Below are 55,456 nucleotides of genomic sequence, written 5' to 3' on the forward strand. Positions count from 1 at the left end.
CGTTCGGGGTCACTGCCAGGGACGGCGACGAGATCGCCTGGCACGTGGCCGAGGCGCTGGTGGTGGAGATGGGCGCGGAACCGGTGCGCATCCCGGAGGCCGCCCGCGCGCTCTACCACGCCGCGCTGGCGCACGGGGCCAACCACCTCATCACCCTGGTCGCCGAATGCGCGGACCTGTTGCGCAAGGCCGGGGTGGGCGATCCGGCCCGGTTGCTGGGGCCGCTGCTCTCGGCCGCGCTGGACAACTCGCTGCGGCTGGGCGACCGCGCCCTGACCGGTCCGGTGGCCCGGGGCGATGTCGGTACGATTCGCACGCATCTGGGCGTGCTGCGGGCGGAGTCGCCCGAATCGCTGCCCGCCTACCAGGCGCTGGCCCACCGCACCGCCGAGCGCGCGGTGGCCGCGGGCCTGCTCCGGCCTGGTCAGGCCGAGGCGGTCCACTTCGAACTCGACGAGGAGCAACCATGACCGGGCAACGGCCCTTCACGCCCGGCGAGCTGACCGTGCACCACTCGCCCGAGGAACTGGGCAAGGTCACCAGGGCGCTGCGCGCGACCGGCCGCAAGGTCAACCTGGTGCCCACCATGGGCGCGCTGCACGAGGGCCACCGGGCGCTGATCCGCCGCGCCCGCCGCATCCCCGGCACGGTCACCGCGGTGTCGATCTTCGTCAACCCGCTCCAGTTCGGCCCGGACGAGGACTTCCACCGCTACCCGCGCCCGCTGGAAGCCGATCTGGACGCCTGCCGCGAAGAAGGCGTCGACCTGGTCTTCAACCCCGCGCCGGAGGCCATGTACGGCACCGGCGCCGGCGTCACCGTGCACCCCGGCCCGCTCGGCGCGGAGCTGGAGGGCGCGATGCGGCCCGGCCACTTCGAGGGCGTGCTCACCGTGGTGGCCAAGCTGCTCAACATCGTCCGCCCCGACTACGCCTTCTTCGGCGAGAAGGACTACCAGCAGTTCGTGCTGGTCAAGCGGATGGTGGCGGATCTGAACCTGGAGAGTGCGATCGTCGGCGTGCCCATCGTGCGCGATGACGACGGACTCGCGCTCTCCTCGCGCAACGCCTACCTCAGCGAGGACGAGCGCCGGGCGGCGCTCGCGATCCCGGCGGCGTTGGCGGCGGGTGCGATGGCCGGTCCCGAAGGCCCGGCGGCGATCCTCGCCGCGGCCAGGGCGGTCGTCGAAGCCGAGTCCGGGCTGAGCCTGGACTACCTGGAGCTGCGGGCCAGGGACCTGGGCCCAGCACCGGAGAACGGCAAGGCACGGCTGCTGATCGCGGCCCGCGCCGGGCGGACCCGCCTGCTCGACAACATCCAGCTGGCGGTCGGACACGGGGTCGACGAGCACGACGACACCTACAACCCGGCCGCCGGGCTCCCAGCTCGGGAACGGTGACAGGGAGGCAGCGCCATGTTCCTGACCATGCTCAAGTCCAAGATCCACCGCGCCACGGTGACCCAGGCCGACCTGCACTACGTCGGCTCGGTGACCGTGGACGAGGACCTCATGGACGCCTCCGGCCTGCTGGCCGGCGAGCGGGTCGCCATCGTGGACGTCAGCAACGGCGCCCGGTTGGAGACCTACGTCATCCCCGGCGAGCGCGGCAGCGGCGTGCTCGGCATCAACGGGGCCGCCGCGCACCTGGTGCACCCCGGTGACCTGGTCATCCTCATCGCCTACGGGCTGATGGAGGAGGCCGAGGCCAAGTCGTACAAGCCCAAGGTCGTCTTCGTGGACGCGGAGAACCGCATCGTCGAGCTCGGCGGCGACCCCGGCCACGCGCCGGAGGGCTCGGGCCTGACCAGCGGCGCGGTCACCGCGGACACCGACGGCGCACCGCAGTCGGAAACGGTCGACGCGGCGCGCCTGGACGCGCTGCTCCAGGCCGAGAACTAGAGAGGACAACGCGGGTGCTGCTCGCCATCGACGTCGGCAACACCAACATCGTGCTCGGGCTCTACGACGGGTCAGGGGACGATGCGAAGCTGGTCAGGGACTGGCGGATGCGCACCGACGCCCGGATGACCGCCGACGAGCTGGCGCTGACCGTGCGCGGTCTGCTCGGCGAGCACGCCGGCCAGGTCACCGGGGTCTCCGCGCTGTCCACGGTGCCCTCGGTGCTGCGCGAGCTGCGGGTGATGCTGGGCCGCTACTTCGACGCGGTGCCCAAGGTCATCGTGCAGCCCGGCGTGCGCACCGGCGTCCCGCTGCTGGTGGACAACCCGAAGGAGGTGGGCTCGGACCGGGTGATCAACACCCTGGCCGCGCACCACCTCTACGACAGCGCCTGCGTGGTGGTCGACTTCGGCACCTCCACCAACATCGACGTCATCTCCGCCAAGGGCGAGTTCCTCGGCGGCGTGTTCGCCCCCGGCATCGAGATCTCGGTGGACGCGCTGGCCAGCCGCGCCGCCCAGCTGCGCAAGGTCGAGCTGGTCCGGCCGCGCTCGGTGATCGGCAAGAACACGGTGGAATGCCTCCAGTCCGGCATCCTGTACGGCTTCGCCGGGCAGGTGGACGGCCTGGTGCGGCGGATCATCGAGGAGCTGACCGCGGCCGGCGAGGAGAAGATCACCGTGATCGCCACCGGCGGGCTGGCCACGCTGGTGCTGGCGGAGTCGGCGACGATCGAGCACCACGTGCCGGATCTGACCTTGCTCGGCTTGCGGCTGGTCTACGAGCGCAACCTGCGCTGAGCACTCACTTGCGCGCCACCGCTCGCGACACCGTGGTCACCAGGGGGAAGTCGAACTCGCCGTGCGCGGTGACCGGGTTGGTCTCCAGGTAGGCGCGGACCCGGCTGAGCAGGGCTTCCTGTTCGGCCGGGGGGCGGACCAGGGTCGGGGAGTGGGTGCTGACGGTGGCGGTCAGCGAAGCCGCGGTGCGAGGCTGTTTGTGGCTGAACTCGCGCAGCTCGTGCGGCTGGAACTCCGGGTGGTCCGGGATGCCGCGGCCGGAGCGGTCGCTGTAGCGGGCGCCCTTCTCGGCCAGGTCGGCGAAGCCGCGGACCCAGTCCACCCGGTCGTCGTCGAGGTTCCACAGCGCGGCCAGCACGCCGCCGGGGGTGAGCACCCTGGCGATCTCCGGCAGGGCCAGGTCCAGGTCGAACCAGTGCAGGGCCTGGCCGACCAGGACCGCGTCCACCCGGCTGTCCGGCAGCGGGATGGCCTCGGCCGAGCCGGGCAGGGCGACCACGCCGCGCAACCGGCGGATGAGCTCCTCGCGCATGGCCGCATCCGGTTCCACCGCGATCACGTCCAGGCCGGCCCGCAGCAGCACCTCGGTCAGCTTTCCGGTGCCCGCGGCCAGGTCCAGCACCCGCAGCGGGCGGCGCCGCGCCACCGGGGCCAGCGCGAAGGTCACCGCGGCCTCCGGGTAGTCGGGGCGGTGGTCGGCGTAGCTCGCGGCCGCGGCGCCGAAGGAGCGGGCCCGGCGCGCGTGTTCGGTAGCGAGCGGATCGCTTTCGGTGAAGTCCGGCACAGCGAGAACCTATCCCGTTCGCATTACTCTCCGGGCACTCCGTAACCTGTGTTGCCGTGACAGAGCAGCCGCAGCACCAGCCCGTAACCAGCGACGACGACCTGCCGGAGCAGATGCGCGTCCGGCGCGAAAAGCGGGAGCGGCTGCTAGCCGAGGGCAAGGTGCCCTATCCGGTCGTGCTGGACCGCACCCACTCCCTCGCGCAGATCCGGGCCGCTTATCCCGATCTTGCGCCGGACACCCCCACCGGCGAAATCGTCGGTGTGACCGGCCGGGTCATGTTCCAGCGGAACACCGGGAAGTTGTGTTTCGCCACCCTGCGCGAGGGCGATGGCGTTGAGCTGCAGGCGATGCTGAGCCTGGACAAGGTGGGCGCGGAAGCGCTGGCCGCGTGGAAGTCCGACGTCGATCTCGGTGATCACGTGTTCGTGCGCGGCGAGGTGGCCACTTCGCGCCGTGGGGAACTGTCGGTCATGGTCACCGAATGGGAACTCGCGGCCAAGACGTTGCGCCCGTTGCCCGTTGCCCACAAGCAGCTCTCCGAAGAGACCAGGGTCCGGCAGCGTTATGTCGACCTGTTGCTCCGGCCGGAGGCGCGGGACGCGGTGCGTATCCGGGCCGGTGTGATGCGTTCGCTGCGCGAGTCCTTCCACCGGCGCACTTTCACCGAAGTCGAGACGCCGATGTTGCAGACGCTGCACGGCGGTGCCAGCGCGCGTCCGTTCACCACCCACTCCAATGCGTTCGACATCGACCTTTACCTGCGGATCGCGCCCGAGCTGTACCTCAAGCGGTGTGTGGTAGGCGGGATCGAGAAGGTCTTCGAGATCAACCGGAACTTCCGGAACGAAGGTTCGGACTCCTCGCACTCACCAGAGTTCGCGATGCTTGAGGCGTACGAGGCCTACGGTTCCTACGACACCATTGGCCAGCTCACCCGGGAGTTGGTGCAGGAAGCCGCGGACGCCGTTTTCGGTAGTCAGACGGTCACGCTCGCGGACGGATCGGAGTACGACCTGTCCGGCGAGTGGACCACGCTGACTATGTACGGATCACTGTCCGAAGCCCTTGGTGAGGAGATCACCCCGGCGACTCCGGTTGAGTTGTTGCGCAAGCACCTGGAATCGCGCGGAGTCGAAGTTCACCCGGCTGCCGGACACGGAAAGTTGGTCGAAGAGCTCTGGGAACACCTGGTCGGCGACCAGCTGCACGCGCCCACCTTCGTGCGTGACTTCCCGGTGGACACCTCCCCGCTGACCAGGGAACACCGCAGCCAGCCCGGGGTCGCGGAGAAGTGGGACCTCTACGTCCGCGGTTTCGAGCTGGCCACCGGATACTCCGAACTCGTCGACCCCGTTATCCAGCGGGAACGTCTGGAAGCGCAGGCCAGGCTGGGCTCCGCGGGCGACGTCGAGGCGATGCGGCTCGACGAGGACTTCCTGCGTGCGCTGGAGTACGGAATGCCGCCCAGTGGCGGTATGGGAATGGGTATTGACCGGCTCTTGATGGCGCTCACCGGCCTCGGTATCCGGGAGACGATCCTGTTCCCGCTAGTCCGGCCGGAATGACGTTCACCACTTTGAGACCCTGTGGCGAGTGTTCCTGATGCGGATTGTGCGCTAATCTCCGCGTAGTCTTCACAGACGAACTACACGCCGGGAGCCTTCGCCGGCAGCCACTGGGGTTTCAGGAAGGAACAAGCGCATGGCGGAGAGAGTCGTCCGAACCCTGGTCGACGACCTGGACGGTTCGGAAGCGGAAGAGACCGTCGAGTTCGCGGTCGACGGTGTGTCCTACGAGATCGACCTTTCCGGGGACAACGCGACGAAGCTGCGGGACGCGCTCGCGTCCTATGTCGCGAGTGCCCGCCGGACCGGCGGTCGTCGGCGCACCTCTTCGGCAGGCGGGCGTTCAGCCGGTGTCGCGGGCCGGGCGGCCGGGCGGGTCGCTTCCGCCGATCGCGAGCAGAACCAGGCGATTCGTGAGTGGGCGCGCAAGCGGGGCATGAAGGTTTCGGACCGGGGCCGCATCCCGGCGGACGTGCTCCAGCAGTTCCACCAGGAGAACTGAACCGGCCGTTAACGGTCACACTTGGATATTTCAATACAGGACGGGACCCGCCACCGGTTTGTAGCCTGCGGCGAGTCCCGTCCTGTGCTATATGGCGTGATCACTTACCGGGATCGACACCGAAAGCCTTCGCCAGGTCGTCCAGCACCACGTGCGCGCCTTGCAGGCTCACCGAGGAGATCCAGGTGGTATCCGAAACATCGTGCACCTGGCCCTTCAGCTGCGCCCACAGCGGATTGGCCTGGAACTTCTCCTTCGCCTTCACCGAGTCGCCCTTGGCATCCGGGAAGGCGGTGACGAACACCTGGTCGGCATCGGCCCGCAGGATGTTCTCCGGGCTCAGCTCGACGAAGATCTGCGCCGCGTTCGGGTCGTTCTGCTCCGCGGGCCGCCCCAGACCGGTGTCCTTGAGCACGATGCCGATGAAGCTGTTCATCGAGTAGGCCCTGGTCGGCCCGTCCACGAACCGGACCACCGAGACCGTCGGCGTCTTGCCCGCCTTGGCCCTGATCGCCGCGCCGACCTTGGCCGCCCGGTCCTCATAGGCCTTGATCTTGGTCTCGGCCAGTTGCTCCTTGCCCAGCGCCTTGCCGGCCAGCCGGATGTTGTCCTTCCAGGTCTTGCCGGTCTCCGCGCTGAACACGGTCGGCTTGCGCGCCGACAGTGCGGCGTAGAGGTTCTCGTGCCGGACCTTGGCGGAGAGGATCAGGTCTGGGTCGGCCACCAGCACCTGCTCCAGCCTGGCCTGCTCCAGCTGGCCGACCGGCTTGGCGTTCTTGGCGTACTTCTCCGCCTCGGCCGCCAGGTAGTCCGGGAACTTGTCCCCGGTGGCCGGGAACTGGGTGTAGGCGGCCAGCTGGGTCTCCAGCGCGAACACCGCGTCCACGTAGGAGCTGTCCAGCGCGGCCACCTTGGCCGGCTGCTTCTCGATGGTGGTCTTGCCCATCGCGTGCTCGATGGTGCGCGGGAACCCGGCGGCCGACCCCCCGGGGGCCGTCGAGCTGGTCTGAGGGCTGCCGCCACCGCCACAGGCGCTGACGAGCAGGGCCGTGACGGCGAGGACGGCCAGCGTTCCAGACCGTGTCCGCCCCGCTCCGCCCGCGCTAGCCGCGCCGATTCGGCCGCTGGCGGCACGGCCGGAGTGCCCGAATACGCCCGGTATGAGGACACTCCGGCCGCGCCCCCAGCGGCCGAATCGATCACGGCTCCCACGGGCGGAGCGGGGCGGACACGGCCTGGGCCTGGTCATAGCGGTCCTTCCATTCGGTTAGGCTTGCCTCAGTAGAGGATAGGAGCCGCAGCATGACCCGTGCCGCGATCGCGCCCGGGTCCGTGGTTCCGGTCCCGGTGCGCAGGCGTCGACGTGTGCTGGGCTTGGCGCTGCTCACCGTGCTGCTGGTGCTCTCGCTGGTGGCCAGTGTCGCCATCGGCGCGAAGCCGGTCCCGCTGGCCGACGTGTGGCATGCGCTGACCGCGCCGACGGGCGCCGAGAACGACCTGATCGTGAACTCGCTGCGCATCCCGCGCACCGTCCTCGGCCTGCTGGTCGGCCTGGCCCTGGGCATCGCGGGCGCGCTGCTGCAGGGCCACACCCGCAACCCGCTGGCCGATCCCGGCCTGCTCGGGGTGAACCAGGGCGCGGCGTTCGCGGTGGTGCTGGCGATCTTCACCTTCGGCCTCACCGACCTGTACAGCTTCGTCTGGTTCGCCTTCGCCGGGGCGCTGCTGGCCACCGTGGTGGTCTTCGCGATCGGCTCCGCGGGCACCAGGGGCCGGGGCGGGCCGACCCCGGTGACGCTGGCCCTCTCCGGCGCGGCGGTCTCGGCCTTCCTGTACGCGCTCAGCTCCGCGCTGATCCTGCTGGACGCGCAGAGCCTGGAGACCTTCCGGTTCTGGCGCAGCGGCTCGCTGGCCGGCCGGGACCCGGAGATCATCCTGCAGGTGCTGCCGTTCCTGCTGGCCGGACTGCTGCTCGCGCTGGTCAACGGGCCCGGCCTGAACGCGATCTCCCTCGGCGACGACGTGGCCCGCTCGCTCGGCCAGCGGATCTGGCTGACCAGGGCGGTGGGCATCGCCGCGGTGACCCTGCTGACCGGGGCCGCGGTCTCGGCCTGCGGGCCGATCGGGTTCGTCGGGCTGATCGTGCCGCACCTGGCCCGCGCCATCACCGGGCCGGACTACCGCTGGCTGCTGCCCTACGCCGGGCTGATCGGCGCGGTGCTGGTGCTGGTCTCCGACGTGCTCGGCCGGGTGCTGGCCAGGCCGGGCGAGCTCCAGGTCGGCATCATGCTGGCGCTGGTCGGCTCGCCGTTCTTCGTGGCGCTGGTGCGCCGCCGGAAGCTGGTGAGCCTGTGACCACCAAGCTCGCGCCGGTGCCCGGCCGTCCCGCACTGCGGCTGGGCGGCGGCTCCTGGACGCTGCGGCTGCGCGCCGCGGCCGTGCCCGTGCTCGGCCTGGCCGCGCTGGTGTTCGTACTGGCGCTCAACCTGACCCTCGGCGACTTCCCGATCAGCCTCGGCGAGGTCTTCGCCGCGCTCTTCGGCGGCGGCGAGGAAGCGCACCGGTTCATCCTGTTCGACCTGCGGCTGCCCAGGGCGCTGACCGGCGCGCTGGTCGGCGCCGCGCTCGGCCTGGCCGGGGCGATCACCCAGTCCATCGCGCGCAACCCGCTGGCCAGCCCGGACCTGCTTGGGGTGAGCGCGGGGGCCGGGGCGGGCGCGGTGGCCGTGGTGATGTTCGGCGGCAGCGCCGGCGGGCTCAGCGGCTACCTGTCCTCGGTCGCGCTGCCGGTGGCCGCGCTGCTCGGCGGCCTGCTCGCCGCGGTGGTGGTCTACCTGCTGGCCTGGCGGCGCGGCATCGAGGGCTTCCGGCTGGTGCTGGTCGGCATCGGCGTGCACGCGGTGCTGTCCAACGTGACCTTCTGGCTGCTCACCCTCTCCGACGTGGCCGACGCAGGCCGGGCCATGGTGTGGCTGACCGGCAGCCTCAACGCCCGCGGCTGGGACCACGTGGTGCCGGTGGCCATCGCGCTGGCGGTGCTGGTCCCGCTCACCCTCTTCGGCGCCCGCACCCTGGGCGCGCTGCAGTTCAACGACGACACCGTGCGCGCGCTCGGCGTGCGGGTCGAGCTGAGCCGCTCGCTGCTGGTGCTGGCCGCGGTCGGGCTGGCCGCGGTGGCCACCGCCTCGGCGGGCCCGGTGGAGTTCGTCGCGCTGGCCGTGCCGCAGATCGCGCTGCGCCTCTCCGGCCTGGCCCAGCCGCCGCTGCTGGCCAGCGCGGTGGTCGGGGCTGCTCTCACGGTCACCGCCGACGTGCTCGCCCGCACCGCCTTCGGCACGGTCGAACTGCCGGTCGGCATCGTCACCGCCGTCCTCGGCGCTCCGTACCTGGTGTTCCTGCTCGTCCGACGCTATCGGGAGGTACGCGGATGACCGCGCTGCCCACAGCCGCCCCAGCGACCCGCCTCGCCGCCAGCGAGCTGACCCTGGCCTACGGCGACAACGTGGTCGTCGACGGCCTGGACTTCGCCGTGCTGGACGGCACCGTGACCGCGGTGATCGGCCCCAACGGCTGCGGCAAGTCCACCCTGCTGCGCGCGCTGGGCCGGCTGATCAGCCCGCAGCGCGGCCACGTGCTGCTGGACGGCAAGCGGATCGACCAGACGCCCACCCGCGAGGTGGCCAAGGTGCTCGGCGTGCTGCCGCAGACCCCGACCGCGCCGGAGGGCCTGACCGTGGCCGACCTGGTCGCCCGCGGCCGCCACCCGCACCAGTCCTGGTACCGGCAGTGGTCCAGCGACGACGAGGGCACGGTGGCCGAGGCGCTGCGGATGACCGGCATGCTGGAGTTCGCCGAACGCACCCTGGACCAGCTCTCCGGCGGGCAGCGCCAGCGCGCCTGGATCTCCATGGCGCTGGCCCAGGGCACCGACCTGCTGCTGCTGGACGAGCCCACCACCTACCTGGACCTGGCCCACCAGGTCGACGTGCTGGACCTGGTGCACCGGCTGCACGCCGAGGCCGGCCGCACCGTGGTGATGGTGCTGCACGACCTCAACCTGGCCGCCCGCTACGCCGACCGCCTGGTCGCCATGCGGGCCGGCAAGATCGTCGCCCAGGGCCCGCCGGCCGAGGTGCTCACCGAGGACCTGCTCCGGGAGGTCTTCGAGCTGGAGGCCAAGGTGATCACGGACCCGGTCGCGGGCACCCCGCTGGTCGTGCCGGTGGGCAGCCGCCACCAGCTCTAACTGGGCCGCAGCACCGCGAGATATTCGTGGTGCTCCCGCAACAGCCCCGGACCTGCCGGTTCGTCCTCGCCGACCACGATCCCGGACAGCGCCAGGCCGGTGCCGGTGAGCAGCAGGCCCAGGTCGGCCGGGGTGTAGCAGCGCAGGGTCTGGGTGAGCTCGCGGTCCGGCTCGGCCACGTCCCACCAGGTGTCGGTCGCGGTGCAGGTGACCGGGTCGAAGCTGGTCCGCTCGCGCAGCTCGTGCCGGTAGCCGCGGGCCGGGTCCGGCAGCAGGTGCTCCTCGTCGCCGTGCCAGCCGGCCCAGACGAACGGGTTGAACACGTCCACCAGCGCCACCCCGCCCGGCCGCAGCCAGCCCGCGATCCTGGTGAGCAGCCTGCGCTGGTCGTCATCGGAGCCGACGCCGAAGCCGTTCCAGTAGCAGACCGCGTCGAACTCACCCGGCAGCTCGACCTCGAAGAAGTCGGCTTGCACGCTGCTCAGCCGCTCGTGGGTCAGCCCGGGCGCGGCGCTGACCCGGTCGCTGACCTCCACCGCGGTCACCGCGTACCCGGCCCGCGCGGTGGCCACCGCGGTCGTGCCGTAGCCCGAGCCCAGTTCCAGCACCCGGCCTGCCGCGGGGCCGTGCGCGCGCAGCAGCCGCACCCGCCGCTGGTCCCGTTCGGTGACCTGCGCGTCGGCCTCGGCCCACCACGCACCGGTCCTGGAGTAGAAGTCCCGCACCCAGTCCACCGGCGCAGTGAACCGCCTCAGGAGTCGGCGAGCACCCGCTTTTCCCGCTCGGCCGCGGACACCCTCGGGCAGGTCGCGCAGGCGGTCTGGCCGTCGAGGGCGAAGTGGAAGCAGCAGCTCTCCCGCCGCCGGGTCCACACCGTGCGGCCCTCGCCGTGCACCGGGTACAGCCGGGACGGCGAGGTGAACGGCTCGATCAGCTCGGGCAGCACCAGCGCGGCCCCGGCCACGCCTGCGCCCTCGTCGCCGAGCATCCGGCCGGTCTGCCACAGCGCGCTGTCCAGCGCGTCCGTGGCCGCGCCCCACAGCATGTGCCTGCCCAGCCGGGTGGTCGGGCCGTAGGCCGCGACGAACTCCCTGGCGTGCCCGGCGAAGCGGGCCCGCAGCACCCCGGCCAGCGCGGCCTCGTCCCGGACCACGGTCGCCTCGGGGGTGCCTGCCGCCGGGTCCTCGGGCAGGCAGACAAAACCGGCAGAAAGCAGCGCGATGCCGTCGGGGTGCGGACGATCACCCGAAAGGCGGAATGCGAGGTCGCCGGGCCGCAGCCAGGGCACCCGGCGGGCGGTGTGGAACAGGATGGCACCCAGGTAGGCGGGCACCTGGAGGTACCAGGCCAGCACGTAGCCCGCGGTGGTGCGGTCCGGAATATTTCCGTCGTAGTGTTCGTTGAGCCAAGTGGCGAGGTCTTTCCGCCACCGGTCGAACTGGGCCGGGTCGGCCAGCAGGTCGGCGCAGACCCGCCAGGAGTCATCCGGAGTCCCGAAGCGCACCGTGACGTGTCCGCGCGAGGTGTCGACACCAGCCAGCGAGGCGGCCAGTGCGCTCGGCGCCAGACGGACGGTCACCAGGATCTCCTCGATCGATGGTCAGGCTTGCCTAACCTAACCTAGGGTGATCAGGTGTTCCGCCATCGGGGTGATCCGGTCGCCAGGCGGCAGTTTGTTCGCGCTCAGCGGACACCGCCGATCCGGTGGAATTGTGTCCACCTCACACTCGTTGTGTCGGTCAGTAGCGAGAGTGTGAGGACGGAAGGAAGAAGTCGGGCCGACTAGAGTGGCCCTACGGTGCCGACCCGGGAGCGAACGCGGGGTCGAGGGCCGCCGGCGCAGCAGTCAGGGAGTGCGAATGTTCGAAAGGTTTACCGACCGCGCGAGGCGGGTGGTTGTCCTGGCCCAGGAGGAAGCCAGGATGTTGAACCACAACTACATTGGCACCGAGCACATCCTTCTGGGCTTGATCCACGAAGGTGAGGGTGTCGCCGCCAAGGCGCTGGAGTCGCTGGGCATCGCCCTTGAAGGCGTGCGCCAGCAGGTCGAAGAGATCATCGGTCAGGGCCAGCAGGCGCCGAGCGGGCACATCCCGTTCACGCCGAGGGCGAAGAAGGTTCTCGAGCTCTCCCTGCGGGAGGCGCTCCAGCTCGGCCACAACTACATCGGCACCGAGCACATCCTGCTCGGCCTGATTCGCGAGGGCGAGGGCGTGGCCGCCCAGGTCCTGGTGAAACTGGGCGCCGACCTGAACCGGGTGCGGCAGCAGGTGCTCCAGCTGCTCTCCGGCTACCAGGGCAAGGAACCCGCCGAGTCCGGCGGCCGCGGCGAGGGCACCCCGTCCTCCTCGCTGGTGCTGGACCAGTTCGGCCGCAACCTCACCTCCTCCGCCCGCGAGGGCAAGCTCGACCCGGTCATCGGGCGCGAGAAGGAGATCGAGCGGGTCATGCAGGTGCTGTCCCGCCGCACCAAGAACAACCCGGTGCTCATCGGTGAGCCCGGCGTCGGCAAGACCGCGGTCGTGGAGGGCCTTGCCCAGCGGATCGTCAAGGGCGAGGTGCCCGAGACGCTCAAGGACAAGCAGCTCTACACCCTCGACCTCGGCTCGCTGGTGGCCGGTTCCCGCTACCGCGGTGACTTCGAGGAGCGCCTGAAGAAGGTGCTCAAGGAGATCCGCACCCGCGGCGACATCATCCTGTTCATCGACGAGATCCACACCCTGGTCGGCGCTGGCGCCGCCGAGGGCGCGATCGACGCGGCCAGCATTCTGAAGCCGATGCTCGCCCGCGGTGAGCTGCAGACCATCGGCGCCACCACGCTGGACGAGTACCGCAAGCACGTTGAGAAGGACCCCGCGCTGGAGCGGCGCTTCCAGCCGATCCAGGTCGGCGAGCCCTCGCTGGAACACACCATCGAGATCCTCAAGGGTCTGCGCGACCGGTACGAGGCGCACCACCGCGTCTCCATCACCGACGGCGCGCTGGTGCAGGCGGCCACCCTGGCCGACCGCTACATCAACGACCGCTTCCTGCCGGACAAGGCGATCGACCTGATCGACGAGGCCGGCGCCCGGATGCGGATCCGCCGGATGACCGCGCCGCCGGACCTGCGCGAGTTCGACGAGAAGATCGCCGACGTGCGCCGGGACAAGGAGTCCGCGATCGACGCGCAGGACTTCGAGCGCGCGGCCAAGCTCCGGGACGCGGAGAAGCAGCTGCTGGGCCAGAAGGCCGAGCGGGAGAAGCAGTGGAAGGCCGGTGACCTCGACGTCGTCGCCGAGGTCGACGAGGAGCAGATCGCCGAGGTGCTGGCGAACTGGACCGGCATCCCCGTCTTCAAGCTCACCGAGGAGGAGACCTCGCGTCTGCTCCGCATGGAGGACGAGCTGCACAAGCGGATCATCGGCCAGTTCGAGGCGGTCAAGTCCGTCTCGCAGGCGATCCGCCGCACCCGCGCCGGTCTGAAGGACCCGAAGCGTCCGTCCGGCTCGTTCATCTTCGCCGGCCCGTCCGGTGTGGGTAAGACCGAGCTGTCCAAGGCGCTGGCCGAGTTCCTCTTCGGCGAGGACGACGCGCTCATCCAGATCGACATGGGCGAGTTCCACGACCGCTACACCGCCTCGCGGCTCTTCGGCGCGCCCCCCGGGTACGTCGGCTACGAGGAGGGCGGTCAGCTCACCGAGAAGGTGCGGCGCAAGCCGTTCTCCGTGGTGCTCTTCGACGAGATCGAGAAGGCGCACCAGGAGGTCTACAACACGCTGCTCCAGGTGCTCGAGGACGGCCGCCTGACCGATGGTCAGGGCCGCACGGTGGACTTCAAGAACACCGTGATCATCTTCACCTCGAACCTCGGCACCCAGGACATCTCCAAGGCCGTCGGCCTCGGCTTCACCGCCAACACCGGCGCCGGCTCGAACTACGACCGGATGAAGCAGAAGGTCAACGACGAGCTGAAGAAGCACTTCCGCCCCGAGTTCCTCAACCGGATCGACGACATCATCGTCTTCCACCAGCTCACCGAGGAACAGATCATCAAGATGGTCGACCTGATGATCAACCGGGTGGAGACCCAGCTCCGCAACAAGGACATGTCGCTGGAGCTCACCCCGGTGGCGAAGAAGCTGCTGGCCAAGCGCGGCTTCGACCCCGTGCTCGGCGCCCGGCCGCTGCGCCGGACGATCCAGCGCGAGATCGAGGACCAGCTGTCGGAGAAGATCCTCTTCGGCGAGATCCAGCCCGGGCAGATCATCATCTGCGATGTCGAGGGCTGGGACGGCGAGGGTCCGGACGACAAGGTGAAGTTCGTCTTCCGCGGCGAGGCCAAGCCGACCCGCGTGCCGGACGCACCGCCCGTCGACCTGGCCGGCTCGGCCGGTGACGAGCCCGAAGCGGGCACCGGCACCAACGGCTGACCAACGCACCACCCGGGAGGGGCAGGCCACTTCGGTGACCTGCCCCTTCCGCATTTCCCCGCCTCGGGCCGGATGTTCAGGCACTCTGGTGGGGTGACCCACTCGCGGATCGAGGCCGACACGACGCCACTGACGCGTCGTGGCGCGCCGCCGCGCCCGCCGGAGCCCGAGGAGCCGAAGCGGCGGCGGCCGGGCGGCAAGCTCGCCGGGGTGCTGCTGTTGCTGGTGGCCGCGCCGGTGGTGGTGCTCAGCGCGCTGCGCGGGGTGGGTTTCGACCAGCAGAAGTACGCCGCCGCGGCGATCGCGCTGACCCCGTACGCGCTGCCGGCGGCCGCGGTGCTGGCGCTGCTCGCGCTGCTGCTCAAGCGCTGGCTGCTGGCCATCGTGCTGGTGCTGTGCACCGTGCTGCTCGGCTTGATCGTGCTGCCCAGGGCGTTCGTGAAGGCCCGGCCGATCGCGGTCGGCACCCAGGTCAGGGTGCTCTCGGTGAACATGTTCTTCGGCCGGGCGGACGCCGCGACCGTGGTCAACCTGGCCAGGGGTGCCAAGGCCGACGTGCTCAACCTGCAGGAGCTGACCCCGGAGGCGGTGGCCGCGCTGGACGCGGCCGGGCTGGGCCAGGAGCTGCCATTCCGGGTGTTCGAGCCGGGCGCGGGCGCCACCGGCACCGGGATCGCCGCCCGGCACCCGCTGACCAGGATCGCGCTCGGCCGCACCCCCGCGCCCGGGGCGTACGCCCAGCCCGCCGCGCTGGTCAACCTGCCGGGCCCGCGCGGCCTGGAGATCATGGCGGTGCACCCGAGGGACCCGGTGGGCCCGAAGGGCGCCGAGTCCTGGCTGCTGGACCTGGGCACGCTGCCCGAACCCCGCACCGAAGGCCCGGCCAGGGTGCTCGCCGGTGACTTCAACGCCACCCTGGACCACTCGCCGCTGCGCCGCCTGCTCGGCCAGGGCTACCAGGACGCCGCCGACCAGGCGGGCGCCGGGCTGACCAGCACCTGGCCGGCCAGGGGCGCGTTCCCGCCGCCGGTGACCCTGGACCACGTGCTGGTGGACAAGCGCTGCCCGGTGGACCGCTTCGACGTCTTCGACGTGGCCGGCAGCGCGCACCGCTCGATCCTGGCCACCCTCACCGTGCCCAGCTCCGGCCCTTAGACCTGGTCTCAAAACTTAAGGGTGTGTCACTGCGTAACCTGCCGGTCCTGGTCGTCGATCGTGGGCAGTCGTGGCGAAGATGACGCAGCAGCGGCGGGTCGAAGACCGGCTCTGGGAGCTGATCGAACCCCTGATCCCGTCCCGACCAGCGCCGCGCGGTCCGGGTGGGCGGCCCCGGATCGATGACCGTGCCGCGTTAGAGGGGATCTTGTTCGTGCTCGACACCGGCTGCCGCCGGCGAGACCTACCCGAGCAGCTCGGATGCGGTTCCGGGCACACCGCGTGGCGGCGGTTACGTGAGCGGCAGGACGCCGGCGTGTGGGACCGGCTGCACCAGCTCGTGCTCGACGAGCTGTCCAACATCGACGAGCTCGACTGGACCAGAGGCTGCATCGACGCGGTGTCGGTGCGGTCGAAAAGGGGGGCGAGCTGACCGGCTGCAGCCCCACTGACCGGGGTAAAGCCGGCTCCAAGTACCACGTTCTGTGCGACGCGAACGGGCTACCGCTGCACATCATGTTGTCGGCGGCAAACACCCACGACAGCATGCTGTTCGAGCCACTGCTGGACACGAACCCGACCGTGCGCGGCCACCACGGCCGGGCGGGCCGGCCACGATGCCGACCGGACAAGCTGCACGCCGACAAGGGCTACGACTACCGCCGCTGCCGCCGCTACCTGACCCGCCGCGGTATCAAGGTCCGTATCGCCCGGCGCGGGATTGAGGGCAAGTCCCGCCTCGGCCAGGTCCGCTGGGTCGTCGAACGCACCATCTCCTGGCTGCTGCGGTTCAAACGCCTCGGGCTGCGCTACGACCGGACCGAACGCACTCTCGTCGGGAAGTGATCAGCCATCGGTGGGGCCGCCTCTTCAGAGGCGTTCGATGCGGTCGGCCTGCGGGCCCCGGTCGCTCTGACGCACCGCGTACCGGACCCGGTCACCCTTCTGCAGCGGCTCCGACCCCATGATCACGGACGCGTGGGCGAAGAGATCGTCGCCGCCTGCGTCCGGGGTGATGAAGCCGAAGCCGCGGTCGCCGTCGTAGCGCGCGACGACGCCCTCGCCGCCTCGTACGGGCACGTCCCGCGCCGCCGGCCCTGCGGCCGCGGCAGGTGCCGACCGCTGCGGCGCCGTCTGGGGCTCGGCGCCCCGGACCAGGTGCACGTCGCGGGCCTGCGGGCCCTTGTCTCCACTAGCCACCTCGTAGGCGACGCGGTCGCCCTCCGCGAGCCACGTCAGCCCCTCGGCCAGGGCCCGGGCGTGAACGAAGACGTCCCCGGCGCCGGAGTCGGGGTTGATGAAGCCGAAGCCCTTGTCCTCGTCGTACCAGGCCACCGTGCCGTCGGCACCGTCCGCGATGCCAGCCGCAGCGGGTGAGCCGGCCCCTGCTCCCAGCGGGATCACGTGCCCGGCCTGCGGGCCGCGCTCGCCTTCGACGATCAGGAAGGCCACCCGCTGCCCCTCGGTGACCACGCCGCCGGTCACGATGGCGGAACTGTGCACGAAGATGTCGGCGCCGCCGCCGTCCGGCGACGCGAAGCCGTACCCCTTGCCCGGCTCGTACCAGTTGACGGTGCCGAGCAGGCCCACGGCGCTGCCGGTGGCCGCATCGGCGGTGACGCGAACGCGCAGCGCCTGGGGCCCGCGGTCGTTCTCGCCGACCTCGAACACGACGGCCTGACCCTCGCGGAGCACTTTCGCGCCGCCGTCCCCGACGATCTCGGAGGCGTGCACGAACACGTCCGGCGAGCCGTCCTCGAGCGCGAGGAAGCCGAAACCTCGTTCGGCGTCGAACCAACGGACGGTCCCCTGCGGCATCAAAGGCTCCAGGTTGAGAGGGCGGGCACTGGCCCCCAGTCTCTCTGACAGACCTCCGGTCCGTCGGGCCGGGCCCACAGGCGGGCGGTGCGGAGCCAGGGGCGGGCCGTTGGTTCACCTAGCGACACGCCGAGTTTTGAGACCAGGTCTTAGTGTCCCGACTCGGGACACTAGATCAGCCGGTCCAGCTCGGTGAGGGCGTCCAGGCAGGTCAGCGGCAGCGAGACCCCTCGGCCGTGCCGGACCTCCGGCTCACGCGGGTTGATCCGGATCAGCCCGCCACCGGCCGCGCTGGCCAGCTCGGCCTGCCTGCGCACGGTGGGCACGGCCTGCCCGGCGCCGATCTCGACCACCACCAGGTTCGCCCCGCGCAGCTCCCGCCGCCAGGCGGTGTAGGCGTCCAGCTGGGACTGGCTGCGATGGCCGACCCAGTCGTAGTCGCCGAACATCAGGATGTTGGGCCTGGCCAGCCCGCCGCAGCCGGGACAGCTCGGCAGCTCGCCGACCGCGCGCATGGTCGCCGGGTCGATCTGCACCGCCAAGCCCTCGGCGGACCAGATGTCGTCGGAGCAGGAACCCGCGCACTGGAGGTGGTGGATCGAGCCGTGGCACTCGGCCACCCGCTCGAACCCGGCCGACTGGAACTGCCCGTCCACGTTGGAGGTGAACACCCACTGCCCGCGCGGCAGCCGCTCACCCCACTTGCGCAGGATGCCGAACCCGGCGTGCGGCACGGTCGAGCGGTACAGCGCCAGCCGGTGCCCGTAGAAGCCCCAGGCCAGCGCCGGGTCCTCGGCGAAGTGCACCGGGTCGGCCAGTTCGGCGAAGCGCAGGCCGAGCGCGGCGTAGGGCGGGTAGGCCCGCCAGAAGCCCGCGTCACCGCGGAAGTCCGGCAGGCCGCTGTCCACACCCATGCCCGCGCCTGCGCACACCAGCAGGGCGTCCGCGCCGCGGAGCAGCTCCGCGGCGCGCGCCAGCTCAGTCCGCGGTGCTGGGTCCGGCACTGAGCACGACCTCGAACTCCAGCAGGCTGGACCCGGTGCCCACCGGCTTGGCCCGCTCACCGGCGTGCGCGGCCTTGGCCGAACCGCCCATCCACGCCTGGAAGTGCTCCTCGGTCTCCCAGCGGGTGTAGACGAAGTAGCGCTCCTCGCCCGCCTTCGGACGGAGCAGCTCGAAGCCGAGGAAGCCCGGCTCCTTCTCCACCGCGCCCAGCCGGGCGGCGAACCGCTTCTCCAGCTCCGCGCCGGACCCGTCCGGCACCTCGATCGCATTGATCTTCACAACGGCCATGCGGCCAGCCTAGCCTGGCTGGCATGCAACACGGCGTGGTCGACTTCGGTGGCGAGGGACCGGGAATCCTGTTGCTGCACGGGCTGATGGGCCGGGCCAGCACCTGGTGGTCCACCGCCCAGTGGCTGCGCCGCTACGGCCGGGTGGTCGGCCTGGACGCCCGCGCGCACGGCCGCGCCACCAGGGACAAGCCCTGGCGCACCGAGGTCTTCGCCGACGACGCGGCCGCGCGGATCAGGGAGCTGGACCTGGGGCCGGCGATCGTGATCGGCCACTCCATGGGCGGCCTGCACGCCTGGGCGCTGGCGGCCCGGCATCCCGAGCTGGTGCGGGCCGTGGTGTCCGAGGACATGGCCCCCGACCAGCGCGGCAAGACCGTTGAAGTCTGGCGGGACTGGTTCGCCGCCTGGCCGGTGCCGTTCGCCTCGCTGGCCGCGGTGCGCGCCTTCTTCGGCGCGGACCGGGCCGAGGTCGGCGACTACTTCATCGAGTGCTTCGAGGAGACCGCGGACGGCTACCGGCTCACCGCCGACCTGGAGGACCTCTACGAGATCGCGGGGGAGTGGGGCGAGCGCGAGTACGGGTCCTTCGTCGAGGCGGTGCGCTGCCCGCTGCTGGCCATCGAGGCCGAGCACTCGGCGATGCCGCCCGGCCAGATCGCCGAGGTGGCCCGGCGGGCCGGGGACGGCCGCTACTTCCTGGCCAAGGGCGCCGGTCACGTCGTGCACTACGAGACCCCCGAGCAGTACCGGGGCGCGGTGGAGGCCTTTGTCAGCGAGGTGCTGGGCCGCTAGGCCGACCACAGCTCGTCGACGGCACCGGTGCGGGTGTCCACCACGCCGATCGCGGACACGCCCGCCCGGATCGGCTGGTACGGGTGCACCGCGGCGAACCCGGCGGCCAGCTCCGCGCCGGTGACGCCCTGGGCCAGCGTGCAGTGCGGCACCCAGGAACCGGGCAGGTAGTAGGCCGAGGGGTGCTTGACCCGCCCGGCCAGCACGTCGTGCACGGCCGAGTGCACCGCGAGCAGTTCGGCGTCCACCACCGCGGCCAGCATCAGCACGTTCTCGCTGGTGGCGAAGGCCCCGACGTTGTGCAGCCAGAGACCGGGCATGGACAGCAGCGCCAGGTCCGCGCGCAGCTCCGCCCTGGCCCTGGCCGGGATCTGCGCGGCCACCGCGAGCGAGATGTGCGGCTGGTGCGCGCGGTGGCTCAGCGTGGCCAGGCTGGGCACCCCGGCCGCCTCCAGCGCGCGCCAGAGCCCGCGCACCGCCGTGTCGGCCTCGGGGTCGAAGAACATCTCCAGTGCGTCCGCCACAATCGCAGCACGCTAGTCCGTGCACCTGGCCCACCTGGAGCCGCTATGAACACCGTGCTGTGGATCCTGCAGATCGTGCTCGCCGCCGCCATGCTCGGCGCGGGCGCCGCCAAGCTCATCCAGGGCCGGGCGAAGCTGCTCGACAAGATGGGCTGGGCCGAGGACTTCTCCGACGGCACGTTCCGCGTCATCGGCGCGGTGGAGGTGCTCGGCGCGCTCGGCCTGATCCTGCCCGCGGTCACCGGCATCGCACCGGTGCTGGTCCCGATCGCCGCCCTCGGCCTGGCGATCACCATGCTGGGCGCGGTGATCGTGCACGTGCGGCGCAAGGAGTACGGCCAGCTCCCGCCGTCGGCGATCTTCCTGGTGCTGGCCGTGGTCATCGCCTGGGGCCGGTTCGGCCCGTACCCGCTCTGAGCAGCCGCCGCGGCAACAGCGCGTTCCTAGGCCTCGCCGGGTAGCGCGAACAGCCCGTCGTCGGTCTGCTCCACCAGCCCGTCCACCAGCAGCGAGTGCAGGCACCGGTCCCGCTGCCCAGCCTCGTCCCAGGCCGCGTCCAGCGCCGCCCTGGGCACCGGGCCCGGGGCGCCGCGCAGCACGTCCAGCAGCCGGCCGCGCACCTGCCGGTCGGTGCCGGCGAACTTCTGCACCACCTTGGCCGGGCCCGCGTACGCCGGTCGCCCGGCCCGCTGCCAGGCGCAGTCGGCGTAGACCGGGCAGTCCGCGCAGCGGGGCGAGCGCGCGGTGCACACCACCGCGCCCAGCTCCATCAGCGCCGCCGAGTACCGCGCGGCCCGGGCCGGATCGCTGGGCAGCAGCGCCTCGACATCGGCCATGTCCCTGGTGGTCGAGGGCGGACCGGCGTCGCCAGCCCCGTGCACCGCCCGGGCCACCACCCGGCGCACGTTGGTGTCCACCACCGGGCAGCGCTGGCCGTAGGCGAAGGCCGCCACCGCCCGCGCGGTGTACGCGCCGATGCCGGGCAGCGCCAGCAGGGTGTCCACGTCTGACGGCACCACGTCGCCGTGCTCGGCCGCGATCGCGGTGGCCGCCGCGTGCAGCCGCAGCGCCCGGCGCGGGTAGCCCAGCTTGCCCCAGGCCCGCAGCACCTCGCCCTGGCTCGCCGCGGCCAGCGCCGAGGGTGTCGGCCAGCGCGCCAGCCACTCGCGCCAGATCGGCTCCACCCGCGCGACCGGGGTCTGCTGCAACATGATCTCGCTGACCAGCACCCCCCAGCCGGTGCAGTCGGGGTCCCGCCAAGGCAGGTCACGGGCGACACGGTCGAACCAGCCGACAAGCGTGTCCGGATCCAGGGAAACAACAGTCGCCATAGCGTGCACAATCCTCGCACCCACCCCGCCCGCGGAGGAAACATGGCCACCCGCCCAGCCCCGCCCCAGGACAACCTGGCGGCCCGGATCGCCTTGCGGTTCACCGCGTTCACCGAACGCTGGCTGCCGGACGCCTTCGGCTTCGTGCTCGTCGGCACCTTCCTGGTGCTGCTGCTCGGCCTGGCCACCGGTCAGGGGCTGACCACCATGGTGGACGCCTGGGGCAAGGGCGTGTGGAGCCTGGTCACCTTCACCCTGCAGATGGCCATGATCATCATTGGTGGGTACGCGCTGGCCACCGCCCGGCCGGTGGCCAAGGTGATCGCCTGGCTGGCCAGGATCCCGAAGACCCCGCGCGCGGCGATCACCTTCACCGCCGCGGCCTCCATGCTCACCTCGTACCTGAACTGGGCGTTCAGCCTGATCTTCACCGCGATCCTGGCCAAGGAGATCGCCAGGCTGGTGCGCGGGGTGGACTACCGGGCGCTGGGCGCGATGGCCTTCCTCGGCCTGGGCACGGTGTGGGCGCAGGGCCTGTCCGGCTCGGCCGCGCTCCAGGTGGCCAGCGCGGACTCCAGCCCCAAGGCGGTGCAGGAGGTGATCAAGGCGGGGCGCGGGTCCGGGCTGATCCCGCTCACCGAGACGATCTTCCTGTGGCAGGGCATCGTGGCCACGCTGATCGTGTTCGCAGTCGCCGTGGTCACCGCGGCGGTGATCGCGCCGACCGGCGAGCGCGCCAAGACCGCCGCCGACCTGGGCATCGAGCTGCGACCGCTGGTCGGCCCGGCCGAACCGGAGCCGAAGGGCCGTCCCGGCGACTGGCTGGAGCGCAGCCCGGTGTTCTCCGTGCTGCTGTTCGCCCTCGGCTCCTGGTACCTGGTCCGGCACTTCGTCAACGCCACCGGCAGCCCGCTGAACGCGCTGGACCTCAACACCATCAACCTGGTCCTGCTGCTGCTCGCGCTGATCCTGCACTGGCGGCCGCACCGCCTGGTCGCCGCGGTGCGCGCGGGCGCGCCGGCCGCGGCCGGGGTGCTCTTGCAGTTCCCGCTCTACGGCGGCATCTTCGGCATGATCGCCTTCACCGGCCTGTCCGGGGCGATCGCGGGCTGGCTGGTGGACATCTCCAACCCGGCGCTCTACCCGGCGCTGATCGCGATCTACTCCTGCGTGCTGGGCGTGTTCGTGCCCAGCGGCGGCAGCAAGTGGGTGATCGAGGCGCCGTACGTGCTGGAGGCGGCCAACCAGCTCCAGGTGCACCAGGGCTGGATGGTGGTGGTCTACGACCTCGGCGAGGCCAGCGCCAACCTGCTCCAGCCGTTCTGGATGCTGCCGACGCTGGCCGTGCTCGGGCTCAAGGCCCGCGACATCATGGGCTACACGTTCGCGATGTTCCTGGTCTGCTTCCCGACCGTGCTGATCGTGGTCACCCTGTTCGTGCGGACCCTGACCTTCCCCTAAAGGACCGAGTCCCTAGTGTCCTGAGTCGTTAGTTCGCGTGCAGGGGCTAGGGTTTCCTATGCCGAACCCGAAGCTGCCTGAGCTAGTCCTCACCGCCGACGAGCGAGACATGCTGGAAGGCTGGGCACGGCGCCGGAAGACAGCACAAGCACTGGCACTGCGGTCACGGATCGTGCTGCGGTGCGCCGAAGGCGGCTCCAACAGCGAGATCGCCACCGAGCTGGGAATCCAGCGCGGCACGGTCGCGAAGTGGCGCTCACGGTTTCACACCGACCGAGTGGACGGTCTGCTCGACGAGCCACGCCCCGGCCGCCCCCGCACCATCACCGACGAGCAAGTCGAGGCGGTGATCACCAAGACGCTGGAGTCCACGCCGGAGACCGCCACGCACTGGTCCACCCGCTCGATGGCCGCCTCCTCCGGCCTGACCCAGACCGCGATCTCCCGGATCTGGAACGCCTTCGCACTCCAGCCACACCGCCGTGAGGCCTGGAAGCTGTCCAAGGACCCGCTGTTTGTGGACAAGGTCAAAGACGTGGTCGGTCTCTATCTCGCGCCACCGGAACGGGCGGTGGTGCTGTGCGTGGACGAGAAGTCCCAGATCCAGGCACTCAACCGCACCGCACCGATCCTGCCCCTGTTGCCTGGCACGCCACAGCGGGCCAGTCACGACTACATCCGGCACGGCACCTCCAGCCTCTACGCGGCGCTGGACATCACCACCGGCAAGGTCATCGGGCGGGCTGCACGCACGGCACCGCGCGATCGAGTTCAAGAAGTTCCTGACCGTCATCGACACCGAGGTCCCCGCCGAGTTGGGGGTGCATCTGGTGCTGGACAACGTCTCCAGCCACAAGACCCCGGCCATCAAACGCTGGCTAGCCGCCCACCCACGCTTCAGCGTGCATTTCACCCCGACCTCAAGCTCCTGGCTCAACCTGGTCGAACGCTGGTTCTCCGAGCTGACCACCAAGAAACTCCAACGCGGCAGTCACACCAGCGTCCGCGCGCTCAACGCCGACATCCGGGCCTGGATCAAGACCTGGAACGACAATCCCCGGCCCTACGTCTGGACCAAGACCGCCGCCCAGATCCTGGACTCCATCGCCCGCTACTGCACACGAATTAACAACTCAGGACACTAGATGACCTCGTGCAGCAGCGCGGTGGCCACGTCGTAGACGAACCCGCGCACGTGCTCGGTGTGCTCCAGGAACGGGCTGCGGCGCACCCGCTGCACGGACTGCCGGACGCTGTCCTTGACCTCGCGGAAGGCCTCCGTCGCCCACGGCGGGCGCAGGCCGGTATCGCGCTCCAGCTCGTCCTTGAACTCGTCCTCGGTGAAGGTCGCCATCCCGCAGCGGGTGTGCTGCATGACGATGATCTCGCGGGTCTCCAGCTTGCGCTGGGAGATGGTCAGCGAGCGGATCATGTCGTCGGTGACCACGCCGCCGGCGTTGCGCATGATGTGCGCCTCGCCGTGCCGGAGGCCGAACACGTCGAACACCTTGATCCGGGCATCCATGCAGGTCACGATCGCCAGGTGCAGGGAGGGCTTCGGAGAAGGGATCTCCGGGTGGCCCAGTTCGCCTGCCACGGCATTGCGCTGGAGCAGTTCGTCGATCGCGGTCATGACACTCCCCTCAGCTGCGGCTGTGTCGATGGAAACCCGCGCCGGGCGAACCGGCAAGATGACTTTGAGCAAACTCACGCGTTCGGCCCGATCTTGGTTGCGCACGCAACACGCCAAACGGCGGAACGGCGAATTACGTCATTCGGAGCAACCGGGGCGTTACCGTCTGCTTGTGCTCGATCCGGTGGGACCTCACCCGCCGTCGGTGTACTGGCGCCGGCGCGCGGTAGCCCTTGGCGCGTTCGTGCTCGTCTTACTCCTCGGGGTGTGGGCCGTCGGCCTCGCCTTCGGCGGCAGCGACGACACCGAGCGCGAGCTGGCCGAACTGCGCGCCGCGGCCTCCGCGCGGGGCATCGCCACCCCGGGTTCCTCCGCGCCGAGCAGCCCGGTGGCCGCGCCGCCGCCGAGCAGTGCCGCCCCGCCTGCCTCGGAGGCGACCCCACCGCCGCCACCCCCGCCCCCGCCTCCGCCGCCAGGGCCGCCGCAGCCTTGCCCGAACGAGGTCACCAAGGTCGTCGCCGAGGTCGGCGCGCCCGAGTACCGGGTGGGCCAGCGACCGGAGTTCCGCCTGGTGGTGACCAACACCGGCCCGGTGCCGTGCACCCGCGAGTTGGACCCGAAGGTGCAGGAGATCCTGGTGCTGGGCCAGGACGGCGCCCGGCTCTGGTCCAGCAACGACTGCTATCCCGGCCGCAACCCCGACCTGCGCACCCTGGAACCCGGCGGCACCGCGGTGTTCCGGCTGGCCTGGCACGGCCGCACCTCGGCGCCGAACTGCGCGGGCAAGCGCAAGACGCTGCCCGCGGGGGACTACTCGGTGGTGGCCAAGGTCGACGACCTGGCCAGCGCGCCGACCCCGTTCCGGCTGCGCTGATCAGCCGTAGCGGTCCACGATCGAGGACTCGGCCAGCCTGGACAGCCCCTCGCGGACCATCCGCGCCCTGGTGTCGCCGACGCCGTCCACGGTCTGCAGGTCGTCCGCGGTGGCCGCGAGCAGCGCCTGCAGCGAGCCGAAGTGCTCCACCAGCCGGTGCTGCACCGGCGCGGGCAGCCGGGGCACCCTGGCCAGCAGCCGGTAGCCGCGCGGGCTGACCTGGCCGTCCAGTGACTCGGGACCGGCCGGGAAGCCGAAGGCGGCGGCGATCGCGGCCACGTCCAGCAGCTCGGTGCCGTCCAGCGCGTCCAGCGCCGCGACCACCTGCTCCGCGCTCGGCGCGCCGGGCTCGTCCACCAGGTAGTCCCGGATGACCAGCTCGCGGTCCAGCTCGACCCCGCCGACCAGCTCGTCCAGCTGGAGCTCGATCAGCCGGCCGTCCGCGCCCAGCTCGACCACGTGCCAGCCGATCTCGTCCGCGATGCGCTGCACCATCTCCAGCCGCTGCACCACGGTCATCGCGTCCTTGAGCGTGACGAAGTCCTCGATCTCCAGCGCGGACAGCGCCTGCGCCACCTCGTCGAGGCGGGCCTTGTAACGCTCCAAAGTGGACAGTGCCTGGTTGGCCCGCGACAGGATGGTGGCCGAGTCGGTCAGCACGTGCCTGCGCCCGTCCACGTACACGCTGACGATGCTCATCGACTGGCTCACCGAGACCACCGGGTGCCCGGTCTGGATCGCGGTGCGCTCGGCGGTGCGGTGCCGGGTGCCGGACTCCTCGGTCGGGATGGTCGGGTCCGGCACCAGCTGCACGTTGGCGCGCAGGATCCGGTCCGCCTCGGTGGACAGCACCATCGCGCCGTCCATTTTGGACAGTTCGCGTAACCGGGTGGCGCTGAACTCCACGTCCAGCCGGAAGCCGCCGTCGCAGATCGACTCCACCGCCTCGTCGTGGCCGAGCACGATCAGCCCGCCGGTGCGGCCGCGCAGGATCCGCTCCAGGCCGTCCCGCAGCGCCGTGCCGGGCGCGAGCCGGGCCAGGGTGGCCCACACCAGCTCCGACTGCGTCCGCTCGCTCACGATGTCCCTCCTGCCCGATCCGACACCGGAGTCTACGTTCGGCCACGATCGCGTGAACGCCTCGACTCCCGGCGGGCAACACCGGTTGTGAGGACGATGACCGGCTGCGCGCGGCCTGCGACGGGAGCTCGCCGAGAGCGGGCCTTCGAGAACGCCCGCTCCGCGCTGCGCACCGGCCGCCTGCGCACCGAGGTCCGCAACCGGCTGTACCAGGCGCTGCGCCTGCTGCCCGGCGTCACGGTCAAGGACGGCGCGGTCGACCTCGGCGGGCGGCACGGCGTGTCCCTGGGTCTCGCCGGCGAACTGACAGCGAGCACCTCCGGCGGGGCACGATCATCTCGCACAGCACCGTCGGCACCGCTGTCGCAGCTCAGGCGGGCATTGCGCCGTCCCGGTGAGCGTTGGGTGACCGCGCGTGACAGACCCCAGGGGGGAGGGGGTATTGTTATCGCGTTCACTTGGCCATCGAGTTAGTGGACGCAATCAAGTGTTGTGGCCGGCCGGGATTCGGGGTCCAGGCCGTGCTTGCTGGAAGAGGGCCCGCACACCGCTCGGGGGTGTGCGGGCCTTTCCACGTTCTCAGCCCTCGGACTTCAGCTCTCGCAGCGCGGAACCCAGGTCGGGCACCACGGTCGCCTTGATCTCCGCGGGCAGCGGCCCGGAGTCCGGCGGCACCAGCGCGTGCGTGAAGCCCATCCTGGCCGCCTCGGCCAGCCGCCGCCCGGCCCCGGCCACCCGCCGCACCTCACCGGCCAGGCCGACCTCGCCCAGCGCGATCATGGTCGGCGGCAGTGCCACGTCGCGTGCGGCCGAGGCCACCGCGAGCGCCACCGCCAGGTCCGCGGCGGGCTCCAGCACCCGCATGCCGCCGACGGTCGCGGTGAACACGTCCTTGTCGCCCAGGCGCACCCGGCCGCGCCGCTCCAGCACGGCCAGCACCATGGCCACCCGGGCCGAGTCCAGCCCGCTCACCGCGCGCCGGGGCGCGGGCAGGTTGGTCGCCGCGACCAGCGCCTGCACCTCGCCCAGCAGCGGCCGCTTGCCCTCCACGATCACCGTCACCGCGGTGCCGGGCACACCGACCTCGCGCTGGTTGAGGAACAGGCCGGAGGGGTCGGCCACGCCGATGATCCCGTCGTCCCGCAGCTCGAAGCAGCCCACCTCGTCAGCGGGGCCGTAGCGGTTCTTCACGCCGCGGACCAGCCGCAGGGTGGAGTGCCGGTCGCCCTCGAAGTGCAGCACCACGTCCACCAGGTGCTCCAGCACCCTGGGCCCGGCGATCGAGCCGTCCTTGGTGACGTGCCCGACCAGCAGCACCGGCAGGTTGTTCTCCTTGGCCACCGCGATCAGCGCGGAGGCCACCGCGCGCACCTGAGTGACCCCGCCGGGGGTGCCGTCGATCGCGGCGGACTGCACGGTCTGCACCGAGTCCACGATCAGCAGCCCCGGCCGCACCGCCTGCACGTGGCCCAGCACCGCGGACAGCTCGCCCTCGGCGGCCAGGTACATCTCGCCGTGCAGGTTCCCGGTCCGCTCGGCGCGCAGCCGCACCTGACCGGCCGACTCCTCGCCGGTGATGTAGAGCGAGCGCCCGTTGCCCCGCGAGGCGGCCCAGCGGTGCGCGACCTCCAGCAGCAGGGTGGACTTGCCGACACCGGGCTCACCGGCCAGCAGGATCACCGCGCCGGGGACGACTCCGCCGCCGAGCACCCGGTCCAGCTCGCTGACCCCGGTGGAGACCGCGCGGGCGGCCTCGATGTCCACCTCGCCGATCGGCCGGGCAGGCGCGGACACCACGCCCGCGGTGATCCTGGCGAGGGCGGGCTTGACCGCGCCCTTCTCCTCGACCGTGCCCCAGGCCTGGCATTCCGGGCAGCGGCCCACCCACTTGGCCACCTCGTTGCCGCACTCGGCACAGCGGTAGCCGGGACGGGCCGTGCGCACGTTCTTCGACACGAGAGTCGAACCTAGGGCCTCGGTCCGACAGTCAGCGGGTCAGTGGCCGCCGGAGCCGCCGTGTCCACCCGTGGTGGGCTCGGCCGTGCGGGGCTCCTCGTCCGCGGCGATCGGCACCTGCAGGGTGACCGAACCGGCCTTGGCGAAGGAGAAGGTCACCGGGATGGTCTGACCGGGCCACAGCTCGTGCTTGAGACCGACCAGGGTGATCATCACCGAGCCGACCTTGAGCTTGCTGGTGTCCGCGGCCGAGGTGCTCGGCGAGGTGGCCGAGGTCGGCGTCGCGGAGGTCGAGGTGGTGGAGGTCGGCGTGGTGCCGCCGGTGGTGCTGGTCGGCGTGGTGGAGCCGGTGCTCCCGGTGCCGTGCTCGGCCTCGTTGGCCTCGGCGCGCAGCACGAAGCCGGCCGGGATCGTGCTGCCGCCCTTGACCTCGGCAGGCGCGCCGGTGGCGTCGCTGGTGACGGAGACCAGCTGGTCGTCCTGCGCGCCGCTGTTGATCAGGCTGACCAGCAGGGAGGGGTTGCTCTTGGCCGGGTACTTGTGCTGCGCCGGGAAGGCGAACTGGGCATCACGGATCTCGATGGCCCCGACCTTGCCGCTGGCCCCGTTCACCGCCGCCACCTGGATCGCGGTCTGCGACTGCATGCCGGCGCCACAGCCGGTCACGGCCAGCGCGATCCCCAGGCCCAGCGCCGCCGGGACCAGGCGGGCACGGACTGCCTTCTGCTCTACACGGCTCACAGTGCGCCGATCCTTCCCTGGAGTACCTGGTGAACTCCTCGGCCGCAGCCTAACCAAGCACGCCCGCGCGGGTGGCACCTGGTGCCCCGCGCCGGGCCGGTATTGATGATCACCTGTTCGCGGCAATACGGCGTAGGCCATTTCGCCGTGCCCCGGAGTTTCGCGGAGATCAAAAGTCCACTGTGGACCCGGCCTTGCCCCGCGCTGACCGGGGGAAGCATGTCCCGCTCCGGTTTGTCAACCCCTCCCGTGGCCGCTGACCTGCGCTTACAGATCGCCGGGGGGTCGAGCGGAGATGGCCGGACGTGTTAGGATGGGGGCAGCGAAAGGGGCAGAGGACACATGGTTTTCAAGGTCGGAGAGACCGTCGTCTACCCGCACCACGGTGCCGCTCTCATCGAAGCAATTGAGACCCGCGTGATCAAGGGCGAGGAGAAGAAGTACCTCGTCCTCAAGGTCGCGCAGGGAGACCTCACCGTCCGGGTGCCCGCGGACAACGCCGAGATCGTCGGTGTGCGGGACGTTGTCGGTCAGGAAGGTCTGGATCGGGTCTTCGAGGTGCTGCGTGCTCCGCACACCGAAGAACCCACCAACTGGTCTCGGCGGTACAAGGCCAACCTTGAGAAGCTCGCCTCTGGCGATGTGAACAAGGTTGCCGAAGTGGTGCGCGATCTCTGGCGACGGGAGAAGGACCGCGGCCTGTCCGCTGGTGAGAAGCGCATGTTGGCCAAGGCTCGGCAAATACTGGTGAGCGAGCTGGCCCTGGCCGAAGGCACTGACGAGGACAAGGCCGAGGTTCTCCTCGACGAAGTCCTCGCCACCGCCTCCTGACAAGTCGAGAGAAGACACCGCCGCTGCCATGAGTGTTGTCGCGCTCGTGCCCGCTGCCGGGCGAGGTGAGCGGCTCGGTGCCGGTGTGCCGAAGGCCCTCGTCGAAGTCGGCGGCGAGCCGTTATTGGTACACGCGGTACGTGGTCTGTGGCGATCGGGCTGTGTCCAGCAGGTCGTCGTCGCCGCACCACGGTCCGAAGTTGACGTCGTGACCGCCGCACTGGCTTCTGTCGGTGCGGCGGTGCACGTCGTCATCGGTGGTGCCGAGCGTTCCGAGTCGGTCAAACTGGCCCTGGACGCCGCGCTGGAGATCGTCCCTGATGCCGAGGTCGTGCTGGTGCACGACGCGGCCCGCGCCTTCACTCCGCCTGGGCTGACCGCCTCCGTGGTCGCCGCCGTGCGGGCAGGCGCCCCCGCGGTCATCCCGGCCCTGCCGGTGGCCGACACGATCAAGCAGGTGGACGCCGACGGTGTGGTTCGCGCCACGCCGGACCGCACCACGCTGCGGGCCGTACAGACTCCCCAAGGTTTCGCCGTCGACGTGCTGCGCAGGGCCCACGAGGCCGCGCTGGCCGACGGTGTCGCCGCCACTGACGACGCGGGCCTGGTCGAGCGCATCGGCATCCCGGTGCACACCGTGCTCGGCCACGCCGATGCGATGAAGGTCACCACCCCGTTCGACCTCACCGTGGCCGGCGCCCTGCTGGCCGCGCGATCCCCAGCTGTGGAGGGCCAGGCGTGATCCCGCCGCGTGTCGGAGTCGGCACCGATGTGCACCCGATCGAGCCTGGCAGGGACTGCTGGATGGCCGGTCTGCTCTGGGAGGGCGTGGACGGCTGCGCCGGTCACTCCGACGGCGATGTGGCCGCGCACGCGCTGTGCGACGCGCTGCTCTCCGCCGCGGGCAAGGGCGACCTGGGCGCGGTGTTCGGCACCGGCGACCCGCGCTGGTCCGGCGCGCACGGGATCGAGCTGCTCGCGCACGTCCGGGACCTGCTGGCCGAGGACGGCTGGCAGCTGGGCAACGCGGTGGTGCAGGTCATCGGCAACGCGCCGCGGATCGGCAAGCGCCGGGACGAGGCGCAGAAGGTGCTCTCCGAGGCCGCGGGCGGCGACGTCGCGGTCTCCGGCACCACCACCGACGGACTTGGCCTGACCGGTCGCGGCGAGGGTGTGGCCGCGGTCGCCACAGCGCTGATCTACCGCGCCTGAGCAGAATCCGGACAGCCAAAACGGGGAACTGCCCGGTGGCGCTGGGCGTTCCCGCCGGTGTGAGTTATCTCAACGCGCTACAGCCCGGCGGAGACCCCGGACGCGGCGCGCGTGGTGATCAGGACTCCTCGGTTGACCGGCAGCCTGGCTTGCTGGATCCGCCGCGCGGTGGCCGCCGCCCGGCACGCCCTCGGCGCCGGTAGCCGACGTTCCCTGATCTCCCTGGTCGCCTTCCGCGCCTGCCGCCGAGCCAGGTTCGCGCGCAGCTTCTTCGAATGCCACACGAGATCCACAATGCTCAACAGCACAGGCAGAATCACGAAAAGTGGTAGCAGAGCGTTCACCATGTCGCGCCCCTTCCCCGATCACACCACTCTTTCGGAGCATCCCTCGTATCGAAGGTCTCGCTCCGTGATTGAACAGGGAAGGATGTATCCAAAGCCTTTATCGGACTGTTAGCGGAACCGGTGTGTCCATCGACACACCGTGTTGATCGAACTACTGTCCGTGTGATTACCGCTTACCGGCCAGTAAGGCCGCAGGTTCATCAGTCCAAGTGACCGGGCACCCCAGTCAACACGGAGCGTGTTCATCGTCACGGGAGGCCCGATGCCCGCACATCCCGACCTGACCCTCTCCGGCGTCGTCCTGGACGCCCCGGACCCCAGGAGCCTGGCCACCTTCTACCGCCGCCTGCTGGGCTGGGAGGTGGTCCAGGACGAGGCCGACTGGGTCAAGATCAGCCCGCCCGGCGGCGGCCCCGGCCTGTCCTTCCAGACCGAGCCGAACTACCACCGCCCGACCTGGCCGGCCAGCCCGATGGCCCAGGGCATGATGATCCACCTGGACTTCCAGGTCGCCGACCTGCCCGCCGCCTGCGCGCATGCCGAAGCCGCGGGAGCCACCCTCGCCGAGTTCCAGCCGCAGGACCACGTCCGCGTCTACTTCGACCCGGTGGGCCACCCGTTCTGCCTGTTCACACACTGACCGCGGCGCGCCCGGCCGCTGCCGGGGCCGGGCGCACCCTGAGCTCGCCTAGCTGAAGACCACGGAGCGGAACTTCAGCCGGTCCGAGCCCCTGCCGCCATCGGGGCGCAGAGAGAAGTAGGAGTCACTGCCGCAGTTGTCGTCCTTGAAGACCACGGCGGTCGAGTCCGTGTCATTGCGCGGCCGGAACGCGTACGCGTCTTCCGCGTCGGCGACCTCCGGGATCGCGATGCACTCCCCGCTCGGCGGATCGATCAGCGAGCTCACCGCGACGTCGCCGTCCTCGTCGAGGTAGCGGTAGGTGAACTTGTCGTTGTCCGCGAAGGCGGTCCCGGGCAGGACCAGCATCAGCGCGGCGATACCGGCGAGCAGTGCGGTGGTGTTGCTGCGGCGCATGGCAACCAACTCCTTGCGGTAGTGGGATCTTTGCGGTCCAGGCTTCCCATGTGCCGGGCGGGCACGTCCGCGCTGGGCCACAGTCACTCACCCGAGGTAGCCAAACAACCGCATGGGGTGACCAGTGCCGACTGGTCGATCGAAGGATTGACGATCACCGGGCGGTGTCGCAGGCTGCCCGCGTGACCAGCTCAAACGGGATGACCCGGATCGCGGTGGCCAGCTTCATCGGCACCGCGATCGAGTTCTACGACTTCTACATCTACGGCACCGCGGCCGCGCTGGTGCTCAACTCGACCTTCTTCCCCGACCTGTCCCCGGTGGTGGGCACGCTGGCCGCGTTCTCCACCTTCGCGGTGGCCTTCATCGCGCGGCCGCTGGGGTCGCTGCTGTTCGGGCACTTCGGGGACCGGGTCGGGCGGAAGTCGATGCTGGTCGCCTCGCTGCTGACGATGGGGCTGGCCACGGTGGGGATCGGGTTGCTGCCGGGGGCGGCGCAGATCGGCATCCTGGCGCCGGTGTTGCTGGTGATCTTGCGGTTCCTGCAGGGGCTGGGGCTCGGCGGGGAGTGGGGCGGGGCCGCCTTGCTGGCCACCGAGCACGCGCCCAAGGGGAAGCGGGGCTGGTACGCGGCCTTCCCGCAGCTGGGGCCGTCGGTCGGGTTCTTCGCCGCCAGTGGGTCGTTCCTGCTGCTCTCGGCGGTGCTGGACGACGCGGCGTTCCGGGAGTGGGGCTGGCGGGTGCCGTTCCTGGCCTCGGCGGTGCTGGTGGTGGTCGGGCTGTTCGTGCGGTTGCGGATCGCCGAGACGCCGGTGTTCACCGAGCTGGTCGAGAAGCAGGAGCGGGCCTCGATGCCGCTGGTGGAGATGTTCCGGCAGGCGCCGAAGCGGCTGCTGCTGGGCGGCGGCGTGATCGTGGTCTGCTACGTGCTCTTCTACACCTCGACCACCTTCGTGCTCTCCTACGGCACCACCACGCTGGGGTACTCGCGCAACACCATGCTGATCCTCTCGATCATCACCATCTGGGCCCTCGCCGTGGGCACGATCGTGGCGTCCAGGGCCTCCGACGCCTATGGCCGCAAGCCGGTGCTGATCTTCGGCACGCTGTTCTCGGTGGTCGCCGGGCTGCTGCTGTTCCCGCTGCTGGGCAGCGGGAGTGTGGTCCTGGCCGGCGTGGCGCTGGCACTCGCACTGGGGGCCATGGGTCTGGTCTACGGTCCGCTCGGCGCGTTCCTGCCCGAGCTGTTCGACACCAGGTTCCGCTACTCCGCATCGTCCTTCGCCTACAACCTCGGTGGGGTGGCCGGCGGCGCGCTCGCGCCGACGGTGGCGGCCGCGCTGGCCGCGGACTACGGGCCGGGGGCGGTGGGGATCTACGTCGCGGCGGCCGCGGTGCTCAGCCTGCTGTGCGTGCTGGGACTGCCGGAGACCCGCGACGTCGAACTTCACCGGGTGAGCGGTTCGGCCACCGGGGCCGGCGGGGGCTCGGCGGCGGCCGGGTAGGCCAGGCTCGCGCCCGCGGCCAGCAGCGCGCCGAGAGCGAGGGCGAGCAGGTGCCTGGTCAGTCCTTTGTGGACAGTGTTCATCCGGTGGCCTCCTTGGTGTCGCTGGTGAGATCGGCACTGGTCGCTGTTCGTTTCGCCACGAAGGTGTGATCACGGTTCCGTCACTGGGTTAACGTCGGGCCCGTGACCATTCGCGGAGTGCTCTTCGACTTCTCCGGCACGTTGTTCCGCCTCGAACTGGGCGACGACTGGCTGGACGGCCTGATGGACGACGCCGCGGCCGCGGAGCTGCTGCGGCGGCTCACCGCGCCCACCGGGCGGCCGGACTGGCTGCCCGAGGACCTGCACGAGGCCTGGGAACAGCGCGACCTCGACCCCGACCTGCACCGCCAGGTGCACATCACCGCGCTGCGCAACATCGGCGCCTCCGACGAGGCGCTGGCCGGCAAGATCTACGACCGGCTGCTGGAGCCCTCGGGCTGGCGGCCCTACCCGGACACCGCCGCCGTGCTCGCCGAGCTGAAGGCGGCAGGCACGCCGGTCGGGGTGCTGAGCAACATCGCCTGGGACATCCGCGCGGTCTTCGCCGAGCACGGGGTGGCCGAACTGCCGGACACCTACGTCCTCTCCTATGTGGAGGGGCGGGTCAAGCCGGACCCCGAGCTGTTCCGCACCGCCTGCGCGCGGATCGGGCTGGACCCGGCCGAGGTGCTCATGGTCGGCGACAGCCAGGAGGCCGACGGCGGCGCGCTGGCCATCGGCTGCGCCTTCGCGCTGGTGCCGCCGCTGCCGACAGCCGAACGCCCGGACGCGCTGCGCTCGGCGCTGCGGGCACACGGCCTTCTTCCGGCGTAGGTCACACGGCCGAGCGGCGGAAACTGAAATCTCGGAGGGTGGGCTGGTCAATAGCACGCCCGCCGAACCCGTACCCTTGACGGGTGGCTCTGCGACTTCATGACACCGCTACCAGGAGCATGCGGGAATTCCACCCGCTCCGGTCTGGGGCTGCGTCGATCTACGTCTGTGGGGCCACCGTGCAGGGCGTGCCGCACATCGGGCACGTGCGCAGCGGGCTGAACTTCGACGTGCTGCGCCGCTGGCTGGCCCGCGACGGGGCCGACGTCACGCTGGTGCGCAACGTCACCGACATCGACGACAAGATCCTGGCCAAGGCCGCCGAGCACGGCAGGCCCTGGTGGGAGTGGGCGGCCACGCACGAGCGCGCCTTCATCTCCGCCTACGACGCGCTGGGCTGCCTGCCCGCCTCGGTCGAGCCGAGGGCCACCGGGCACGTGCCGCAGATGATCGAGCTGATGCAGCGGCTGATCGAGCGCGGCCACGCCTACGCCGCCGACGGCGACGTCTACTTCGCGGTCGCCTCCTACCCCGAGTACGGGGCGCTGTCCGGGCAGAAGCTGGACGAGGTGCAGCAGGGCGAGTCCGCGGCCACCGGCAAGCGGGACCCGCGCGACTTCACGCTGTGGAAGGCCGCCAAGCCCGGCGAGCCTTCCTGGCCGACGCCGTGGGGGCCTGGCCGTCCCGGCTGGCACCTGGAGTGCTCGGCCATGGTCACCGCCTACCTCGGGCCCCAGTTCGACATCCACGGCGGCGGGGTGGACCTGGTCTTCCCGCACCACGAGAACGAGCAGGCCCAGTCGCGGGCGGCCGGGGACGGCTTCGCCCAGTACTGGATGCACAACGCCTGGGTGACCATGAGCGGCGAGAAGATGTCGAAGTCGCTCGGCAACACGGTGACGATCCCGGAGATGCTGCAGCGGGTGCGCGCGCCCGAGCTGCGCTACTACCTGGTCACCCCGCACTACCGGTCCACCATCGAGTACTCCGAGCCCGCGCTGCACGACGCGGTGTCCGGGTACCGGCGGATCGAGGGCTTCCTGCGCCGGGTGGTGCAGCGCACCGGCTCGGTCTGCGCGGAGGGGCTGACCGGGGAGTTCGTCGCCGCGATGGACGAGGACCTGGCCACCCCCGCGGCCATCGCCGCGGTGCACACCAGCGTGCGCGACGGCAATGCCGCGCTGGATGCCGGTGAGGACGACAAGGCAAGGGAGATCGCCGCCTCGGTGCGCGCGATGACCGGCCTGCTCGGCCTCGACCCGCTGTCGGAGCGGTGGGAGGTCGCGTCCACTGTGGACGAAGGCTCCCGCGCCGCGCTGACCTCGCTGGTCGAGGGACTGTTGGAAGAGCGGCAGAAGGCCCGCGCGAACAAGGACTTCGCCACGGCGGACCTGTTGCGCGACCGCCTGCTCGCGGCCGGAGTGGCGGTAGAGGACACCGCCTCCGGTCCACTATGGACATTGAAGGACTGCTGAGGAAATGGCCGGTAACTCCAGGCGCAAAGGTGCCATGCGCAATCCTGGCACCAAGAAGGGCGCCGTGGTCGGCTCCGGTGGCCAGCGGAAGAAGGGCTTGCAGGGCAAGGGCCCCACGCCCAAGGCCACCGAGCGGGCGCACCACCCGGCCGCCCGCAAGGCCGCCGCGGCCACCAAGGCCGAGCAGGCCAGGGCCCGCCGCAAGGGCGAGGCGACCAACTCCGAGTACGTGGCCGGGCGCAACCCGGTGGTGGAGTGCCTGCGCGCGGGCGTGCCGGCCACCGCGCTGTACGTGGCGCTGGGCATCGACACCGACGAGCGGGTGACCGAGGCGGTGCGGATGGCCGCCGACCGGGGCGTCTCGGTGCTGGAGGTCTCCCGGCCGGAGCTGGACAAGCTCACCGGCGGCGCGATGCACCAGGGCCTGTCCCTGCAGGTGCCGCCGTTCAGCTACAGCCACCCCGACGACCTGCTGGAGATCGGCCGCAACTCCGGCCAGCCGCCGCTGCTGGTGGCCCTGGACGGGGTGACCGACCCGCGCAACCTGGGTGCGGTGATCCGCTCCGCGGCCGCCTTCGGCGCGCACGGCGTGGTGGTGCCGCAGCGGCGCAGCGCGAGCATGACCGCGGTGGCCTGGCGGACCAGCGCGGGCACCGCGGCCCGGCTGCCGGTGGCCATCGCCACCAACCTCAACCGCACGCTCAAGGACTGGGCCAGCGCCGGGCTGATGGTGGTCGGCCTGGACGCCGACGCCAGCATGAGCATCGACGAGCTGGAACTGGCCACCGGTCCGCTGGTGGTCGTGGTCGGCTCCGAGGGCCGGGGCCTGTCCCAGCTGGTGAAGAAGCACTGCGACGCCACCATCGGCATCCCGATGGCGCCGGGGGTGGACTCGCTGAACGCCTCGGTGGCCGCCGGGGTGGTGCTGGCCGAGGTCGCGCGCCGCCGCCGGGTGGCTAGCCGGATCTGACCATCCGGACCTGGTTGCTCCGATAGGGTCAGCGGGCTGGACCGTGACCCGAGGTAGAGATGTCCTTCGTCAGCCCGCTGTTCCTGTGGTACTTCATGCCGCTCACCCTGGCGGCACTGCTCGTGCTGCCCAGGACCTGGCGCAACGGTGTGATCGCGGTCGCCAGCCTGGTCTTCTACGCCACCGGGGCCGGCGGGTCCACGCTGCTGCTGCTGACCTGCATCGTGGTCAACTTCCTGGCCGGGCCGCACCTGGAGCCCAAGCAGTTCGAGCCGGCGCCGGTGGCCAAGCGGCGCAGGCAGCTGCTGATCGGCGTGATCTGCTTCGACGTGGCGATCCTGCTGGTGTGGAAGTACCTCGGCTTCGCCACCGAGCAGCTGGACGCGATCGCCGGGCTGTTCGGCGGCGACTTCCCGGTCACCCACCTGGCGCTGGTGATCGGCATCTCCTTCTTCACCTTCCACCACATCTCCTACGTGGTGGACATCTACCGGGGTGAGCGGCCCGCGCTGCGCAACCCGGTCTCCTTCGTCACCTACATCGCGATGTTCCCGCAGCTGGCCGCGGGCCCGATCGTGCGCTACCGGGAGATCTCCGACCAGCTCCCGCAGCTGCGCTCGCACCGGCTGGACGACATCGCCAGCGGCTTCCCGCGCTTCGCCCTCGGCCTGACCAAGAAGGTCGTGATCGCGGACTCGCTGGCGCCGATGGTGGACGCCTGCTTCGCCACCCCGCCGGACAAGATGACCTTCGCGGTGGCCTGGCTGGGCGCGCTCGGCTTCACCCTCCAGCTGTACTTCGACTTCTCCGGCTACTCCGACATGGCCATCGGCCTGGGCCGCATGCTCGGCTTCCGGCTGCCGGAGAACTTCGCCCGCCCGTACTCCTCGGTGACCGTGACCGAGTTCTGGCGCCGCTGGCACATGTCGCTGTCCCGCTGGTTCCGCGACTACGTCTACATCCCGCTGGGCGGCAACCGGCACGGCACCGGCAAGACCTACCGCAACCTGGCCATCGTGTTCGTGCTGACCGGTTTCTGGCACGGCGCGAACTGGACCTACCTGGTGTGGGGCATCTACCACGGCGTGCTGCTGGTGATCGAGCGCGCCCGCCGCTGGGACCGCCCGCCGGCCACCACCGGGTCCTACCTCGGCCGTCGCGCGCTGACCCTGCTGCTGGTGATCATCGGCTGGGTGTTCTTCAAGTCGAGCACCCTGGGCAACGCCTTCGCCATGCTGGGCAACATGTTCCTGCCCGACTTCGCCGGGCTGACCGACAGCGTCGCGGCCGCGTTGACCAACCAGCGCCTGATCCTGCTGCTGCTCGCGCTGCTGATCATCTTCCTGCCCGCCCAGCCGGCCGGCCCGTACCTGGAGTCGGTCCGCACGCCCCCGGCCACCGCGCTGCGGATGACCGTGATGACCGTCGGCCTGGCCTACTCCGCGATCCTGGTCGCCACCGGCACCTTCTCCCCGTTCCTGTACTACCAGTTCTGAGCAGGCGTGAGCGGGAACACCGCGCGCTGTCCGGATCCGGCCCGTTACTTGCGCTGATTGGGTGAGTGCAGGTCAGAGCCCTGGTGACCTCTGCCACGGGCAACGTTGGCACCTGTGCTGAATCGTTCAATGGTCTATACCATTCGGCGCTGGGTCCTACTGGATCCGCCGCCGTCGCCTCGGAAGTGACCATGTCGCAGAGCACCCTCGCGCCCGTTCCCCCAGTCGCCGATCCCCTGCCCGATCCCCTCGCGCACCTGCCGCGGCCGCCTGGTGACGAGGAGGTGTACTGGTACTTCGGGCCGCAGCGGCGCTGGGTGCTGGTGGTCTCCTCGTTGTCGTTCGTGTTCACCGCGGTCACCCTGTTCCAGTTCTCCGCCCGCACGCCGTGGCTGTGGGTGTTCCTGCTGGTGCTCGCGCTCAACGTGGTCGGCATCCTGATGTCGTTGCTGGACAACAGGTATCCGCGCCGGGTGACCAGGGAGCAGCACGACCTGCTGGTGCGGGTGTGGCGGCCGGAGGTGCTGCCCAGCGTGGACGTGTTCCTGCCGACCTGTGGTGAACCGCTCGCGGTGCTGCGCAACGCCTATGCGCACGTGGCGCGGCTGGGCTGGGACGGGCGGTTGCGGATCTGGGTGCTGGACGACGGGGCGCGGGCCGAGGTGCGGGAGCTGGCCGGGGAGTTCGGGTTCGACTACCTGGTGCGGCCGGATCGCGGGCACCTGAAGAAGGCCGGGAACCTCAACCACGCGCTGACCGTCTCCGGCGGTGCGCTGATCGTCATCCTGGACGCGGACTTCTGCCCGCGGCCGGACATGCTGGTGCACCTGGCGCCCTACTTCGAGGACCCTGGCGTCGGGATCGTGCAGACGCCGCAGTGCTTCGCCACCGACGCCTCGATGAACTGGCTGCAGCGGGCCGCCGGCGCGGCGCAGGAGTGGTTCTTCCGCTGGATCCAGCCGTCCAGGGACGCCAATGACGCGGCGATCTGCTGTGGCAGCAACGCGATGTACCGGCGGGAGGCGATCGAGCGGATCGGCGGGTTCGCCAAGCTGGACCACAGCGAGGACATGTACACCGGGCTGGCGCTGCTCGGGCGCGGCTACCGCACCCAGTACCTGCCGCTGTTGCTGGCCAAGGGGATGTCGCCGGACACCGTGCCCGCCTTCGTCAGCCAGCAGTACCGCTGGGCGATGGGCAACCTGCACCTGCTGACCGCGCCCGAGGTGGTCCGGGTCGGGGCTGGGCACCGGTTGTTGCTGTCGTACTGGAACGGCGTGGTGAGCTACCTGCTGGCCGCGGTGAACGTCTTCGCCGCGCCGCTGCCGCCGTTGCTGATGCTGCTGTTCGCGCCTGCGGAGGTGCGGCCGTGGCAGATGCTGCCGTTCCTGCTGCCGGTGTGGACCTGGCTGGTGCTGATCCCCGCGGTGTCCCGCACCCGGTGGAGCATGCAGGTGATCCGGGCGCACCAGCTGGTCGGGTTCGCCAGCGCGGCCGCGGTCTGGCACACGCTGCGCGGGCGCGGCGCGAACTGGGTGCCGACCGGGGTCAGCCAAGGGCGAGGTGGGCTGGCGCGGAAGGTGAGCCTGCTCGCGGTCGGCTGGCTCGGGGTGACCACGCTGGCGGGCTGGATCGCCTTTGGCGCAGGGGTTTACGCGCACGGGATCGCGAACTACTGGGCGCTGGCCGGGTACCTGCTGGTGCAGGGCTACCTGAGCGTGCCGCTGCTGCTCGACCTGGCGAACTCGTTGTGGCGGCAGGAGAAACGCGAGATCGGGGCCGGGAACCGGTGGGCGGCCACGGCCGCGCGGCGGAGCTGGCCCGAGCTGCTCGCGATCACGGTGGCGCTGGGCGTGCTCGGCCTGCTCGCCTCCGGGCTGGTGGACGGGATCCTGTGATGCCGGACTACCGCCCCGGCCGCCGGGCCGACATCGAGGGCCTGCGCGCGGTGGCCGTGCTGACCGTGCTGGGTTTCCACGCTGGCGTGCCGCTGTTCGGCGGCGGGTTCGTCGGCGTGGACGTCTTCTTCGTCATCTCCGGGTTCCTGATCACCGGGCTGCTGCTCGGCGACCTGGCCAGCACGGGGACCTTCTCGCTCAAGGAGTTCTACGCCCGGCGGGCCCGGCGCATCCTGCCCTCGGCCGGGGTGGTGCTGGTGGTGGTCGCCTTCCTCAGCTGGCTGCTGCTGCCGCCGTTGCGGGCCAAGGACATCGCCTACGACGTGCTCGCCGGCGCGCTGAACGTGGCGAACTGGCGGTTCGTGGCCAACCAGACCGACTACCTGGCCGCGGCCCGCGACCACTCGCCGGTGCTGCACTTCTGGTCGCTGGGCGTGGAGGAGCAGTTCTACCTGGTGTGGGCGCCGCTGTTGCTCGGCATCGCGGTGCTGGCCCGCAAGCTGGGCCGCCCGGTGGTGCCGCTGGTCGCCGCGGTGGTGGCGCTGCTGAGCATCGGCTCGCTGCTGCTTTCGATGCGCTGGACGGCGAGCTCGGAACCGTTGGCCTACCTGGGTTCGCCGACCAGGGCCTGGGAGTTCGGGCTCGGCGCGCTGGCCGCGGTCGCCGCGCCCTGGCTGCGGCTGCCGGTGGCGGCGCGCTGGGTGCTCGGCTGGCTGGGCGCGGCCGCGATCGGCTGGTCCACCGTGGTGTTCAGCTCGGCGACCGCGTTCCCCGGCGCGGTCGCGCTGGTGCCGGTGCTCGGCACGGTGGCGGTGATCCTGGCTCCCGGCAAGGGTTTCGCCGGTTTCCTGAGCACCGGGCCGATGCGCGCGATGGGGCAGCTGTCCTTCGCCTGGTACCTGTGGCACTGGCCGGTGCTGGTCTTCGCCGAGGCGGTCTTCGGGCAGCTGGCCTGGCCGGTGAAGCTGGCGCTGGTGCTCGGCGCGGCCGCGCCTGCCTGGCTGACCGCACGGCTGGTGGAGCGACCGGTGCGGTTCTCCCGGACCATCTCCGCGCTGCCGGTGCGCGGGCTGGCCATCGGCGTGACCGCGGTGCTGCTGCCGGTGGCCGCCGGGCTGGTGACCGGCAGCGCGGCCCAGCGGATGATGGGCGGCGGGGTCACCGAGCTGTCCGCGACCCTGCCACTGGCCGCCGCGGACGGCCCCGACCTGCTCACCAGCCCCGCCCCCGGCCTCACCCCGCCGGTGGACCGGGCGCGGGCGGACCTGCCGCCGGTGCCGGGCTGCGAGCTGTTCCCGGCCGAGCTGACCGGGCCGGAGTGCGTCTTCGGCGATCCGGCCGCCGAGCAGGTGCTGCTGCTCGGGGACTCCCATGCCAGCCAGTGGTTCCCGGCCGTGCGGCAGCTGGCGCAGCGGCGCGGGTGGGCGGTGCGGGTGCGGGTCAAGCAGGGCTGTCCGCTGCCCGACCTGACCGTGTACAACCCGACCCTGGGCCGGGCCTACACCGAGTGCGACAGCTGGCGGCGGGACACCCTGGCCCAGGTGGCCGGCACCAAGCCGAAGCTGGTGTTCCTCGCCTCGCTCAACCAGTACACCGCGGATGAGCAGCTGCTCAAGGCGGCCTGGGCGCGCAGCCTGGACCGGCTGGCCGCCACCGGCGCGCCGCTGGTGTACCTGCGGGACACCCCGTTGCCGGGCAAGGACATCCCGGCCTGCGTGTCCGAGGACCCGGCCGCCTGCGGCTTCCCGCGCGAGCAGGCGCTGCGGCCCGATCCACTGGCCGGACAGCCCGGTCTGTCCACAGTGGACATGAACCCGGTGCTGTGCCCCGGCGAGACCTGTCCGGCGGTGCGGCAGGGGGTGTTGCTCTACCGGGACGACTCGCACCTGACGAACACCGCGGCCGCGCTGCTCGGTCGCCGGATGGAGAAAACCCTTGAGCGCCAAGGACTGCTGCCGCCGGTGTGGCAGCAGGTGTTCCGGGAGGACTTCGACGGCCCGGACGGCGCTCGGCCCGATGAGCGGCGCTGGCAGCACGCCACCGGCACCTGCTACCCGGGCTGTCCGGCGCCGCGGTGGGGCACCGACGAGATCGAGACCATGACCGACTCCATCGACAACGTGCGGCAGAACGGCAAGGGACAGCTGGCCATCACGCCGATCCGCACCGGGGCCGGGTGGACCTCGGGCCGCCTGGAGTCGCGGAGCACCGACTTCCGCGCGCCGGCCGGCGGGGTGCTGCGGGTGGCGGCCTCGATCAAGCTGCCCGAGGTCGGCCAGGCCGACGGCGCGGGGTACTGGCCCGCGTTCTGGTTGCTCGGCGACGCGGTGCGGCGCGACGGCAGTGGCTGGCCCGCGGCGGGGGAGATCGACGTGGTGGAGTCGCTCAACGGCCGCGAGTCGGTGTTCGGCACCTTCCACTGCGGCACCGCCACTGGTGGCCCCTGTCAGGAGCCGGTCGGACTGGGCAGCGGCGAGCAGGCCTGCGCGGGCTGTCAGCGGGAGTTCCGCGAGTACGCGGTGGAGCTGGACCAGGGCAAAGGCGAGATCCGCTGGTACCTGGACGGGAAGCAGACCTTCGCCCTCGGCCGGGACAAGGTGGGGGAGCAGGTCTGGCGGCAGGCCACCGACCACGGCTTCTTCCTGATCCTCAACGTGGCCATCGGCGGCCGCCTGGCCGGGGACCCCAACGGCTCCACCGCCTCCGGACGGCCGATGCTGGTGGACTCGGTGACCGTCTCGGTCAGCTGAGCGCGTCCCAGCGGGCCGTCAGCGACCTGATGGCCCGCCGGGCTCGCGCCGGAGTGATCTGCTCGGGCAGCCCGACGGTCAGCTTGGCCGCGGACTCGGCCAGCCCCCGGTGGTCGGCGGTGGCGAGCAGGCGGGCCAGGTCGATCCGTTGCAGCAGCTTCTTGGTGATCGGGCGCTTGGCGTCCCAGAACACCAGCGCGGACAACAGGGTCGCGGTGGTCGGGCCGCGCAGCAGCGCGGTGAGCACCGCGGCCTCGGCCAGGTCGGCGCTGGAGAGGAAGTAGCAGGTGTCGTCCAGGGTGACCGGCCTGCCGTCGATCGGGGCCAGCAGCCGGAACTCGGCCTTCTTGTACATGCCGGAGACGGCGACCTTGTACGGCGCGAAGGTGTAGTCGCCGATGCCGAACACGCTGAACCGGGGCCGGGCGCGGTAGATCGCGGAGCGGCGGCCGTCCAGCGCCGCCGCGTGTTCCTGGAGGTAGGCCCACAGCTCCGGTGCGGTCCCGGCCAGCTCGGTGGTGTCCTGGCCGAGGCGGCGCTGCGGCAGCACCAGCCTGCGCCGCGCGGTGGTGGTGTTGCCGTGGAACAGGTCCGAGCTCTTCAGCAACGGGTAGAGGTGTTCTTCCTCGATCCGGGCCTGGGTGTCCGCGGGCAGCTCCATCACCGCGGTGGCGTCGTGCTTGACGCCCTGCCGCCATTCCAGCGGCGCGGAACCGTCCGCCTCGGCGGTGCGGGTGTAGGCCGCCACATCGGCCACCAGCTTGCCGCCGACCAGGCCGAAGTGCCGGGAAGGTGTTGCCGCTTCCAAGGATTCGTAGAGCGCGCAGGTGTACTCGCCGACCGTCTGTCCAATGTGGACGGTGAGCAGGCCGGCGTCCACGTTGGCCCCGAACCAGCGGTGCGAGTCGATCAGCCGCAGGGTGGCCCCGGCCAGCGGAATGCCGTGCTCGGCGCAGAAACCGAGCAGGTTGCGGGCCACCTGGGTCTTGCACAGCATGGCGATGGTCGGCCGGTGCCCGCGCAGCTCGATGAGCAGCTTCTGCCAGATGTACTCGGCCACGTCGAAGTTGGACTCGCCGGTGCGGGCGGCCATGCCGGGCCGGTTGCGCACGTTGGACTTCACCGGCACGTTCGCCGAGCCGAACCGGGTCAGGTCGGCCATGGTCACCCACGGCGGGTTGCCCAGCACCAGCAGCTCGCCCTCGGCCGCCCACGGCAGGTCCGCGCCGAGGTCGAGGCCGAACACGCACTGCTGCCGGACCTCGCCGTGCGCGGCGGCCAGCTCCGCGTGCGCGGGCTGGATCTCCACCCCGATCCGTTGCGGCACACCGAGTTCGGCCGCGGCCTGGAGGAAGGCGCCAGTGCCGCAGGTCGGTTCCAGCACCTTGCGGTAGTCCCGCGGTGGCAGGGTCGCCACCACCGCGCGGGCCAGGTTCAGCGGGGTCTGGAAGTCACCGAACTCGTTGTTGGGCACTGAGGGTCCGCCATTCGTGGTCAAGCAGACCGTAGTGCACGTCGTCGGCGAACCCGTCCCCTTCCCACCACGCCTCGCGGTGCCGCCCCTCCTCGGTGAAACCGGCCGCCAGCGCCGCCTTCTGCATCGGCACGTTCCGCGCCCCGGTGACCAGCCGGACGCGGTGCAGTCCGAGCACGTAGAAGGCGTAGTGGCAGAGCACCTTGAGCGCGTCGATGGACAGGCCCTTGCCCCGGAAGGACTCGCGCAGCCCGATGCCGATCTCGCCGTTGCGGTGGTGGTAGTCGATGTCCCAGAGCGTGATCGACCCGGCCAGCTCGCCCTCGTGCTCGATGGCGAAGGTGGCCGACTTGGGCAGCGGCTTGGAGTGGTGGGCGTCCACCGGCTCCCAGCCCTCCAGCACCGTCTCCAGCGGCACCGGGAACCAGGGCACGGACGAGCTGAGCATGAAGCCGGACACGTCCGCGCGCTGCTCGGCGTAGAGCACCGCGGCGTCGTCCTTGGTGCAGGGCCTGAGCAGGATCTTCTCCCCGTGCAGCATGGCGCGAGGCTAGCCCCGACGCCTGTCGGCTGCCTCTCATTTTTCGCCGCCGGGCAGATCGGTGAACACGGTCCGCCCGATCCGGTTACCGTGGTCGGGTGAGCGTCCAGGGCGACCCGCGGCACCGGGTGCAGTTGCCGAGCGTGCACGAGGCGCTGCTGCCCCGTGAGCACTCGCTGCACCGGCCGCGGCACGGCCACCGCCAGCGCACCGCGCTGACCGCGGCCGGGATCTTCTTCCTGACCCCGCTGCTGGTCTGGACGCTGGGCGCGCGGCCCGCGGCGTTCGAGAACCGGCCGCTGGCGGCCTTCCCCAGCCTGAGCGACGGCTGGGGCTTCTTCACCGGCCTGTCCCAGTGGGCCACCGACCACCTGGTGTTCCGCCAGGACGCGGTGCGCGCGGCGGACGGCATCAGCGAGGGCCTTTTCGGCGAGCCCGCCCCGCTGGACCGTGGCCAGCAGCCGCAGGGCCCGGTGCCGGGCAACCAGACCACCTCCCCGCAGCCCCAGCCGCAGCTGCCCAACCAGCCGGTCCCGGTGGACCAGCAGTCCGTGCTGCCCGGGTTCACCAAGGTCATCCAGGGCAAGGACGACTGGCTGTTCTTCGGCATGGACATGCAGGCCAAGTGCCGCCCGGACAAGTCGCTCAACCAGGTGCTGGACCAGGTGCGCAAGCTGCGCGGGGTGGTGGAGTCCTCCGGGCGGGCCTTCCTGCTGATGGTCCCGCCGGACAAGAGCACCATGGAGCCCGGGTTCCTGCCGGACAGCTACGGCGGCAAGGACTGCGCCCCGGCCGTCGGCACCGAGTTCTGGAACCGGTTCGCCGCCGAGCCCGGCGTGCTGGACCTGCGCCCGATCCTGAACGAGACCAAGCAGCGGCTGGGCCGCCCGGTCTACCACAAGGACGACACGCACTGGAGCGATGAGGGCGCGGTCTCCGCGGTGCGCTCGCTCAGCGAACGGCTCAACCCCGGGGTGACCAAGCCCTGGTCGATCTCGCTGAGCGTGCCCTACTCCAACCCCGGCGACCTGGCGCTGATGTCCGGCAAGCAGGGCAAGGTGACCGGGTTCCGCTACGAGATCCGCCCGGATGGCCAGGAGAACCGGGTCAAGCCGCTGGACAGCAAGTTCACCGAGCCGGAGCAGATCACCTCCAAGGAGATCCCCGGCGTGGTCGGCGGCCGGGTGATGCTCTTCGGCGACTCGTTCCTGGAGTCCACCGGCCGGTACCTGCACGCCGCGCTGTCCAACTTCACCGCCTACCACTACGGCCACGCGGTCAAGGACCCGGTCCGCTCGGGCAAGCTGGCCGTGGACAACGACGTGGTGGTCTTCGAGGCGGTCGAGCGCAACCTGACCAGCGGCACCGCGGGCTTCCTCGGCAACGAGTTCATCGACGCCTTCGGCCGCGAGCTGGCGGCGAAACCCCGGCCGAGGTAGGGGAAACTCCCTCGCCGGTTCGGGGGTCTGGCCCTGGTGTGGCCGCCGCCGATCCCCGGCAGGCTGACCGCATGAAGATCACTGGGGTGAAGACGGCGGCCGCGGCCGGCCTGGCCGCGTTGCTGGCGGCGCTGCCGCTGACCGCGCTGGCCAAGACGGAGTCCGGCCGGGGCACGCTGGTCTCGGCTGAGTCGGTGGGCTCGGTCGAGGCCAAGGACATGCCGGACTACCTGGCCAAGGGCGAGATGTCCTCGCCGCTGGCCACCCGCGCGGTGGACGGGTTCAAGATCGAGTACCGGACGGTGGACGCGCTCGGGAAGCCGACCACGGCGACCGGGCTGGTCGCGGCGCCCAGGGCGCCGCAGCGGCGGCTGAGCGCGGTCACCTGGCTGCACGGCACCCAGGTGTACCGGGGCGACCAGCCCTCGGTGCGCCCGGACGGCACCGACCGGCGGGCCGCCTACCTGTTCGCCTCGGCCGGGAAGCTGGCCGTGGCGCCGGACTACCTCGGCCTGGGCGGCGGACCGGGCTTCCACCCGTACATGCACAACGACTCGCTGGTCACCGCCGCCGCCGACGCGGTGCGCGCGGCCACCGCCCTGGTGCGGCGGCAGGGCGTCACGGTGGACCGGCGGCTGCTGGTGAGCGGGTTCTCCCAGGGCGGCAACGGCGCGATGGCGCTGGGCAAGGCCCTGCAGCAGGGCCGGGAGCCGGGGCTGGGGCTGCGCGCGATCGCGGCGATCAGCGGCCCGTACGACTTCACCACCGCGGTGGCCGACGCGGTGGCCGGCCGGCCCGTCAACGCGGTGGCCTACCTCGGCTACGCGGTGACCTCCTGGCAGCGGCTGCACCACCTCTACGACGACCCGGCGAAGGTCTTCCGGCAGCCGGAGCTGGCCCCGCTCTTCGACGGGCACACGCCCAACCAGGAGCTGTTCCGGCGGCTGCCGCGCACGGTGGGGGAGTTCTTCACCCCGGAGTTCCTGGACCGGCTGACCAACCCGGACCCGGTGCTCAAGGCGTTGTGGGCCAAGGAGAGCACCAGCTGCCAGTGGCGGCCGAGGGTGCCGGTGAAGCTGTTCGCGGCCAACGGTGACGAGGACGTGCCCTTCCACAACAGCCAGACCTGCGCGAAGCAGAGCGGGGCGCCGCTGACCGACCTGGGCAAGGTCTCGCACAACACCAGCGCCAAGCTGGCCGCGGTTCAGGCGGTGGCGGACTTCGCCCGGTTCAGCCGGTAACCGCCGACCCCCCGGCAGATGAGGTAGATCAGGAAGGACAGCGCGGTGATGAACGCGCTGACCGGGACCCCGGGGGCCAGTGACAGCAGGATGCCGCCGATCGCCGCGACCTCGGCGAAGACCACCGAGAGCAGGATCGCCAGGCCGGGCCGGGCGGTGACCCTGGCGGCGGCCGCGCCCGGCGTCACCATCAGCGCCAGCACCAGCAGCGCGCCGACGGTCTGCACGCCCAGCGCGGTCGCCACGCCGACGAGCACCGCGAACAGCGGGGTCAGCAGCCGCACCGGGACACCCCTGGCGGCCGCGACCTGCTCGTCGGCGCTGGCGAACAGCAGCGGCCGGTAGATCAGCGCGAAGGCCAGCAGCACCACCGCGGCGGTGACCGCGAACAGGGCCAGCTCGCCCGAGTCCACGGTCACGATCTGCCCGATCAGCAGGCTGAACTTGTTGTTGGTGCGAATGGGGTTCACCGCGAGCAGCAGCACGCCGAGGCCCAGTCCGAAGGAGAGCACCGCGCCGATCACCGAGTCCCGCTCGGTGTCCTTCTGCCCGAGCAGCCCCAGCATCAGCGCCGCCACCACCGAGCCGAGCAGCGCCCCGGTGCCCACGCTGAAGCCGAGCAGCAGGGCCGCGGCCGCGCCGGTGAAGGCCAGCTCGGCGGTGCCGTGCACGGCGAAGGACATCTTGCGCGCCACCACCATCGGCGCCAGCACCCCGGACACCAGGCCCAGGACCAGCCCGGTGAGCAGGGCGTTCTGCACGAAGTCCTCGCCGAGCAGGGCTGCCGTGGCCTGGAAGTCGAACAGCTTGGCGAAGAACGCCTCCAGGCTCATCGCAGCTCCTCCGCGGGCTCCCGCACGTGGTGGCAGTCGGCCGGGGTGGTCTCGGCGTCCGCGCCGACCACCACGATCCGGTCCCGCAGCCGCAGCACCTCGACCCTGGTCCGGTACAGCTCGCTGAGCGTCTCGGTGGTCATCACCTCGGCGGGCGGGCCGATCCGGAACCGGCCGTCCACCAGGTAGAGCACCCGGTCCACCTGGTCCAGCACCGGGTTGATCTCGTGCGTGACGAACAGCACCGCCGCGCCGGTCTGCCTGGCCCGCTCGCCGATCAGCGAGCTGACCACCCGCTGGTGGGCCAGGTCCAGCGACAGCAGTGGCTCGTCGCAGAGCAGCACCGCGGGCTCGCCGACCAGCGCCTGGGCCACCCGCAGCCGCTGCTGCTCGCCGCCGGAGAGCAGGCCGACCGGGGCCTTGGCGTAGCCCGAGGCGCCGACCGAGGCCAGCGCGGCGTCGATCCGGCGCGCCCGCCCGGCCCGCCCGCGCAGCGCGAACGGGCCCCAGCGGTGCCCGTCCAGGCCCAGTCCGACCAGGTCCCGGCCGCGCAGGGCGAGCGAGGTGTCCACCGCGCGCTGCTGCGGGATGTAGCCGATCCGGGTGCTGCCGCCGCGCACCGGCTCGCCGCCGACCTCGGCGGTGCCGCCGGTGAGCGCCTTCATGCCCAGCAGCACCCGCAGCAGGCTGGTCTTGCCGGAACCGTTGGGGCCCAGCACGGCCAGGAACTCACCCGGCGCCACGTCCAGGTCCAGCCCGTCCCAGAGCACCCGGTCGCCGAAGGCGAGCCGGGCGCCGCGGAGGCGGACCGCCGGCGTCACTGCTTCAGCGCCGCGGCCAGCTTGTCGATCTGCTCGCCCATCCACTGGGGGTAGTCCTTGCCCTCGGGGAGCGTCTCGGTCAGCTCGACGACCGGGACGTTCGCCTTGACCGCGTTCTCCTTGACCTGCTTGGTGACCGGTGACTCGGTCTGCGGGTTGTACACCAGCACCCGCGCGGTCCGCTCGGTGATCAGCTTCTGGATCTCCGCGATCGCGGCGGCGGGCGGGTCGTTCTCCTCCTCCACGGCCTTGCTGAACTGGGCCGGAGTCACATCGGCCAGCCCGGCCTCCTCGAGCAGGTAGTGCGCGATCGGCTCGGTGGCCGCGACCTTGACGCCCTTGTGCGCCTGCTTGACCGCGTCCACCTTCTGCTCCAGCGCGTCGATCTTGGCGGTGAACGCCTGCGCGTTGGCGGTGAACTTGTCCTTCTGGTCGGCCTTCAGCTCGCCGAGCTTGGCCGCGACCGCCTTGGCCACGTCCTCGACCAGGTCCAGGTCGTACCAGAGGTGCTCGTTGGCGTGCTCCTCGCCTGCGTGCTCGTCGCGCTCGCCCTCGGCGGGCTTGGGCTCGTCGGTGTGCGTGCCGGCGATCTTCATCGCCTCCACCACCGGCTTGTCCGCGGCGTCCTTGAGCATATTCGGCACGAAGTCGTCGTAGTGGCCGCCGTTGAACACCACCAGCGCCGCCCCGCGCACGGTGGCCGCGTCGGCCGCGGAGGACTCGTAGGAGTGCGGGTCCCCGGTGGCGCCGACGATCGCCTTGACCGAGACCGCGTCCCCGCCGACCGCGCGGGCCACGTCGGCCCACACGTTGGTGGAGGCCACCACGGACAGCTTGCCGTCCGCGGTCGGACTGGGGCTGCCGCTGTTGCCGGCGGGCGTGCCGCCACCGCAGGCGGTCAGGGCGAGCGCGGCCGCGGTGAGGGCGGCGACCGCACCCATCGGCCGGATGTAACGCGGAGTCATCGGATCCTCCTCCGAACGGGGTGGCTGCACTCGTAAGAATGGAAACCGTTGTCGAGTTCAGCCTAACCCGCCGGACCGCGTGCCACCCTCCGGGCGTGACTCATAAGCGGAACGGCGTGGTCACGAATGCATCGCGACCACGCCGTTCGGCGGAAAAAACCAGGTCAGACGGTGGTCGCCGTGATGCGGTCACCGGTCTCCGGGTGGAACAGGTGCACCTCGCCGTGGTCCCGCAGGCCGACCTTGACGGTCTGGCCCAGCGCCGGAGGCGTACGGCCGTCAACACGCACGGTGAACCGCTCCGGGCGGTCGCCGATGCGCACGCTGCCGTAGAGGATCGCGTCCGCGCCGAGCTCCTCGACCAGCTCGACCACCATGCTCATGCCGTCGTCCTCGGAGGAGACCAGCCGGAGCGACTCGGGCCGGACGCCGAAGGTGACCTCGGACAGACCGGCGGAGCCGACCTTGTCCAGCACGTTCCGCGGCAGCGGCACCTCGAAGCCGTCGATCTGGGCGCCGCTGCTGGTCAGCGGCACGGTCTTGAGGTTCATCGCGGGCGAGCCGATGAAGCCGGCCACGAAGGCGTTGGCCGGGGTCTCGTACAGCGCGCGCGGGGTGTCGCACTGCTGGAGCAGACCGTCCTTGAGCACCGCGACCCGGTGGCCCATGGTCATCGCTTCGACCTGGTCGTGGGTCACGTAGATGGTGGTGGTGCCCAGCCGCTGCTGGAGGGTGGCGATGTTCGCGCGGGTCTCCACGCGAAGCTTGGCGTCCAGGTTGGACAGCGGCTCGTCCATCAGGAAGACGCTGGGCTCGCGGACGATCGCGCGACCCATCGCGACGCGCTGGCGCTGGCCACCGGAAAGCGCTTTCGGCTTACGCTCGAGGTACTTCTCCAGGTCCAGCATCTTCGCCGCCTCAAGGACTTTCTCCTTGATCTGCGGCTTCGGCACGCCGCGGAGCTTGAGCGCGAAGCCCATGTTCTCCCCGACGGTCATGTGCGGGTAGAGCGCGTAGGACTGGAACACCATGGCGATGTCCCGACCCTTCGGCGGCACGTTGGTGACGTCCTTGCCGCCGATCTGGATCGCGCCCTCGTCGACGTCCTCCAGTCCGGCCAGCATGCGCAGCGCGGTGGACTTGCCCGAACCGGAGGGGCCCACGAGCACGAGGAACTCGCCATCGGCAATGTCCAGCTGGAGCTGGTCCACAGCTCGCACCGGCGGCGTGCCCGCGTAGACCCGCGAGGCGTTGACGTAGGCGACCTCGGCCATGTGTGGTCCCTTTCGAAGTGATGCAGGTGACGCCAAAATAGCTGGTGAGCGGTCTCACGTCAGCCCCCTGGGCGACACTGATTGGTAAAGAACTCAGACAGTGGCGGCCGCCGCTGCCCGGGTCAGCCCTTCACCGCGCCCGCGGCGAGCCCGGTCACCAGGAAGCGTTGCACCAGGTAGAAGACGATGACCGCGGGGATCGCGACCAGAATCGATGCAGCTGCCAGGTGGCCCCACTCCGTGCGGTTCTGCTGCACAAAAACCTGGAGCCCGACCGCCAGCGTCTTGTTCTCGTCAGCCGCGGACAGGAAGGCCGAGGCGAAGGCGACCTCGCCCCAGGCGGTGAGGAAGGCGTAGAAAGCGGTCACCGCCAAGCCCGGCCGGGCCAGCGGCAGCACCAGTCGCCAGAACACGCCGAAGTGGGACAGCCCGTCGATCCGCCCGGCCTCGTCGATGTCGGCCGGGATGGTGTCGAAGTAGCTCTTGAGCATGTAGGCGCAGAACGGGATCGCGGTGGTGCAGTAGATCAGCACCAGGCCGAAGCTGCTGCCCTGCAGGCCCAGGCTGAGCATGATGTTGTACAGCGGCACGATCAGCACCGCGAACGGGAACATCTGGATGATCAGGAAGCTCAGCATCGCCGGGCGGTAGCCGGGGAAGCGGAACCGGCTGACCGCGTAGCCGGTGGTGGCGGACAGGAACACCGCGATCACCGTGGTCAGCAGGGCGATCAGCACCGAGTTGCCGAACCAGGCCAGGAAGTCGCCCTTGGCGCCGGAGAGCACGTCGGTGTAGTTGCCCGCGGTGAACTCGTTGATCAGCTTCGGGGTCGGCTCCACCGCGCGGGAGTCCGGTTTGAACGAGGTGACCAGCACCCAGAACACCGGGAACACCGCGATCACCGAGGCCACCACGAGCGTGGCGTGCAGTCCGAAACTGGCCAGTGGAGAACGCTGGTCGCGCTTCAGCTTGGTCGACATCCTCACCACACCTCGCCCTGCTTGCGCAGCGCCCTGCGATAGCCGGAGGCGAACACCAGCAGCAGCGACAGGATCAGCACGCCGTAGGTCGAGGCGATCGCGTAGTCCCGGGAGGCGCCCGAGAAGAACCGCTCGAAGGCGTAGATGACCAGGATGCGGGTGTTCGGGTTGATCCCGCCGGTGACCAGGTAGATCACCGCGAACATGTTGAAGGTCCAGATGGTGCCCAGCAGCACCACGGTGCTGGACACCGAGCGCAGGCCGGGCAGGGTGATGTTGCGGAAGCGCTGCCAGGCGGAGGCGCCGTCGATCTCGGCCGCCTCGTACAGCTCGCCAGGGATGGACTGCAGGCCGCCGAGCAGGGCCACCATCATGAACGGCACGCCCAGCCAGATGTTGACGATGATCACCGCGACCAGCGCCAGGTCGGACTGGCCCAGCCACACCGGCTGCGGCAGCCCGATCGAGCCGAGCAGCTGGTTGATGATCCCGTACTGCGCGTTGAACATGTACTTCCAGGCGAACGCGCTGATGAACGCGGGCACCGCCCAGGGCAGGATCAGCAGCACCCGGTACAGCCCGCGCCCGGCGATCCGCCGGTTGAGCAGCACCGCCAGGCCCAGGCCGATCACGTAGTGGAAGAACACGCTGGCGAAGGTCCAGACCAGCGTGCGCACCAGCACGGCCCAGAAGTTCCCGTAGGAGGGGTCCCCGGAGAGCACGTTGAGGTAGTTGGTCAGCCCGACCCACTCATAGGTGGCCGGCCGGTCCAGGATCGGGTTGGCGATCGTGGCTTCGTTGATGTTGGTGAAGCTGTAGTAGACGCCCTGCACCAGCGGCAGCAGGACGAGCACTCCGATCACCACCACGACCGGCAGCACCATCGCGTAGGCGTACCAGTGCCTGGCGAAGAAGTTCCGCACGACTACTTCTCTCTCCCCGAGGACAGGAGTGGTCGGCTCGGGACCTGCACCAGGTCTCGACCGTCCCACGACACGACCGGCGGCGTTGCCGGAACACCCGAGTACGCCCTGTACTAGGGCGTCCCGGCGCCTTGCCGGTCGCGCCGTGGAACGGCCGATACCAGGCACAGGCCCCGAGCCGACCACTCAGCTCAGCTGTAGTCCTTGACGACCTGGTCCTTGTAGGTCTTGGCCACCTCGTCCAGGGCCGCCTTGGCCGTCTTCTTGCCGGAGAGCACGTCCGCGTAAGCGATCTTCAGCGGGTCGAACAGCTCACCGCCCTGCGGGATCCACGGGCGCGGGTGCGCCTTCTGCACCACCGGGGTGAAGCCCGCGACCACCGGCTGCGCCTTGACCTCGGCCGACTCGTAGGCCGACTTGCGGGTGGGCAGCAGGCCCAGCTCCTTGGCGATGGTCACCTGGGAGGCGGTGCTGGACATGCACTGCACCAGCTTGATCGCGTTGTCCTTGGCCTTGCTGCCCTGGCGCACCACGTAGTCGTGCCCGCCGACCGGGGAGCTGGAGCCCGCCGAGCCCGCCGGGACCGGCGCGATGCCCAGGTTGGCCGGGTCCTTGAAGGCGTCGCCCTTGAGCAGGTCCACCGCGGCCCACGGGCCGTCGATGACCATGGCCACGCCGCCGGTGGAGAAGGCGGCCTTCATGTTGGTGTTGGAGTTGGTCGGGTCCTGCGCGGTCTGCGCCGCCTTGGCGTCCAGCAGGCCCTTCGCGGTCTCCAGGCCCTTCACCGACTCCGGCGAGTTGACCAGGATCTTCTTGTTCGCGGTGTCCACCAGGTCACCGCCCTGGCCGTAGATGAAGGGCAGCGCGTAGTAGCCGTCGTTGTTGATGAACAGCGCCTTCTCGCCCAGCTTGGCGCCGGCGGCCTTGACCTGGTCCCAGGTGGCCGGCACCGCGACCCCGGCGTCGGCCAGCGCCTTCTTGTTGTAGTAGAGCGCCAGCGTGTCGGTGACCTGCGGGACGCCGTAGGTCTTGCCGTTGTACTTGGTCGAGCCCAGCGGGACTTCCAGGAAGTCGGCGGTGTCCTTGCCCAGCGCGGTGTCGGTCAGGTCGACCACCAGGCCGTTGTGCGCCAGCTCCGGCACCCAGGCCACCTCGGCCCGGAACACGTCCGCGCCCTGGCCGCCCTGTGCGCTGGTCTTGAAGTTGCTGCGGGCCTGGTCGAAGGCCACCGTCTCCACCGAGACCTGGTAGCCGTCCTTGCTCGCGCAGCCCTCCGCGATCTTCTTGAACACGGGGGACTCGTTGGGACCGCTGGTGTCCCAGTAGACGACCTTGCTGGAGTCGCCGGTCCCGCCACCACCACCGCAGGCGGTGAGGGCCAGCGCGCCGGCCAGGCCGAGGGTGGCGGCCTTGGCGAGCTTCGAAACCTGTCCTCGGGAAGTGCGTCGCATCGTTGCTGTCGTTCCCTCCGGTACCCGCTGCATCTTTGCAAGCTTTTGCGTTGAGGCTGACGCGGATTTCATACCCAATGCCCGGGTTTGGTCAAGGTCTACCGCGTAACCAAGCCGTAACGGGGGCTGGTAACGGCTCCAGTTGGCCTAGTGGTTCGGCTTGGGGACTGTGCCTGGTATCGGCCGTGCCACGGCGCGTCCGGCAAGGCGCCGGGGCACCCTCGTACTGGGCGTACGGGGGTGTCCCGGCAACGCCGCCGGTCGC

At 70.9% G+C, this 55,456-nt stretch carries 54 protein-coding genes and 1 pseudogene (1 of these 55 cut by a window edge); 30 read left to right on the forward strand and 25 right to left on the reverse strand.

What is annotated here, in order from left to right:
- The 4 genes in view from M8C13_RS24825 to M8C13_RS24840 are tightly spaced (at most 15 nt apart) and all read left to right on the forward strand, a layout consistent with a single transcriptional unit that may run on beyond the window.
- Positions 1-470, forward strand: partial view of a Rossmann-like and DUF2520 domain-containing protein gene (locus tag M8C13_RS24825; protein ID WP_252483091.1) — the 3' portion only. Its footprint begins 424 nt before the window's first position; the window shows 470 of its 894 coding nt (coding positions 425-894); its start codon lies beyond the left edge, outside the window; the stop codon is at positions 468-470.
- Positions 467-1,399: a pantoate--beta-alanine ligase gene (gene panC, locus M8C13_RS24830; protein WP_252483092.1), complete on the forward strand. Its 933-nt coding sequence runs from the start codon at positions 467-469 to the stop codon at positions 1,397-1,399. Before M8C13_RS24825 ends, panC begins: the two co-directional genes overlap by 4 nt.
- A gap of 15 nt (positions 1,400-1,414) precedes the next feature.
- Complete coding sequence (panD, locus tag M8C13_RS24835) at positions 1,415-1,900, forward strand: aspartate 1-decarboxylase (protein ID WP_252483093.1); 486 nt, start codon at positions 1,415-1,417, stop codon at positions 1,898-1,900.
- Positions 1,901-1,914: 14 nt separating this feature from the next.
- Positions 1,915-2,700 carry a type III pantothenate kinase gene (locus M8C13_RS24840; RefSeq protein ID WP_252483094.1) on the forward strand — a complete coding sequence of 262 codons (786 nt, stop codon included), beginning with the start codon at positions 1,915-1,917 and terminating at the stop codon, positions 2,698-2,700.
- A gap of 4 nt (positions 2,701-2,704) precedes the next feature.
- Here M8C13_RS24840 and M8C13_RS24845 read toward each other — a convergent pair whose 3' ends face one another.
- On the reverse strand, positions 2,705-3,484 hold the full coding sequence (locus M8C13_RS24845; RefSeq protein WP_252483095.1) for a class I SAM-dependent methyltransferase: 780 nt from the start codon (positions 3,482-3,484) through the stop codon (positions 2,705-2,707).
- A 113-nt stretch (positions 3,485-3,597) separates the two neighbouring features.
- Between M8C13_RS24845 and lysS the strand changes: the two genes are divergently transcribed.
- Positions 3,598-5,052 carry a lysine--tRNA ligase gene (gene lysS / locus M8C13_RS24850; RefSeq protein ID WP_252483205.1) on the forward strand — a complete coding sequence of 485 codons (1,455 nt, stop codon included), beginning with the start codon at positions 3,598-3,600 and terminating at the stop codon, positions 5,050-5,052.
- Between the two features lie 136 nt (positions 5,053-5,188).
- Entirely contained in the window at positions 5,189-5,554 is a 366-nt protein-coding gene (locus tag M8C13_RS24855; protein ID WP_252483096.1) for an Lsr2 family protein, read from the forward strand.
- 100 nt (positions 5,555-5,654) lie between these two features.
- Here M8C13_RS24855 and M8C13_RS24860 read toward each other — a convergent pair whose 3' ends face one another.
- Entirely contained in the window at positions 5,655-6,500 is an 846-nt protein-coding gene (locus M8C13_RS24860; protein ID WP_252483097.1) for an iron-siderophore ABC transporter substrate-binding protein, read from the reverse strand.
- Positions 6,501-6,856: 356 nt separating this feature from the next.
- Between M8C13_RS24860 and M8C13_RS24865 the strand changes: the two genes are divergently transcribed.
- From M8C13_RS24865 to M8C13_RS24875, 3 genes are read left to right on the forward strand one after another with little or no spacing between them, the layout of a single operon-like run.
- A complete protein-coding gene (locus M8C13_RS24865; protein ID WP_252483098.1) occupies positions 6,857-7,909 on the forward strand; it encodes an iron ABC transporter permease in 1,053 nt (350 codons plus the stop codon).
- Positions 7,906-8,985: an iron chelate uptake ABC transporter family permease subunit gene (locus M8C13_RS24870; protein ID WP_252483099.1), complete on the forward strand. Its 1,080-nt coding sequence runs from the start codon at positions 7,906-7,908 to the stop codon at positions 8,983-8,985. The genes M8C13_RS24865 and M8C13_RS24870 overlap by 4 nt, the downstream gene beginning before the upstream one ends.
- Positions 8,982-9,800: an ABC transporter ATP-binding protein gene (locus M8C13_RS24875; RefSeq protein ID WP_252483100.1), complete on the forward strand. Its 819-nt coding sequence runs from the start codon at positions 8,982-8,984 to the stop codon at positions 9,798-9,800. Before M8C13_RS24870 ends, M8C13_RS24875 begins: the two co-directional genes overlap by 4 nt.
- On the opposite strand, the gene M8C13_RS24880 is transcribed toward M8C13_RS24875, so the two are convergent.
- Both M8C13_RS24880 and M8C13_RS24885 read right to left on the reverse strand, forming a co-directional pair.
- Entirely contained in the window at positions 9,797-10,534 is a 738-nt protein-coding gene (locus M8C13_RS24880; protein WP_252483101.1) for a methyltransferase domain-containing protein, read from the reverse strand. The two genes, M8C13_RS24875 and M8C13_RS24880, sit on opposite strands and share 4 nt — an antisense overlap.
- Positions 10,535-10,551: 17 nt before the next feature.
- Positions 10,552-11,385 (reverse strand): (2Fe-2S)-binding protein, encoded by an 834-nt coding sequence (locus M8C13_RS24885; protein WP_374213143.1) that lies wholly within the window; start codon positions 11,383-11,385, stop codon positions 10,552-10,554.
- A 274-nt stretch (positions 11,386-11,659) separates the two neighbouring features.
- Here M8C13_RS24885 and M8C13_RS24890 point away from each other — a divergent pair, with 274 nt between their 5' ends.
- From M8C13_RS24890 to M8C13_RS24900, 3 genes are all read left to right on the forward strand, one after another.
- Positions 11,660-14,212 carry an ATP-dependent Clp protease ATP-binding subunit gene (locus M8C13_RS24890; protein ID WP_252483102.1) on the forward strand — a complete coding sequence of 851 codons (2,553 nt, stop codon included), beginning with the start codon at positions 11,660-11,662 and terminating at the stop codon, positions 14,210-14,212.
- 93 nt (positions 14,213-14,305) lie between these two features.
- Positions 14,306-15,367, forward strand: coding sequence for an endonuclease/exonuclease/phosphatase family protein (locus tag M8C13_RS24895; RefSeq protein WP_252483103.1), 1,062 nt, complete (start codon positions 14,306-14,308; stop codon positions 15,365-15,367).
- A 79-nt stretch (positions 15,368-15,446) separates the two neighbouring features.
- Positions 15,447-16,213 (forward strand): IS5 family transposase gene (locus M8C13_RS24900; RefSeq protein ID WP_252483207.1). Its coding sequence is split into 2 segments (ribosomal slippage): positions 15,447-15,780 and positions 15,780-16,213, totalling 768 coding nucleotides; the frame shifts between segments, so codons are not numbered across the junction.
- Between the two features lie 24 nt (positions 16,214-16,237).
- On the opposite strand, the gene M8C13_RS24905 is transcribed toward M8C13_RS24900, so the two are convergent.
- The 3 genes from M8C13_RS24905 to M8C13_RS24925 all read right to left on the reverse strand — a co-directional run bounded on the left by M8C13_RS24905 (position 16,238) and on the right by M8C13_RS24925 (position 18,478).
- Positions 16,238-17,185, reverse strand: coding sequence for a cold-shock protein (locus M8C13_RS24905; protein WP_374213137.1), 948 nt, complete (start codon positions 17,183-17,185; stop codon positions 16,238-16,240).
- 170 nt (positions 17,186-17,355) lie between these two features.
- Positions 17,356-18,189 carry a Sir2 family NAD-dependent protein deacetylase gene (locus M8C13_RS24920; protein ID WP_252483104.1) on the reverse strand — a complete coding sequence of 278 codons (834 nt, stop codon included), beginning with the start codon at positions 18,187-18,189 and terminating at the stop codon, positions 17,356-17,358.
- Complete coding sequence (locus M8C13_RS24925) at positions 18,164-18,478, reverse strand: antibiotic biosynthesis monooxygenase (RefSeq protein ID WP_252483105.1); 315 nt, start codon at positions 18,476-18,478, stop codon at positions 18,164-18,166. Before M8C13_RS24925 ends, M8C13_RS24920 begins: the two co-directional genes overlap by 26 nt.
- A gap of 23 nt (positions 18,479-18,501) precedes the next feature.
- Between M8C13_RS24925 and M8C13_RS24930 the strand changes: the two genes are divergently transcribed.
- A complete protein-coding gene (locus M8C13_RS24930; protein ID WP_252483106.1) occupies positions 18,502-19,272 on the forward strand; it encodes an alpha/beta fold hydrolase in 771 nt (256 codons plus the stop codon).
- Here M8C13_RS24930 and M8C13_RS24935 read toward each other — a convergent pair.
- Positions 19,269-19,796 (reverse strand): 2'-5' RNA ligase family protein, encoded by a 528-nt coding sequence (locus tag M8C13_RS24935; protein ID WP_252483107.1) that lies wholly within the window; start codon positions 19,794-19,796, stop codon positions 19,269-19,271. The two genes, M8C13_RS24930 and M8C13_RS24935, sit on opposite strands and share 4 nt — an antisense overlap.
- A gap of 45 nt (positions 19,797-19,841) precedes the next feature.
- Between M8C13_RS24935 and M8C13_RS24940 the strand changes: the two genes are divergently transcribed.
- Positions 19,842-20,213 carry a DoxX family protein gene (locus tag M8C13_RS24940; RefSeq protein ID WP_252483108.1) on the forward strand — a complete coding sequence of 124 codons (372 nt, stop codon included), beginning with the start codon at positions 19,842-19,844 and terminating at the stop codon, positions 20,211-20,213.
- A gap of 26 nt (positions 20,214-20,239) precedes the next feature.
- Here M8C13_RS24940 and M8C13_RS24945 read toward each other — a convergent pair whose 3' ends face one another.
- Entirely contained in the window at positions 20,240-21,127 is an 888-nt protein-coding gene (locus M8C13_RS24945; RefSeq protein ID WP_252483109.1) for an A/G-specific adenine glycosylase, read from the reverse strand.
- Between the two features lie 42 nt (positions 21,128-21,169).
- Between M8C13_RS24945 and M8C13_RS24950 the strand changes: the two genes are divergently transcribed.
- Both M8C13_RS24950 and M8C13_RS24955 read left to right on the forward strand, forming a co-directional pair.
- Entirely contained in the window at positions 21,170-22,588 is a 1,419-nt protein-coding gene (locus M8C13_RS24950) for a short-chain fatty acid transporter (protein ID WP_252483110.1), read from the forward strand.
- Positions 22,589-22,646: 58 nt separating this feature from the next.
- Positions 22,647-23,733 (forward strand): annotated as a pseudogene (locus M8C13_RS24955) (IS630 family transposase).
- On the opposite strand, the gene M8C13_RS24960 reads toward M8C13_RS24955, so the two are convergent.
- Positions 23,730-24,221 (reverse strand): carbonic anhydrase, encoded by a 492-nt coding sequence (locus tag M8C13_RS24960; RefSeq protein ID WP_252483111.1) that lies wholly within the window; start codon positions 24,219-24,221, stop codon positions 23,730-23,732. The pseudogene M8C13_RS24955 and the gene M8C13_RS24960 sit on opposite strands and share 4 nt — an antisense overlap.
- 172 nt (positions 24,222-24,393) lie before the next feature.
- On the opposite strand from M8C13_RS24960, the gene M8C13_RS24965 reads away from it, so the two are divergent.
- Positions 24,394-25,095: a DUF4232 domain-containing protein gene (locus tag M8C13_RS24965; protein WP_252483112.1), complete on the forward strand. Its 702-nt coding sequence runs from the start codon at positions 24,394-24,396 to the stop codon at positions 25,093-25,095.
- Here M8C13_RS24965 and disA read toward each other — a convergent pair whose 3' ends face one another.
- The 3 genes from disA to M8C13_RS24980 all read right to left on the reverse strand — a co-directional run bounded on the left by disA (position 25,096) and on the right by M8C13_RS24980 (position 28,872).
- A complete protein-coding gene (disA, locus tag M8C13_RS24970) occupies positions 25,096-26,175 on the reverse strand; it encodes a DNA integrity scanning diadenylate cyclase DisA (protein WP_252483113.1) in 1,080 nt (359 codons plus the stop codon). It lies immediately after the preceding gene.
- Between the two features lie 579 nt (positions 26,176-26,754).
- A complete protein-coding gene (radA, locus tag M8C13_RS24975; RefSeq protein WP_252483114.1) occupies positions 26,755-28,131 on the reverse strand; it encodes a DNA repair protein RadA in 1,377 nt (458 codons plus the stop codon).
- Positions 28,132-28,170: 39 nt separating this feature from the next.
- Entirely contained in the window at positions 28,171-28,872 is a 702-nt protein-coding gene (locus M8C13_RS24980) for a hypothetical protein (protein WP_252483115.1), read from the reverse strand.
- 342 nt (positions 28,873-29,214) lie between these two features.
- Here M8C13_RS24980 and M8C13_RS24985 point away from each other — a divergent pair, with 342 nt between their 5' ends.
- Genes M8C13_RS24985 through ispF form a run of 3 tightly spaced genes read left to right on the forward strand, consistent with a single transcriptional unit; the run spans position 29,215 to position 30,915 of the window.
- Positions 29,215-29,703 carry a CarD family transcriptional regulator gene (locus tag M8C13_RS24985; RefSeq protein ID WP_065915127.1) on the forward strand — a complete coding sequence of 163 codons (489 nt, stop codon included), beginning with the start codon at positions 29,215-29,217 and terminating at the stop codon, positions 29,701-29,703.
- A 28-nt stretch (positions 29,704-29,731) separates the two neighbouring features.
- Positions 29,732-30,445, forward strand: a complete 714-nt coding sequence (gene ispD / locus M8C13_RS24990; protein ID WP_252483116.1) for a 2-C-methyl-D-erythritol 4-phosphate cytidylyltransferase — start codon at positions 29,732-29,734, stop codon at positions 30,443-30,445.
- Positions 30,442-30,915 carry a 2-C-methyl-D-erythritol 2,4-cyclodiphosphate synthase gene (gene ispF / locus M8C13_RS24995; protein WP_308202859.1) on the forward strand — a complete coding sequence of 158 codons (474 nt, stop codon included), beginning with the start codon at positions 30,442-30,444 and terminating at the stop codon, positions 30,913-30,915. The genes ispD and ispF overlap by 4 nt, the downstream gene beginning before the upstream one ends.
- 77 nt (positions 30,916-30,992) lie before the next feature.
- Here the strand turns inward: ispF and M8C13_RS25000 are convergent, their stop codons facing one another.
- Positions 30,993-31,217 carry a hypothetical protein gene (locus M8C13_RS25000; protein ID WP_252483117.1) on the reverse strand — a complete coding sequence of 75 codons (225 nt, stop codon included), beginning with the start codon at positions 31,215-31,217 and terminating at the stop codon, positions 30,993-30,995.
- A gap of 307 nt (positions 31,218-31,524) precedes the next feature.
- Between M8C13_RS25000 and M8C13_RS25005 the strand changes: the two genes are divergently transcribed.
- The gene (locus M8C13_RS25005) at positions 31,525-31,902 is read left to right on the forward strand and encodes a VOC family protein (protein ID WP_252483118.1); all 378 of its coding nucleotides are present in this window, start codon (positions 31,525-31,527) and stop codon (positions 31,900-31,902) included.
- Between the two features lie 48 nt (positions 31,903-31,950).
- Here M8C13_RS25005 and M8C13_RS25010 read toward each other — a convergent pair whose 3' ends face one another.
- A complete protein-coding gene (locus M8C13_RS25010) occupies positions 31,951-32,298 on the reverse strand; it encodes a hypothetical protein (RefSeq protein WP_252483119.1) in 348 nt (115 codons plus the stop codon).
- Between the two features lie 182 nt (positions 32,299-32,480).
- Between M8C13_RS25010 and M8C13_RS25015 the strand changes: the two genes are divergently transcribed.
- Entirely contained in the window at positions 32,481-33,803 is a 1,323-nt protein-coding gene (locus tag M8C13_RS25015) for an MFS transporter (protein WP_308202860.1), read from the forward strand.
- On the opposite strand, the gene M8C13_RS25020 is transcribed toward M8C13_RS25015, so the two are convergent.
- Positions 33,746-33,886: a hypothetical protein gene (locus M8C13_RS25020; protein ID WP_252483120.1), complete on the reverse strand. Its 141-nt coding sequence runs from the start codon at positions 33,884-33,886 to the stop codon at positions 33,746-33,748. The two genes, M8C13_RS25015 and M8C13_RS25020, sit on opposite strands and share 58 nt — an antisense overlap.
- Before the next feature lie 102 nt (positions 33,887-33,988).
- Between M8C13_RS25020 and M8C13_RS25025 the strand changes: the two genes are divergently transcribed.
- The 6 genes from M8C13_RS25025 (at position 33,989) to M8C13_RS25050 (ending at position 43,249) form a co-directional block, all read left to right on the forward strand.
- Entirely contained in the window at positions 33,989-34,660 is a 672-nt protein-coding gene (locus M8C13_RS25025; protein ID WP_252483121.1) for an HAD family hydrolase, read from the forward strand.
- A gap of 83 nt (positions 34,661-34,743) precedes the next feature.
- Positions 34,744-36,135, forward strand: coding sequence for a cysteine--tRNA ligase (cysS, locus tag M8C13_RS25030; protein ID WP_252483122.1), 1,392 nt, complete (start codon positions 34,744-34,746; stop codon positions 36,133-36,135).
- A gap of 4 nt (positions 36,136-36,139) precedes the next feature.
- Positions 36,140-37,105: a 23S rRNA (guanosine(2251)-2'-O)-methyltransferase RlmB gene (gene rlmB / locus M8C13_RS25035; protein WP_252483123.1), complete on the forward strand. Its 966-nt coding sequence runs from the start codon at positions 36,140-36,142 to the stop codon at positions 37,103-37,105.
- A gap of 59 nt (positions 37,106-37,164) precedes the next feature.
- Positions 37,165-38,601, forward strand: a complete 1,437-nt coding sequence (locus M8C13_RS25040; RefSeq protein ID WP_252483124.1) for an MBOAT family protein — start codon at positions 37,165-37,167, stop codon at positions 38,599-38,601.
- Positions 38,602-38,792: 191 nt separating this feature from the next.
- Positions 38,793-40,499, forward strand: coding sequence for a glycosyltransferase family 2 protein (locus M8C13_RS25045; RefSeq protein WP_252483125.1), 1,707 nt, complete (start codon positions 38,793-38,795; stop codon positions 40,497-40,499).
- Complete coding sequence (locus M8C13_RS25050) at positions 40,499-43,249, forward strand: SGNH hydrolase domain-containing protein (RefSeq protein WP_252483126.1); 2,751 nt, start codon at positions 40,499-40,501, stop codon at positions 43,247-43,249. The genes M8C13_RS25045 and M8C13_RS25050 overlap by 1 nt, the downstream gene beginning before the upstream one ends.
- Here the strand turns inward: M8C13_RS25050 and M8C13_RS25055 are convergent.
- Both M8C13_RS25055 and M8C13_RS25060 read right to left on the reverse strand, forming a co-directional pair.
- On the reverse strand, positions 43,242-44,723 hold the full coding sequence (locus tag M8C13_RS25055; RefSeq protein WP_252483127.1) for a hypothetical protein: 1,482 nt from the start codon (positions 44,721-44,723) through the stop codon (positions 43,242-43,244). The genes M8C13_RS25050 and M8C13_RS25055 overlap by 8 nt on opposite strands.
- Positions 44,701-45,264 carry a GNAT family N-acetyltransferase gene (locus M8C13_RS25060; protein ID WP_252483128.1) on the reverse strand — a complete coding sequence of 188 codons (564 nt, stop codon included), beginning with the start codon at positions 45,262-45,264 and terminating at the stop codon, positions 44,701-44,703. Before M8C13_RS25060 ends, M8C13_RS25055 begins: the two co-directional genes overlap by 23 nt.
- A gap of 98 nt (positions 45,265-45,362) precedes the next feature.
- Between M8C13_RS25060 and M8C13_RS25065 the strand changes: the two genes are divergently transcribed.
- Positions 45,363-46,703: a hypothetical protein gene (locus tag M8C13_RS25065; protein ID WP_252483129.1), complete on the forward strand. Its 1,341-nt coding sequence runs from the start codon at positions 45,363-45,365 to the stop codon at positions 46,701-46,703.
- Positions 46,704-46,774: 71 nt separating this feature from the next.
- Positions 46,775-47,944 carry a lipase family protein gene (locus M8C13_RS25070; RefSeq protein ID WP_252483130.1) on the forward strand — a complete coding sequence of 390 codons (1,170 nt, stop codon included), beginning with the start codon at positions 46,775-46,777 and terminating at the stop codon, positions 47,942-47,944.
- On the opposite strand, the gene M8C13_RS25075 is transcribed toward M8C13_RS25070, so the two are convergent.
- The 7 genes from M8C13_RS25075 to M8C13_RS25105 all read right to left on the reverse strand — a co-directional run bounded on the left by M8C13_RS25075 (position 47,908) and on the right by M8C13_RS25105 (position 55,191).
- Entirely contained in the window at positions 47,908-48,777 is an 870-nt protein-coding gene (locus M8C13_RS25075; protein WP_252483131.1) for a metal ABC transporter permease, read from the reverse strand. The two genes, M8C13_RS25070 and M8C13_RS25075, sit on opposite strands and share 37 nt — an antisense overlap.
- Positions 48,774-49,598: a metal ABC transporter ATP-binding protein gene (locus M8C13_RS25080; RefSeq protein WP_252483132.1), complete on the reverse strand. Its 825-nt coding sequence runs from the start codon at positions 49,596-49,598 to the stop codon at positions 48,774-48,776. The genes M8C13_RS25075 and M8C13_RS25080 overlap by 4 nt, the downstream gene beginning before the upstream one ends.
- Positions 49,595-50,563, reverse strand: coding sequence for a metal ABC transporter solute-binding protein, Zn/Mn family (locus M8C13_RS25085; protein WP_252483133.1), 969 nt, complete (start codon positions 50,561-50,563; stop codon positions 49,595-49,597). Before M8C13_RS25085 ends, M8C13_RS25080 begins: the two co-directional genes overlap by 4 nt.
- Positions 50,564-50,727: 164 nt before the next feature.
- Positions 50,728-51,837 carry an ABC transporter ATP-binding protein gene (locus M8C13_RS25090; RefSeq protein ID WP_252483134.1) on the reverse strand — a complete coding sequence of 370 codons (1,110 nt, stop codon included), beginning with the start codon at positions 51,835-51,837 and terminating at the stop codon, positions 50,728-50,730.
- Positions 51,838-51,959: 122 nt separating this feature from the next.
- Positions 51,960-52,817: a sugar ABC transporter permease gene (locus tag M8C13_RS25095; RefSeq protein WP_252483135.1), complete on the reverse strand. Its 858-nt coding sequence runs from the start codon at positions 52,815-52,817 to the stop codon at positions 51,960-51,962.
- A 2-nt stretch (positions 52,818-52,819) separates the two neighbouring features.
- A complete protein-coding gene (locus M8C13_RS25100) occupies positions 52,820-53,740 on the reverse strand; it encodes a carbohydrate ABC transporter permease (protein ID WP_374213139.1) in 921 nt (306 codons plus the stop codon).
- Positions 53,741-53,931: 191 nt separating this feature from the next.
- Positions 53,932-55,191 carry an extracellular solute-binding protein gene (locus M8C13_RS25105; protein ID WP_252483136.1) on the reverse strand — a complete coding sequence of 420 codons (1,260 nt, stop codon included), beginning with the start codon at positions 55,189-55,191 and terminating at the stop codon, positions 53,932-53,934.
- Between the last annotated feature and the right edge of the window lie 265 nt (positions 55,192-55,456).

It is taken from the genome of Crossiella sp. SN42 (genome assembly GCF_023897065.1).
Classification (GTDB): Bacteria; Actinomycetota; Actinomycetes; order Mycobacteriales; family Pseudonocardiaceae; genus Crossiella.

Bases quoted from the DNA above. Each gene is read 5' to 3' on its own strand.
- M8C13_RS25085 (WP_252483133.1), bottom strand. From the start codon at position 50,563: ATGACTCCGCGTTACATCCGGCCGATGGGTGCGGTCGCCGCCCTCACC.
- panC (WP_252483092.1), top strand. From the start codon at position 467: ATGACCGGGCAACGGCCCTTCACGCCCGGCGAGCTGACCGTGCACCAC.
- M8C13_RS25090 (WP_252483134.1), bottom strand. From the start codon at position 51,837: ATGGCCGAGGTCGCCTACGTCAACGCCTCGCGGGTCTACGCGGGCACG.
- M8C13_RS25070 (WP_252483130.1), top strand. From the start codon at position 46,775: ATGAAGATCACTGGGGTGAAGACGGCGGCCGCGGCCGGCCTGGCCGCG.
- rlmB (WP_252483123.1), top strand. From the start codon at position 36,140: ATGGCCGGTAACTCCAGGCGCAAAGGTGCCATGCGCAATCCTGGCACC.
- lysS (WP_252483205.1), top strand. From the start codon at position 3,598: ATGCGCGTCCGGCGCGAAAAGCGGGAGCGGCTGCTAGCCGAGGGCAAG.
- M8C13_RS24985 (WP_065915127.1), top strand. From the start codon at position 29,215: ATGGTTTTCAAGGTCGGAGAGACCGTCGTCTACCCGCACCACGGTGCC.
- M8C13_RS25010 (WP_252483119.1), bottom strand. From the start codon at position 32,298: ATGCGCCGCAGCAACACCACCGCACTGCTCGCCGGTATCGCCGCGCTG.
- ispD (WP_252483116.1), top strand. From the start codon at position 29,732: ATGAGTGTTGTCGCGCTCGTGCCCGCTGCCGGGCGAGGTGAGCGGCTC.
- M8C13_RS24855 (WP_252483096.1), top strand. From the start codon at position 5,189: ATGGCGGAGAGAGTCGTCCGAACCCTGGTCGACGACCTGGACGGTTCG.
- M8C13_RS25005 (WP_252483118.1), top strand. From the start codon at position 31,525: ATGCCCGCACATCCCGACCTGACCCTCTCCGGCGTCGTCCTGGACGCC.
- M8C13_RS24930 (WP_252483106.1), top strand. From the start codon at position 18,502: ATGCAACACGGCGTGGTCGACTTCGGTGGCGAGGGACCGGGAATCCTG.
- M8C13_RS24905 (WP_374213137.1), bottom strand. From the start codon at position 17,185: ATGCCGCAGGGGACCGTCCGTTGGTTCGACGCCGAACGAGGTTTCGGC.
- M8C13_RS24865 (WP_252483098.1), top strand. From the start codon at position 6,857: ATGACCCGTGCCGCGATCGCGCCCGGGTCCGTGGTTCCGGTCCCGGTG.
- M8C13_RS24950 (WP_252483110.1), top strand. From the start codon at position 21,170: ATGGCCACCCGCCCAGCCCCGCCCCAGGACAACCTGGCGGCCCGGATC.
- M8C13_RS25045 (WP_252483125.1), top strand. From the start codon at position 38,793: ATGTCGCAGAGCACCCTCGCGCCCGTTCCCCCAGTCGCCGATCCCCTG.
- M8C13_RS25060 (WP_252483128.1), bottom strand. From the start codon at position 45,264: ATGCTGCACGGGGAGAAGATCCTGCTCAGGCCCTGCACCAAGGACGAC.
- M8C13_RS24940 (WP_252483108.1), top strand. From the start codon at position 19,842: ATGAACACCGTGCTGTGGATCCTGCAGATCGTGCTCGCCGCCGCCATG.
- M8C13_RS25050 (WP_252483126.1), top strand. From the start codon at position 40,499: ATGCCGGACTACCGCCCCGGCCGCCGGGCCGACATCGAGGGCCTGCGC.
- M8C13_RS25105 (WP_252483136.1), bottom strand. From the start codon at position 55,191: ATGCGACGCACTTCCCGAGGACAGGTTTCGAAGCTCGCCAAGGCCGCC.
- M8C13_RS24875 (WP_252483100.1), top strand. From the start codon at position 8,982: ATGACCGCGCTGCCCACAGCCGCCCCAGCGACCCGCCTCGCCGCCAGC.
- M8C13_RS25020 (WP_252483120.1), bottom strand. From the start codon at position 33,886: ATGAACACTGTCCACAAAGGACTGACCAGGCACCTGCTCGCCCTCGCT.
- panD (WP_252483093.1), top strand. From the start codon at position 1,415: ATGTTCCTGACCATGCTCAAGTCCAAGATCCACCGCGCCACGGTGACC.
- M8C13_RS24960 (WP_252483111.1), bottom strand. From the start codon at position 24,221: ATGACCGCGATCGACGAACTGCTCCAGCGCAATGCCGTGGCAGGCGAA.
- M8C13_RS24945 (WP_252483109.1), bottom strand. From the start codon at position 21,127: ATGGCGACTGTTGTTTCCCTGGATCCGGACACGCTTGTCGGCTGGTTC.
- M8C13_RS24925 (WP_252483105.1), bottom strand. From the start codon at position 18,478: ATGGCCGTTGTGAAGATCAATGCGATCGAGGTGCCGGACGGGTCCGGC.
- M8C13_RS25075 (WP_252483131.1), bottom strand. From the start codon at position 48,777: ATGAGCCTGGAGGCGTTCTTCGCCAAGCTGTTCGACTTCCAGGCCACG.
- M8C13_RS24860 (WP_252483097.1), bottom strand. From the start codon at position 6,500: ATGGGCAAGACCACCATCGAGAAGCAGCCGGCCAAGGTGGCCGCGCTG.
- M8C13_RS25040 (WP_252483124.1), top strand. From the start codon at position 37,165: ATGTCCTTCGTCAGCCCGCTGTTCCTGTGGTACTTCATGCCGCTCACC.
- M8C13_RS24890 (WP_252483102.1), top strand. From the start codon at position 11,660: ATGTTCGAAAGGTTTACCGACCGCGCGAGGCGGGTGGTTGTCCTGGCC.
- M8C13_RS25095 (WP_252483135.1), bottom strand. From the start codon at position 52,817: ATGTCGACCAAGCTGAAGCGCGACCAGCGTTCTCCACTGGCCAGTTTC.